The 56,458-nt window shown below is 67.8% G+C and carries 48 protein-coding genes and 1 tRNA gene (2 of these 49 only partly in view); 23 read left to right on the top strand and 26 right to left on the bottom strand.

Annotated features, from left to right (window positions below; all coding sequences use genetic code 11):
* Both G7Y54_RS09860 and G7Y54_RS09865 read right to left on the bottom strand, forming a co-directional pair.
* Window positions 1–624 carry the 5' portion of a hypothetical protein gene (locus G7Y54_RS09860; protein ID WP_165079147.1) on the bottom strand. The gene continues 24 nt to the left of window position 1, outside the view, so 624 of the gene's 648 nt are visible here — the first part of the coding sequence; it begins with the start codon at window positions 622–624; its stop codon lies off the left edge, out of view.
* A 12-nt stretch (window positions 625–636) separates the two neighbouring features.
* Entirely contained in the window at window positions 637–825 is a 189-nt protein-coding gene (locus tag G7Y54_RS09865) for a hypothetical protein (RefSeq protein WP_165079148.1), read from the bottom strand.
* Window positions 826–1,074: 249 nt separating this feature from the next.
* Here G7Y54_RS09865 and G7Y54_RS09870 point away from each other — a divergent pair, with 249 nt between their 5' ends.
* A complete protein-coding gene (locus G7Y54_RS09870; RefSeq protein WP_165079149.1) occupies window positions 1,075–1,311 on the top strand; it encodes a DUF3175 domain-containing protein in 237 nt (78 codons plus the stop codon).
* Between the two features lie 101 nt (window positions 1,312–1,412).
* Here G7Y54_RS09870 and G7Y54_RS09875 read toward each other — a convergent pair whose 3' ends face one another.
* The 3 genes from G7Y54_RS09875 to G7Y54_RS09885 are packed head-to-tail and all read right to left on the bottom strand — an operon-like array spanning window position 1,413 to window position 4,003.
* Window positions 1,413–2,303, bottom strand: a complete 891-nt coding sequence (locus tag G7Y54_RS09875; protein ID WP_165079150.1) for an alpha/beta fold hydrolase — start codon at window positions 2,301–2,303, stop codon at window positions 1,413–1,415.
* On the bottom strand, window positions 2,291–3,337 hold the full coding sequence (locus G7Y54_RS09880; protein WP_165079151.1) for an NADH:flavin oxidoreductase: 1,047 nt from the start codon (window positions 3,335–3,337) through the stop codon (window positions 2,291–2,293). The genes G7Y54_RS09875 and G7Y54_RS09880 overlap by 13 nt, the downstream gene beginning before the upstream one ends.
* An 18-nt stretch (window positions 3,338–3,355) precedes the next feature.
* On the bottom strand, window positions 3,356–4,003 hold the full coding sequence (locus tag G7Y54_RS09885; protein WP_165079152.1) for a DsbA family protein: 648 nt from the start codon (window positions 4,001–4,003) through the stop codon (window positions 3,356–3,358).
* Window positions 4,004–4,250: 247 nt separating this feature from the next.
* Here G7Y54_RS09885 and G7Y54_RS09890 point away from each other — a divergent pair, with 247 nt between their 5' ends.
* From G7Y54_RS09890 to G7Y54_RS09905, 4 genes are all read left to right on the top strand, one after another.
* Complete coding sequence (locus tag G7Y54_RS09890; protein WP_165079153.1) at window positions 4,251–4,619, top strand: helix-turn-helix domain-containing protein; 369 nt, start codon at window positions 4,251–4,253, stop codon at window positions 4,617–4,619.
* A 71-nt stretch (window positions 4,620–4,690) separates the two neighbouring features.
* The gene (locus tag G7Y54_RS09895) at window positions 4,691–5,971 is read left to right on the top strand and encodes a DUF362 domain-containing protein (RefSeq protein WP_165079154.1); all 1,281 of its coding nucleotides are present in this window, start codon (window positions 4,691–4,693) and stop codon (window positions 5,969–5,971) included.
* A gap of 785 nt (window positions 5,972–6,756) precedes the next feature.
* Window positions 6,757–8,487, top strand: coding sequence for an aspartate-alanine antiporter (gene aspT, locus G7Y54_RS09900; protein ID WP_165079155.1), 1,731 nt, complete (start codon window positions 6,757–6,759; stop codon window positions 8,485–8,487).
* A gap of 65 nt (window positions 8,488–8,552) precedes the next feature.
* Entirely contained in the window at window positions 8,553–10,190 is a 1,638-nt protein-coding gene (locus tag G7Y54_RS09905; protein ID WP_165079156.1) for a bifunctional aspartate transaminase/aspartate 4-decarboxylase, read from the top strand.
* A gap of 121 nt (window positions 10,191–10,311) precedes the next feature.
* Here G7Y54_RS09905 and G7Y54_RS09910 read toward each other — a convergent pair whose 3' ends face one another.
* The 13 genes from G7Y54_RS09910 to G7Y54_RS09970 form a co-directional block, all read right to left on the bottom strand.
* Entirely contained in the window at window positions 10,312–11,436 is a 1,125-nt protein-coding gene (locus G7Y54_RS09910; RefSeq protein WP_165079157.1) for a 4Fe-4S dicluster domain-containing protein, read from the bottom strand.
* Between the two features lie 15 nt (window positions 11,437–11,451).
* Window positions 11,452–13,128, bottom strand: a complete 1,677-nt coding sequence (locus G7Y54_RS09915; RefSeq protein WP_165079158.1) for a glutamate synthase-related protein — start codon at window positions 13,126–13,128, stop codon at window positions 11,452–11,454.
* On the bottom strand, window positions 13,116–14,234 hold the full coding sequence (locus G7Y54_RS09920; protein ID WP_165079159.1) for a glutamate synthase: 1,119 nt from the start codon (window positions 14,232–14,234) through the stop codon (window positions 13,116–13,118). Before G7Y54_RS09920 ends, G7Y54_RS09915 begins: the two co-directional genes overlap by 13 nt.
* Window positions 14,235–14,363: 129 nt before the next feature.
* Window positions 14,364–16,568: a glutamine synthetase III gene (locus G7Y54_RS09925; RefSeq protein WP_165079160.1), complete on the bottom strand. Its 2,205-nt coding sequence runs from the start codon at window positions 16,566–16,568 to the stop codon at window positions 14,364–14,366.
* A 535-nt stretch (window positions 16,569–17,103) separates the two neighbouring features.
* Window positions 17,104–18,669, bottom strand: coding sequence for a sigma 54-interacting transcriptional regulator (locus G7Y54_RS12765; RefSeq protein ID WP_165079161.1), 1,566 nt, complete (start codon window positions 18,667–18,669; stop codon window positions 17,104–17,106).
* Between the two features lie 65 nt (window positions 18,670–18,734).
* Window positions 18,735–19,532, bottom strand: a complete 798-nt coding sequence (gene truA / locus G7Y54_RS09935) for a tRNA pseudouridine(38-40) synthase TruA (RefSeq protein WP_165079162.1) — start codon at window positions 19,530–19,532, stop codon at window positions 18,735–18,737.
* Entirely contained in the window at window positions 19,532–20,899 is a 1,368-nt protein-coding gene (locus tag G7Y54_RS09940; protein ID WP_165079163.1) for a hypothetical protein, read from the bottom strand. The genes truA and G7Y54_RS09940 overlap by 1 nt, the downstream gene beginning before the upstream one ends.
* Window positions 20,856–21,293: a flagellar export protein FliJ gene (fliJ, locus tag G7Y54_RS09945; protein ID WP_165079164.1), complete on the bottom strand. Its 438-nt coding sequence runs from the start codon at window positions 21,291–21,293 to the stop codon at window positions 20,856–20,858. The genes G7Y54_RS09940 and fliJ overlap by 44 nt, the downstream gene beginning before the upstream one ends.
* A gap of 83 nt (window positions 21,294–21,376) precedes the next feature.
* Entirely contained in the window at window positions 21,377–22,183 is an 807-nt protein-coding gene (gene thiD / locus G7Y54_RS09950) for a bifunctional hydroxymethylpyrimidine kinase/phosphomethylpyrimidine kinase (protein ID WP_165079165.1), read from the bottom strand.
* 107 nt (window positions 22,184–22,290) lie between these two features.
* The gene (locus tag G7Y54_RS09955) at window positions 22,291–23,739 is read right to left on the bottom strand and encodes a carbon starvation protein A (protein ID WP_165079166.1); all 1,449 of its coding nucleotides are present in this window, start codon (window positions 23,737–23,739) and stop codon (window positions 22,291–22,293) included.
* Window positions 23,740–23,943: 204 nt separating this feature from the next.
* Complete coding sequence (locus G7Y54_RS09960; RefSeq protein WP_165079167.1) at window positions 23,944–24,549, bottom strand: indolepyruvate oxidoreductase subunit beta; 606 nt, start codon at window positions 24,547–24,549, stop codon at window positions 23,944–23,946.
* Window positions 24,550–24,950: 401 nt separating this feature from the next.
* Entirely contained in the window at window positions 24,951–26,864 is a 1,914-nt protein-coding gene (iorA, locus tag G7Y54_RS09965) for an indolepyruvate ferredoxin oxidoreductase subunit alpha (RefSeq protein WP_165079168.1), read from the bottom strand.
* A 411-nt stretch (window positions 26,865–27,275) separates the two neighbouring features.
* Entirely contained in the window at window positions 27,276–27,962 is a 687-nt protein-coding gene (locus tag G7Y54_RS09970; protein WP_165079169.1) for a tetratricopeptide repeat protein, read from the bottom strand.
* A 165-nt stretch (window positions 27,963–28,127) separates the two neighbouring features.
* Here G7Y54_RS09970 and G7Y54_RS09975 point away from each other — a divergent pair, with 165 nt between their 5' ends.
* From G7Y54_RS09975 to G7Y54_RS09990, 4 genes are all read left to right on the top strand, one after another.
* Window positions 28,128–29,399, top strand: a complete 1,272-nt coding sequence (locus G7Y54_RS09975; protein ID WP_165079170.1) for a glutamate-5-semialdehyde dehydrogenase — start codon at window positions 28,128–28,130, stop codon at window positions 29,397–29,399.
* Window positions 29,396–30,133, top strand: a complete 738-nt coding sequence (locus G7Y54_RS09980) for a nicotinate-nicotinamide nucleotide adenylyltransferase (protein ID WP_165079171.1) — start codon at window positions 29,396–29,398, stop codon at window positions 30,131–30,133. Before G7Y54_RS09975 ends, G7Y54_RS09980 begins: the two co-directional genes overlap by 4 nt.
* A gap of 1 nt (window position 30,134) precedes the next feature.
* The gene (locus G7Y54_RS09985) at window positions 30,135–30,956 is read left to right on the top strand and encodes a tetratricopeptide repeat protein (RefSeq protein ID WP_165079172.1); all 822 of its coding nucleotides are present in this window, start codon (window positions 30,135–30,137) and stop codon (window positions 30,954–30,956) included.
* A gap of 250 nt (window positions 30,957–31,206) precedes the next feature.
* Complete coding sequence (locus G7Y54_RS09990; RefSeq protein WP_165079173.1) at window positions 31,207–32,241, top strand: FUSC family protein; 1,035 nt, start codon at window positions 31,207–31,209, stop codon at window positions 32,239–32,241.
* A gap of 92 nt (window positions 32,242–32,333) precedes the next feature.
* On the opposite strand, the gene G7Y54_RS09995 is transcribed toward G7Y54_RS09990, so the two are convergent.
* The 3 genes from G7Y54_RS09995 to xsc all read right to left on the bottom strand — a co-directional run bounded on the left by G7Y54_RS09995 (window position 32,334) and on the right by xsc (window position 35,387).
* Window positions 32,334–32,409, bottom strand: a tRNA-Lys gene (locus G7Y54_RS09995).
* Window positions 32,410–32,663: 254 nt separating this feature from the next.
* Window positions 32,664–33,512, bottom strand: a complete 849-nt coding sequence (gene phnX, locus G7Y54_RS10000; protein ID WP_165079174.1) for a phosphonoacetaldehyde hydrolase — start codon at window positions 33,510–33,512, stop codon at window positions 32,664–32,666.
* A 123-nt stretch (window positions 33,513–33,635) separates the two neighbouring features.
* The gene (gene xsc, locus G7Y54_RS10005; RefSeq protein WP_165079175.1) at window positions 33,636–35,387 is read right to left on the bottom strand and encodes a sulfoacetaldehyde acetyltransferase; all 1,752 of its coding nucleotides are present in this window, start codon (window positions 35,385–35,387) and stop codon (window positions 33,636–33,638) included.
* A 380-nt stretch (window positions 35,388–35,767) separates the two neighbouring features.
* Here xsc and G7Y54_RS10010 point away from each other — a divergent pair, with 380 nt between their 5' ends.
* The gene (locus G7Y54_RS10010) at window positions 35,768–36,436 is read left to right on the top strand and encodes a nitroreductase family protein (protein ID WP_241159453.1); all 669 of its coding nucleotides are present in this window, start codon (window positions 35,768–35,770) and stop codon (window positions 36,434–36,436) included.
* A gap of 30 nt (window positions 36,437–36,466) precedes the next feature.
* Here the strand turns inward: G7Y54_RS10010 and G7Y54_RS10015 are convergent, their stop codons facing one another.
* Entirely contained in the window at window positions 36,467–37,843 is a 1,377-nt protein-coding gene (locus tag G7Y54_RS10015) for a sodium:alanine symporter family protein (protein WP_165079176.1), read from the bottom strand.
* A 29-nt stretch (window positions 37,844–37,872) separates the two neighbouring features.
* Window positions 37,873–39,387 (bottom strand): sigma-54 dependent transcriptional regulator, encoded by a 1,515-nt coding sequence (locus G7Y54_RS10020; RefSeq protein WP_165079177.1) that lies wholly within the window; start codon window positions 39,385–39,387, stop codon window positions 37,873–37,875.
* Between the two features lie 222 nt (window positions 39,388–39,609).
* Here G7Y54_RS10020 and G7Y54_RS10025 point away from each other — a divergent pair, with 222 nt between their 5' ends.
* The 9 genes from G7Y54_RS10025 to G7Y54_RS10065 all read left to right on the top strand — a co-directional run bounded on the left by G7Y54_RS10025 (window position 39,610) and on the right by G7Y54_RS10065 (window position 49,618).
* Complete coding sequence (locus G7Y54_RS10025; RefSeq protein ID WP_165079178.1) at window positions 39,610–39,873, top strand: PxxKW family cysteine-rich protein; 264 nt, start codon at window positions 39,610–39,612, stop codon at window positions 39,871–39,873.
* A gap of 114 nt (window positions 39,874–39,987) precedes the next feature.
* Complete coding sequence (locus G7Y54_RS10030) at window positions 39,988–41,262, top strand: M20 family metallo-hydrolase (protein WP_165079179.1); 1,275 nt, start codon at window positions 39,988–39,990, stop codon at window positions 41,260–41,262.
* Entirely contained in the window at window positions 41,255–43,198 is a 1,944-nt protein-coding gene (gene mnmG / locus G7Y54_RS10035; protein ID WP_165079180.1) for a tRNA uridine-5-carboxymethylaminomethyl(34) synthesis enzyme MnmG, read from the top strand. The genes G7Y54_RS10030 and mnmG overlap by 8 nt, the downstream gene beginning before the upstream one ends.
* Complete coding sequence (locus tag G7Y54_RS10040) at window positions 43,195–44,121, top strand: hypothetical protein (RefSeq protein WP_165079181.1); 927 nt, start codon at window positions 43,195–43,197, stop codon at window positions 44,119–44,121. The genes mnmG and G7Y54_RS10040 overlap by 4 nt, the downstream gene beginning before the upstream one ends.
* Before the next feature lie 66 nt (window positions 44,122–44,187).
* Window positions 44,188–45,039: a hemolysin family protein gene (locus G7Y54_RS10045; protein WP_206214947.1), complete on the top strand. Its 852-nt coding sequence runs from the start codon at window positions 44,188–44,190 to the stop codon at window positions 45,037–45,039.
* Window positions 45,040–45,106: 67 nt separating this feature from the next.
* Window positions 45,107–46,789 (top strand): apolipoprotein N-acyltransferase, encoded by a 1,683-nt coding sequence (lnt, locus tag G7Y54_RS10050; protein WP_241159454.1) that lies wholly within the window; start codon window positions 45,107–45,109, stop codon window positions 46,787–46,789.
* Between the two features lie 38 nt (window positions 46,790–46,827).
* A protein-coding gene (gene prfB / locus G7Y54_RS10055; protein ID WP_165079183.1) for a peptide chain release factor 2 occupies window positions 46,828–47,953 on the top strand; the annotation gives its coding sequence in 2 pieces (ribosomal slippage) (window positions 46,828–46,902 and window positions 46,904–47,953; 1,125 coding nt in all).
* Complete coding sequence (locus G7Y54_RS10060; protein WP_165079184.1) at window positions 47,934–48,824, top strand: GGDEF domain-containing protein; 891 nt, start codon at window positions 47,934–47,936, stop codon at window positions 48,822–48,824. Before prfB ends, G7Y54_RS10060 begins: the two co-directional genes overlap by 20 nt.
* The gene (locus tag G7Y54_RS10065) at window positions 48,821–49,618 is read left to right on the top strand and encodes a MinD/ParA family protein (protein ID WP_165079185.1); all 798 of its coding nucleotides are present in this window, start codon (window positions 48,821–48,823) and stop codon (window positions 49,616–49,618) included. Before G7Y54_RS10060 ends, G7Y54_RS10065 begins: the two co-directional genes overlap by 4 nt.
* Window positions 49,619–50,189: 571 nt before the next feature.
* Here G7Y54_RS10065 and G7Y54_RS10070 read toward each other — a convergent pair.
* Window positions 50,190–51,089, bottom strand: coding sequence for a LysR family transcriptional regulator (locus G7Y54_RS10070; protein ID WP_165079186.1), 900 nt, complete (start codon window positions 51,087–51,089; stop codon window positions 50,190–50,192).
* 133 nt (window positions 51,090–51,222) lie between these two features.
* Between G7Y54_RS10070 and G7Y54_RS10075 the strand changes: the two genes are divergently transcribed.
* Genes G7Y54_RS10075 through G7Y54_RS10090 form a run of 4 tightly spaced genes read left to right on the top strand, consistent with a single transcriptional unit; the run spans window position 51,223 to window position 55,040 of the window.
* Window positions 51,223–52,278 (top strand): alpha/beta hydrolase, encoded by a 1,056-nt coding sequence (locus G7Y54_RS10075; protein ID WP_206214948.1) that lies wholly within the window; start codon window positions 51,223–51,225, stop codon window positions 52,276–52,278.
* 11 nt (window positions 52,279–52,289) lie between these two features.
* Entirely contained in the window at window positions 52,290–52,829 is a 540-nt protein-coding gene (locus G7Y54_RS10080; RefSeq protein WP_165079187.1) for a flavodoxin family protein, read from the top strand.
* 29 nt (window positions 52,830–52,858) lie between these two features.
* A complete protein-coding gene (locus tag G7Y54_RS10085) occupies window positions 52,859–53,857 on the top strand; it encodes an SMP-30/gluconolactonase/LRE family protein (RefSeq protein WP_165079188.1) in 999 nt (332 codons plus the stop codon).
* Window positions 53,858–53,867: 10 nt separating this feature from the next.
* Window positions 53,868–55,040: an aldo/keto reductase gene (locus G7Y54_RS10090; RefSeq protein WP_165079189.1), complete on the top strand. Its 1,173-nt coding sequence runs from the start codon at window positions 53,868–53,870 to the stop codon at window positions 55,038–55,040.
* 562 nt (window positions 55,041–55,602) lie between these two features.
* On the opposite strand, the gene G7Y54_RS10095 is transcribed toward G7Y54_RS10090, so the two are convergent.
* Window positions 55,603–56,301 carry a hypothetical protein gene (locus G7Y54_RS10095; protein WP_165079190.1) on the bottom strand — a complete coding sequence of 233 codons (699 nt, stop codon included), beginning with the start codon at window positions 56,299–56,301 and terminating at the stop codon, window positions 55,603–55,605.
* A gap of 31 nt (window positions 56,302–56,332) precedes the next feature.
* Window positions 56,333–56,458, bottom strand: the 3' portion of a protein-coding gene (locus G7Y54_RS10100; RefSeq protein ID WP_165079191.1) for an SHOCT domain-containing protein. 123 nt of this gene lie beyond the right edge of the window; 126 of the gene's 249 nt are visible here — the last part of the coding sequence; the start codon falls outside the window, past its right edge; its stop codon occupies window positions 56,333–56,335.

The raw sequence follows: 56,458 nt of genomic DNA on the forward strand, positions 1-56,458 counted from the left end.
CGCCGGGCCGCCGTATTTTTGCAGGGTTTCGAGCTGGTCGGTGAGGGCCTGGGCCGCATCGGCGCTGTCGGTGAGGAAGGTCTCGAGCCGGCTGCACCCTTCGTCAAGGTCGTCGAACCAGTCTTCATTGGCGAGGCGGTTGTCCAGGCGGTCCCGGATGTCCAGCTCCTTTGTGGACACACTGACGCCGGCCATGGCCGCGCCCTTCAAAAGCTCATTGCCGCGCAGGAACACCGGGCGGTATTCGCTGAAAAGCGTGGCCGCCTGCCTGTGCAGCGCGCGCAGGTCCTCGCCCTTGAAGCCCCGGACCATGCGGGTGAGGCCGCCGTCGAGGATGTTGCCCGCCTTTTGGAGCAGGCTGTCCTCGGGCAGCTCGATGGGCCCCATGGAGAGCCCGCAGCTCTCCATGGAAAGGGCGGAACAGCGGCGCGCAAGCTCATGGGCCTTGAAAAAATACTCGTTGAGGGCGTCCGCCACGCCCCGGGCATCGAGCCCGGAGGGTGAGCCCTGGCACGATGGCCCCGGGAGCCCGGGAGCCGATGAACCCTTGTCCAGCAGGGCCGCGGCGGCGAGGCCGGCCGCCCCGGCCAGCGCCCCGCCAAGAAAGAAAGCCAGCTTGCTCATGTGCTTCTCCTTTTACGCGCTTTCAGCGCTGTTGTCAGGGGCAGCGGCAGCGTCATCGCCGCGGGCGGCCGCCCCGTTGGCGTTCACGTCCCCCACTCGTGGGGCCGCCTCCTCGGTGAGGCGCGTCACCATGCAGGCAACCGCGGCGAGCACGCCGGCGCCGGCCAGGGCCCCGCCCAAAAAAGAAAAGATCCGCTTCATGCATAGCCTCCCTTGTACGATTGGTTTGCCTGTGGTGGAGCCTACGCGCCTTCCGTTCCGTCAGGCGGAATTTCGCGTGCCGAAGCAATTTTTTTTGACGCACCCGGAGCAGCGCGCCCGGGCCGGGGGCCTCCAAGCGACGCCCGCGCGGGGCCGTTTGCCGGATTTTCTTCTTGAGGCGGCAAAAACGTTTTTCTAAGATGAGGAGCGGCGGATGCGGCCGGGAACACCCACCGGGAGGAAGCAAAAATGGAAAACAGGGACTGGTCCGAAAACGTGCAGACCCATTGGCATCCGGCGCCGGGCTTTTTTGAGCAGCCGGCGCAGGCCATCGCCGAGGGGCTCAAAGCCAATTCCGACAGTTACCGGCAGGCCATGGACAGGCTGGATTTTTACATCAACCGCGCGGGGGACAGGCTGAAGGACCCCCAGAAATTTGAAGAGGCCAAGACGATTTTGCGCCAGCTCTACGGCCGGGCCGAATAAGCCAGGCGGGAGCAATTTTTAAAAAGGTTCGGCCACTGCGCCGGGGAGGCTCGCGGCGTGAGGACACCTCACGCCGGCCCGTGGCGCGCAGCTCCCGGGTATCAGGAAGCCCCAGCGCCGCCCGCAGTTTGCCCCCCTGCCTGCCACTTCCGCGCGAGTCCAAGCACGATGTCGGCCAGCACCTGCTCGCGCTGCGAATAGACATGGCCCGTGCCCTCCACGAAGATGACCTCGTTTTTTTCCGGGGCCTTTGTGTGCGCGTTGATGAGCTCGATGAAGGCCCGCGGCTCGCCCCAGGAAAAGCGGTCATAGGTGCCGATGATCAGGGCGCCGCTCTGCCGGATGCGCGCCACCTCGGAAAAATCGCCCTCCGGGTCGGAGTGGACATTGTCCAGCGGGTTTTTGAAGAGCCACTGCCACGCCGTCCCCGCCACCATGGGCGCCCAGCCCATGAAGGGGAAGGGCAGCATTTCGCCCGCGCGGCCGGCCTCCACATAGGCGCGGATGATGGCGCGCTCCTCCTTGGTCACGTTGGCGAGCATGTACTTCATGTTCGCCGGGCTCACCAGGATGTAGTGCTCCACGGGTGTTTCCCTGGCATTGGCGAGATAGTGGATCACCTTGTTGGCGCCCAGCGAATGCCCGGCGAGGAAGATGTGCGCGTATCCCGCCTTTTCCGCGGCCCCCACATAGGCGGAAATGTCATCGCAGATGTCATCGAAACACTCGTTGTAGGAGCCGATGATCTCCGTACCGCCCGTTTTGGTGTTGAAGGTCTCCGTTTTATTGAAGGCATCGTTGGTCTGGGCATAGACGAAGGCGATGCCGTTGTCGGAGAGTGTGTCGCCTATGTTGTAGTACATGGGGTTGGAGTAAAAGTTGCCGTGGATGCCTGTGATGGCGATGACCACGCTTTGCTCCCCGCCATTGCTGAAGAGCACGCCGTCGAGCTGGACGCCGCGCCGCGTCTGCGCCTTGATCAGTTTTCGCATAGCCATTTCGGGGTTGGGGTAAACACGCAGGTGTGTCCGTCCGTCCTGTAACAGGCGTTGCAGGAGATGCAGTCCGCCTTGTCCGCCTGCCCGCTTTGAAAAAGCTTCGGCAAGCCGGGCTGGCGGATAAGCGGCCGCGAAAGCGACAGCAGGGCGATATTGGAAGTGCGCAGCAAAAGCTCCATCACCTTTTTGGAGCGCAGGCCCCCCACGAGGATGACCGGCACGTCCACCATCTCGGCGAGCCGCATGGCGAACATGCCGAAATAGGCCTCGTCATTGGGGCCGCGGATGCCCGTGCGCGAGGTGCCGTTGCCGCTGACCTCGATGGAGTCGATGCCGTGCGCGGCCAGAAGGCGCCCGGTTTCCAGCGCGTCGGCCTCGGTGAGGCCGCCGGGCAGGAAGTCCGAGGAGTTGAGCTTGACGGAGATGTGCAGCCCCGGCGCCTCCCGCCTGATGCCCTCGAGGATGTCGACGAGCACCCGCGCCCTCCCGGCCACCGAGCCGCCGTACTGGTCATGGCGGTGGTTCACCGCGGGCGAGATGAAGCGGCTCAAAAAGAAAAAATGCGCCGCGTGGATCTGCGCGCCGTCAAAGCCCGCGCGCGCGGCCCGGGCGCCGGCGGCCACGAAGAGGCCGACCATGCGCTCGACCTCTCCCGTGCTCATGGCGTCGATCTCCACCTCGCGATAGCGGCCGTCCGGCCCCTTGGCGTAGTACGCGCCGAGCGCCAGCTGCGTGAGCACGCTCACGCCATGCTTGTGGATGATGTCCGTGAGTTTTTGGTATTCCGGGATGAGCGCGTCGTCGCACAGGCGCATCATGCCGCCGAAATAGCGGTCATGGGCGTCCACGCTGGTGAAGCCCGTGATGATGGTGCCCACGCCCCCGGCCGCGAGCTCGTCATAGAGCCCGTAGGAATTGGCGCAGATGCCGCCCTCGGGCGTGGCCAGGTTCTCCCAGGTGGCCGAGCGTACGAGGCGGTTTTTCGCCTTCAGGTTGCGGGCCTCGAATGGCTGGAAAAGTTCTTTCATCCGTGTTGTTCCTCCCTCTTATGCCAGCATTTCGGTCAGCGCCTGCCGGAAGCCCCGCAGGCCGATGGCGCCGTTCACCAGAAACTTGCCGTTGAAATCGAAGCACGGAATGCTGAAGATGCCGCGCCGGGCGGCCTCCCGCTCATCCTCAAGCACCGCCTCTTCAAATTTGTTCGTCAGCACCACGTCGCGCACAGCCTCGGCCGGAAGGCCAGCGGCGGCCGCCACGCACACGAGCGTCTCGCCCTCGAGCACCAGGTTACGCGTGAAATAGGCGCCAAGGAAGGCAAGGTTCACCTGGAGGGCCGTGGCGTCGCCAAATTCGCTGGCGGCATATTTCAGCACGCGGTGCGACGAACGCGTGTTGCAGAACACGGCGCCCGCGAACTTCATGTCGATGCCGGCCTTGCGCGCCATGGCTTCGGCGGCGGCAATCTTTTCCAGCGCTTCCGGCACGGAGCAGCCGTATTTTTTCGCCACGCACCGCGGCACCTCTATGGTCTTGCCCGGCGGAAAGCCGGGGTCGAGCTCAAAGGCGCGCAGCCTCACCTTGACGCGCTCACGCAGGCCCAGATCCGCGATGGCCCGAAGCAGGACGACTTCGCCGGTGTAACAGTGCGGGACGCACGTATCGTTCCAGACTTCGACGGTATATTGCTTATCCATGGCTTTCCTTCAGCACAGAATTTCTCTTCGGGAGGCTGGCACTTCGCACAGCTGCCTTCGTGACCGGCCCCCCGGTTCGCGGGCCTCCTTGTGCGGCCGTCTCCACGGCAGCGCCCGGCAGGGCAACATCATCGCCACGCCCGCAGAAGTACTTGCTTCCTAGCACCATTTTCACTACGCTCACAAGTACTGACGAGAATGTGCTCTAGAGACTTTAAGGTGAGGTAGGCACCAAAAGGGAATTTTTATGGAAAAAGAAGATGTTAGGGAGCTCAAGACCGATGTCGTCTTCGCCGGGCGCACCTATTTCTGCGCCCTTGAGCTCGCGCTGGAACTTATCGGCGGCAAATGGAAGATGATGCTCCTCTACCACCTGCGCAACGGCACCCTGCGCTCCTCGGAGCTCCAGCGCCGGATGCGCGGCATCTCCGGCAAGATGTTCACCCAGACGGCGCGCGCCCTCGAGAAGGAGGGTCTGGTGGCCCGCGAGATCTTCCCGGTCATTCCGCCGCGCGTGGAATATTCCCTGACGCCGGCGGGCGAGACGGCCATCCCGGTCATCATGCAGGTGGGCTACTGGGGCGAGGCGGTGGCCGTTCTGGGCTGCCCAGAGTGATGGCCAGAGTGATGGAAGGAGAACACGGTATGCTCACGCGCAGGACATTTCTCAAAAGCGGGATCATTGCCATGGGAATGCTCACTTCAGGTGAGGCCGGCCTTGTCGCGGCGGAAGGTGGCAAAAGCCTCTTTCCGCCGCATGCGCCCCTGGGCCAAGGCAAGGGCATCCACCCGGGCCGCGTGGCTTGGACGCATGACCCCAAGGCCGTTCACTGGAGCGGCATGGACTTCTGGTGGAAGCCGGAAAATTATGATGCCGAGCGCCTCATGGCCATGACGCGCAAGGGCATCATGCGCCTCACCGGGGAGGACACGCCCCAAAAGGCGTGGCATGCGCTCTTCGCGTGGCGCAACGCCCAAAACGGCAAGCGGGGCGGCTACACGCCGGGTGAGAAGGTGGCCGTCAAGGTGAACATGAACGGCGCCGGCGAAAACAACGACGACCCGCACGGCGAGTTCGGCGTGAGCTACGGCAACCCGCTCCTGTTGCAGACGCTGTTGCGCTCCATGGTGCGCGACGGCGGCGTGCGCCCGGAAGACATCGTGGTGTTCGACACCTGCCGCATCTTCCCCGACCACATGCGCAAGCTCTGCACCGAAGGCGATCTCGCCGGCGTGGACTTCCGCTATCGGCGCCCCGGCATGCCGGGCGACGCCGTGGCCGACGCAAAGGCCCGCATCCAGTGGGCCGGGGATGTGCGCGGCATCCCCACCTATTTTCCCACCTGCCTCACCGAGGCGGACTATCTCGTCAATCTCGCCAACCTCAAGGGCCACACATGGGGCCTCACCCTCAGCGGCAAAAACCATTTCGGCACTTTCATCAATGACGAGCGCCGGGTCACGCCCGCGGCCGCGGGGCTGCACCCCAACATCATCAACGGGCAGATGGGCGAATACTCCGTTATCGCCGACCTCATGGCGCGGAAGGAAATCGCCGGCAAGAGCGTGCTCTGGATGCTGGACGGGCTGATCACCGCGCCCAGCGAGACCGTGAACATCTCGCCGGAGAACGCGGCATGGGAGATGCCCCCCTTCAACGGCGCCCCGGCCGCGAGCCTCTTTTTCTCGCAGGACCCGGTGGCCCTGGATTCCGTGGGCGCGGACTTCCTCGTGAACGAGCCCAACATGCGGCGCCACAACAGCAATATGCGCGACAAGCCGGGCATGGAGAACTACCTGCACGAGGCAGCGCTGCTCCCCGCGCCGCCCTCGGGCACGAAGTACACCGACGGCGCGGGCGCCAACCCCGGCAGCCTCGGGGTGCACGAGCACTGGAACAATGCCCGGGAAAAGCTCTACAGCCGCAACCGCGGCCTCAAGGAGGGCATCGAGCTGGTGAAGGAGTAGCCGGGAACGGCTGGGGCACATCTGCCCCCCCCCCAGCGCCACGCCGCCTCGTGACGGCGAGGCGCGCCACGCGGCGCGCCTCCGGCTCAAGAGTGAACGCGCTGCCGCGGCCCACCCACGGAAAAGAGCCCCGGGACTGGCCTGCCCCGGGGCTCTTTTCCGTGCGGACCCTGATGCACGGTTTTTAAGCCCTGCAACTCGCCGCTCCATACCAGCGCCTCATTTTCGGCTTCCCGTGCCGTCATGCGCAATAAAAATGCCGGTAAAGGTGCTCACGACCCCATTTGATGGAGGAATATCCCGGATGATGGAGGAATACCCCGGAAAATGCTCCCGCCACCAGCTTCTCCGGGCGGCGGCGCCCCCGGGTGCCCAGCGCCGCCTCGCGTGCACCCGCATGACCGTTTCCCTCAACTTCTCAAAAGAAATTTTTGCGCGGCCCAAGCCCCTTCCCGCCTTGCGGGGCGCGGCTTCTCCGGCGCAGGCAGCGCGCGAAAGAGCCCTCGGCCGAAAAGCCCGGGCATCGAAACCTTGCATCCGCTGACGAAAAAGCGCAGACTGAATTTGGCCGCAAGAGAAGACCCGCGGAAATTGCGGCAGAGCGGCCCGAAAGACCTCGCCCCGGCCCGGCTTGCCGCCCGGCAAGCCCGAGAGAGGGCGCCCCAATGAGGAGGACGAATTTTTCTGGAATTTCCATAACGGCAAATGCCGGCGCCGTCAACCAACTTCTGCATCTCTCCCGGGCGGCGCCCCGCTGAAAAATCCTACAGGTCAAGAGGTAATATATGGACTGGCTTTGGGAGTGGATACAGGCGACCTTCAGGGAATATCCCTCGATCCCCATTTTTCTCACCATCGGCTTGGGCTTCTGGTTCGGCAAGTTCCGCTACAAGTCCCTGAGCCTCGGCGTGGTCACGTCCGTGCTGCTCATCGGCGTCGTGGTGGGCGCGGTGTTCCATGTGCCCATCGGCGCGCCGCTCAAGTCCCTCTTCTTCCTTATCTTCCTCTTCGCCATCGGCTACCGCTGCGGCCCGCAGTTCGTGAGCGCCATCCGCGGCCAGGGCATCAAGCAGGTCATCTTCGCCGTGGTGCTCTGCGGCCTGTGCCTCGCCGTGACCTGGGCCTGCGCCAAGTTCATGGGCTATAACGCCGGCATCGCCACCGGGCTCTTCTCCGGCGCGCAGACCATTTCGGCGGTCATCGGCATCGGCACCGACACCATCCAGTCCGTGCTCAACGCGGGCACCATCACCCCCGAGGAAGCCAAGAACTGGGACGAGATGATGCCCGTGTGCTACGCCGTGACCTATGTGTTCGGCACCATCGGCTCCGCGTGGATCCTGGGCAATCTGGGGCCCATCATGCTCGGCGGCCTCGACAAGGTGCGCCGCCAGGCCAAGGAGCTGGAGCAGCAGCTCGACCACTCCAACCTGCCCAATGACCCGGCCTTCGTGGACGGCAACCAGCCCATCGTGTTCCGCGCCTACAAGGTGACGGCGGAGCATTTCTCCATCCCGCAGACGGTCACGCAAATTCAGGCCCACTTCCAGACGCTCGGGCGGCGCATCTTTGTGGAGCGCGTGCGCGACACCAACGGCAAGATCCAGGAAAGCACGCCGGACATGGTCGTCAAGCTCGGCGACGAGGTGGTGCTGAGCGGCCGGCATGAATACATCATCCAGGATGAAAGCTGGATCGGCCCGGAAATCGACGACGCCAAGCTCATGACCTTCGCCGTGGAAAAGACGCGCGTCATGGTCTCCAAGAAGGCCGCGGGCCTCACCGTGGACGAGCTGCGCGCCAAGCCGTGGATGTACGGCATCATGATCGGCGCCATCGACCGCTCCGGCGGCATCGAGATCCCGGTGCTCGCGCAGACCAAGCTCATGGAAGGCGACATGCTCACCATCGAGGGCCTGCCGCAGGAAGTGCAGGCGGCCTGCCCCGAGATCGGCTATGAGGAAAAGCCCAGCGACCAGACCGACGTGGTCTTCCTCGCGCTGTGCATCTTCCTGGGCGCGCTCGTGGGCGCCATGACCCTGACCGTAAAGGACGTGCCCATCAGCCTCTCCACCGCGGGCGGCGCGCTCATCGCCGGCATCTTCTTCGGCTGGTGGCGCACCAAGCGGCCTTCGGTGGGGTATATCCCCAATTCCGTGCTCTGGTTCATGAACAATCTCGGGCTCAACATGTTCATCGCCGTCATCGGCATCCAGTGCGGCCCGGTGTTCATCCCCGGCATCGAAAAGGTCGGCATCATGCTCTTCGTCATGGGCGTGATCTCCACCTCCGTGCCGCTCTTCATCGGCATGTGGCTCGGGGCCAAGGTGTTCAAGTTCCATCCGGCCATCAACCTCGGCTGCTGCGCGGGCGGCCGCACCACCACGGCGGCGCTCGGCGCCATCACCTCCGCCCTTGACAGCTCCGTGCCCGCGCTCGGCTATACCGTGACTTACGCGGTGGGCAACACGGTGCTCATCCTCATGGGCGTGGCCATGGTGCTCATGTTCCTGTAACGGGAACTGACAAAGGAAAACTCTCCCTTCAACATATACCCGCGCCAAAGGCGCAGGAGCAGACCATGAACGCAAAGACCCCCCAGGAAAAGCGTAAGTACGAACAGGAACTGGACAAGCTCTCCCCCTTCGAGGTCAAGAACACCCTGATTGAAATGGCCGAGGAAGAAGCCAAGGTCTCGAGCCAGACCTTCCTCAACGCGGGCCGCGGCAACCCCAACTGGCTGCTCTCGTGGCCGCGCCGGGCCTTCTTCCTGCTCGGCCAGTTCGCCATGGACGAGTGCGAGCGCATCTCCTACGACACGGCCATCGGCATCGCGGCCTCGCCCGCGAAAAAGGGCCTCGGCGACCGGCTGCACCAGTTCCTCACCGCGCACAAGGACGACGTGGGCGCCAAGGTGCTGCTGGAATTCTACAGCTACATGGTGACCACCTACAGCGTGGACGAGGACGATTTCGCCTGGGAGCTCGTGGACGGCATCACGGGCGACCACTACCCCACGCCCGACCGCATCCTGCCCTTCACCGAGCTCATCACGCGCGACTATGTGCGCTGGGCCATGGGCGGCGGTAACGACACCACGGAATTCGACCTCTTCGCCACCGAGGGCAGCACCGCCGGCATGTGCTACGCCTTCCTGTCGCTGCAGCAGAACTTCCTGCTTGAGCGCGGCGACAAGGTGGCGCTCTTTACGCCCTGCTTCACGCCGTATCTGGAGATCCCGGTGCTGGACGAATTCGGCTTCGAGATCGTCACCATCAGCGCCAACAGGGTGGAGAAGGACGGCTACCACGACTGGCAGTACCCCAAGGACGAGATCGACAAGCTGCGCGACCCCTCCATCAAGGCCGTCTGCGTCATCAACCCGTCCAACCCGCCGAGCGTGTGCATCACGCCCGAGACGCAGGCCCAGCTGCTCGATATCGTGAAGACCGACAACCCGAAGCTGATGATCATCACGGACGACGTGTACGGCACCTTCATCGAGGGCTTCAAGTCGCTCATGTACGCCTTGCCCTACAATACCATGTGCCTGTACTCGTACTCCAAGTACTTTGGCGCCACGGGCTGGCGCGCGGCCGTCATGTGCCTGCGCAGCGAGGGGAACGTCTTTGACGACCGCATCGCGGAACTCCCCAAGGACAAGCAGGAAGCGCTCATCAAGCGCTACAGCAGCCTGAGCACCGACCCGGCGAAGATCAAGTTCGTGGACCGCCTCGTGGCCGACAGCCGCATGGTGGGCCTGAACCACACGGCGGGCCTTTCCACGCCGCAGCAGATCATGATGTCCATCTTCTCGGCCTTCGCGCTCATCCACAAGGACGAGCTCCAGCCCAAGCTCATCAACATGATCCAGGAGCGGCTGCACGCCCTGTGGGACACCACGGGCTTCACGCTGCTCCCCGACAAGTACCGCGCGGGCTACTACAGCGAGATCGACATGATGGTCTGGGCCAGGAAGTTCTATGGCGACGACTTCGCGGCCTACCTCAACGCCAACTTCGACCCGCTGGACGTGGTGGTGCGCCTGGCGCAGGAGGACGCGGTGGTGCTCCTGAACGGCGACGGCTTCGACGGCCCCAAGTGGTCGGTGCGCGTGTCGCTCGCCAACCTCAACAAGACCGCCTACCTCAAGATCGGCAAGTTCATCCGCAAGACGCTGGAGGAGTACCACACCCTCTACCAGAACTCCAAGAAGTAGGCGTTTTCGGCAAGAGAAGTGAAAAGGAGGCGGCCCTTGCGGGGCTCGCCTCCTTTTTTGCATGTCGGCAATGGAGAAAAAGGAAGAGAAAGAAAAGGACAGGTATGGGGGTGGAGCACCGCTACAGCGCCCCGCCCTCCTCCACGGGCACGAGCCGCCAGAGCCCCTCAGGGCACACGGCGGCGCAGATGCCGCAGCCGATGCAGCGGCCGCTCTCCACGGTAAGCGGCCCGGGGGAGTCCTCGCCGCCGCTTCCGTTCCGCCGCCGCACGGCCGCCCGCGGGCAGGCGCGCACACAGGCCCAGCAGCGGCGGCACTCCCCGGCCGCCGCGTCCCATACCGGGACGCGAAGGCGCCCGGCGCCGGTGGCGACGAGCCCGTCCACCTCGCCGCTGTCCGGCAGCACGTCGCCGAAGAGGCCGCCCTTTGGCCACGCGCGGGCGCGGAACCGCGCCATGTCTTCCCGGCTGTCACGCGCTGCGCAGGTGCCCGCGGCCTCGCTCCGCCCATCGGGCACGACCTTGCGCCAGTCGCGCCACTGGCAAAGCTCCTCCAGCAGGTCAGGACGCTCCACGGCCGCGAGAAAGCCGGGCATGCCGGCGCCTAGCCAGGCTCTGTCTTCCGCGTCCAGCGGCAAGGCGCGCACGCCCGGGGGCAGCTCCGGGCATGTGCCGCGCACATAGACCACGCCACCCACCATGCCCACGCAGGGCCGCTCGCCCAAGGGGGCGCCGTCGGCGCCGGCGGCCGCCGGCCCGAGCCCGCAGACCACGGCGCGGCCCCCGCCCATGAACTCGAAGGCGAAGCTCCCCACCGTGCCCAAGACCCAGAGCTCGGGCGGCTCGTGCCGCGGGTCGCGCTTCATGAGCGAGCCCGTGCGCGTGCCCGCCCTGCCGGCCACAAAGATGGCGCCCGCGGCCGCGCAATGGCCCGTGGTGTCTCCGGCGTCGCCGAGCACGGTGATGCGGCCGCCCGAGTTGAGCCAGCCCACGTCGGCCGGCGCGGGCCCGCGCACCGTGATTTCCGTGCCCGGGAGCGCCATGGAGCCAACCCGCTGGCCCGGGTTCACGATCTCGAAGCGCAGGGGGCGGCCCTCGGCGTTCCAGAGCGGCCCCCCGATGTCATGCTGGCCCGCGGCCTCGATGTAAAAGTCCGTCTCGCCCGCCTCCACCGCGCTTTTGATGCGCAGCAGAAGCTCGCGGGTGGACATGCGCTCGTGGCCCTCGACCGTTGAAATGAAGAGCATGGTGTCCTCCCGCTTTTAGCAGGCGTAGGCGATGCCGAGCCTGTCCGCCACGTCCTTGCGCGTGGCCACCAGCGCGTCGGCCCGGCCCACGGGGAGCGCGCTGTTGCCCACCGGCGCCAGCAGCTTGCGCAGCTCCGCATCGAAGGCGCGCATGTAGTCCACGATGGCCTGCGCGCCCGCATCCACATCGAGGCGCCGCACGAGGCGCGGGTCCTGGGTGCAGATGCCCGCGGGGCAGTGGCCCGTGTTGCAGGCGTTGCAGCGGCCGTGCTCGTTGCCCACGCAGCCGAGCAACTGGAGCAGCAGGCGCCCGAGCACCACGCCGTCCGCGCCGAGGCAGACGAGCTTGAAGGCGTCCGCCGCGGCGTCGCCGTTCATGCCAATGCCGCCGCCGGCCCAGAGCGGGATGCGGCCCTGCAGGCCCTGCCCGGCAGCCGCGCGGTAGCAGTCGCGCACCACCGAGACCACCGGGTGCCCGGTGTGCTCCAGCGAGACGGAATAGGCCGCGCCCGTGCCGCCGAGCATGCCGTCCAGGAAGAAGCCGCCGCAAATGTGGTACGGGTCGCGCAACAGGTTGTTATAGACCGCCACCGAGGTGGCCGAGGCCGCGCACTTGACTGCCACGGGCACGCGGAAGCCGAAGGCCGCGTTCATGGAGAGGTGCATCTTCTGCACCGCCTCCTCGATGGAATAGAGGCCCTGATGGTTGGGCGGCGAATGCAGGGTGGCCCCGGGCACGCCGCGGATGGCCTGGATGTGCGGCGCCACCTTGGCCGCCGGGAGGAGTCCCCCGTCACCGGGCTTGGCGCCCTGCCCCACCTTGATGAGCACGGCCGCCGGGTCGGCCTTCATGCGCGGCAGGCTCTCGATGATGCGGTTCCAGCCGAAGTGGCCGGAGGCGATCTGGAGGATGAAATACTTGAGCCGCTCAGATTCCAGAAGGCGCGTGGGCACGCCGCCCTCACCCGAGGACATGCGGACGGGAAGATGGCATTCCTCGTTGAGCCACGCCACGGCCAGCGCCAAGGCCTCCCAGGCGCGCGTGGAGAGCGCGCCGATGCTCATGTCGCTGAAGATGACAGGATAGATCCAGCGCACGGGCGGGGTTTCCCCGGCGAGCACGAGGCGCCCGTCCTCCACCCTGAGGGGCAGCTCCCCGGGCCGCAGGAGGCGCCCCAAGGGCGAGCGCAGCTCAAAGGTGTGGCGCTCCGAATCGAGCGCCGGGTCGGTCATCTGGCTGATGCGCCCGATGACCACCGCGTCCAGCGTGCGCTCGCGCGGCGGCGCCTCCACCACGCTGCGGCCGCCGCGGCCGCCGCGCCGCGCGGGCTCGCCGTGCGTGCGCGAGAGCACGGCCCAGCGGTTGTCGAGGTTGCGCACGGGCCGGATGGCCCCGGCCGGGCACACCTTTTCGCACATGCCGCAGCCCGTGCATGCGTGGGCCGCTTCGGCCTTCTGCACGATGACCGGACGCCCGCCCTCGCCGGCCTCCTTGCGCATTTCCCGCTCGGCCGCGCTGGCCCCGCGCGGGGGGAGTTTCGCCTCGATGGCCCCGAAGGTACACGCCGCCGTGCAGGCCCCGCAGAGCACGCAGCGGCCCGCGTCGTGCCGCACGAGCCAGGGCAGGTCATTGACGGAGACGGCCTGCGCGGGCACCTCCTCTTTCGGGGCCTTGCGCTTCACTGGAGCCATCGCTGCAGCTCCAGGCCATTGTCCACCACCACGAGCTCGCGCTCGCCGGGATAGATGTCCTTCTCCTTGTCACGCGCAGGCAATATGGCGTTCAACGCGCACACTTCCGAGGCCATGGCCACCATGTCGCCGTCGTCCCCCTCGCCGCTTCCGATGACCAGCGGCCTGAGCTTCTTGGCGTCGCAACAGGCGAGCATCTTTCCGTCCGGCAAAAGCCCGATGATGGCGTTGGGGCCGTTGATCTCGAGCTGCGCCAGCGACTCTCGGATGAGCCCCAGCACCTCGCCGTCCTCCCGGGCCGCTGCCTCGGCGGCGGGGAGCGGCGTGAGCACATGCTTGTAATAGGTGAGCGGCCAGCCGAGCTCGCGGTGCACATAGTGCAGGGTATAGAGCAGGCATTGCGAGTCGGACTCGAAGCCCGTGTAGCCCCGGTGCAGCGATTGCTGGAATTCCCGGTTGCGGGTGAAGAGGGTGTTCTCGCCGTTGGCACAGAGCGTGTGCCCCTGCAAAAAGAAGGGATGCGCCGCATAGCGCACGATGCCGTAATTGGTGTTCTGCCGACATTGCGCCACGATGTTGCGCGCCACAAGGCGCCCGTCGTCGTCCCACAGGCGGAAATAGGCCGCGATGTCGGCCGGGTCGCCGATTTCCTTCAGCGTGAGCACGTCCGGCCAGAAGGAATACACATAGCCCGCGTCGTGCTCCTCAAGCAGGCGGCGCAGGGCGAGGCGCGTGTCGAGCAGCAGCTCCTCGCGATCTTTCTGGCCGCGGTAGCGGTAGACCTCGGGCCAGTCATAGTTGCTGAACACATAGCGCGGCATGGCCGCCATGTTCAGGCCGGCGCGATTGTCCACCTCGGGCACCCACTGGGCGAGCTGCACGAAGCCCAAGGCCGCCATGTGGTCCGCCACGAGCCGGAGCCCCTCGGGCGTTGTGGCCAGCGAGAGCAGGGGCGTCTCCTTGTAATGGCTGAAGGCGCCCTCGAGATCCTGCATGACCAGCGCGAAGCCGGAATTGTCGTGCCCCTCCTGCTGGGGAAGCATGAGCCTGAGCGCCAGCGAGGGCGGCACGGCCTCCCGGCACTTGATGGAGCCTATCCTGCACATGACGAATCCTCCCTGCCGCTCAGGCGCATGAAAGTATCCCTGCGGAGCATGCCCGCCCGGGATACTTTCATGCGCGCGTCTTTGCAAGCAAAACCGCGCGGGTTTTCTTTCTTTTGCCTTCCCCGCGCCCTAGTGCACCCAGAGCAGTTCCGCATACTTGGGCAGCGGCCACTCGCTGTCATCCACAAGGCGCTCCAGCGCGTCGGCATGCGCGCGGCACTCGCCCATCACCGGCAGCACGGCGTCACGCACGGCCCGGGCCTGGGCCAGCGCCCCCCCCTCCACCTGCGCCGTGGCCGCCAGCGCGGCCTCCAGCGTGCCCACCTTGTCCTGCAGGGCGTCGGCATGCGTGCGCAGGGTCTCAAGCTGCGCCTCCTCCAGAGGGCACTTGGCGCCGCCCATGGCCTCGCGCGTCCTGATGAGCACTTCCGCGGCCTTCGCCTGCGCCTTGCGCGCCGCCGGGAGGATCTGGGCGCGCACCATGTCCGCCAAAATCTGGCCCTCGATGCGCACGGTCTTGGCGTAGTTCTCCAGCAGGATCTCCTGCCGGGCCTCCACCTCGCGCTCGCTGAGCACGCCGGGGCGCACGAAGACCTCCATCACCTCGGGGTCGGTGTAGTGCGCAAGCGCGTCCACGGTGTTGGCGTGGTTGGGCAGGCCGCGGCGGCCGGCCTCCACGGGCCATTCCGCCGAATAGCCGTTGCCGTTGAACACCACGGGCATATGCTCGCGGAAGAGGCGCGGCAAGAGCTCCTGCAGGGCGGCCGTGAGATCCTTGCCCTCAGCCAGCGCCGCCTCCAGCTCCGTCGCGATGTCGTCCAGCGCGCAGGCGACCGCCGCGTTGAGCGCGATGTTCACCGGCGCCACCGACTGCGAGGAGCCCACGGCCCGGAACTCGAACTTGTTGCCCGTGAAGGCGAAGGGGCTCGTGCGGTTGCGGTCCGAGAGGTCGCAGGGCAAGGGCGGCAGGGTGGAGACGCCCACCTCCATCACCGGCGCGCGCTCGGCCGCGGCGTGGCCGCCGCTGATGATGTTCTCGAGCACTTCGGTGAGCTGTTCGCCGAGATACACCGAAAGGATGGCCGGCGGCGCCTCGTTGGCGCCGAGGCGGTGGTCGTTGCCCGCGCCGATGGCGCCGAGCCTGAGGGCCGTGGCGTGCTTGTGCACAGCGCGCAGCACCGCCGCGAGGAACACGAGAAACTGGGCATTGTCCTGCGGGGTGGAGCCGGGGTTGAGCAGGTTCTGTCCGTCCGAATCGCAGAGCGACCAGTTGTTGTGCTTGCCGCTGCCGTTGACGCCGGCAAAGGGCTTTTCGTGGAGCAGGCAGACGAAGCCGTGGCGCCCGGCGAGGTGCCGCATCATGTTCATGGTGAGCATGTTGTGGTCGCAAGCGAGGTTGGCGTCCTCATAGACCGGGGCGATCTCGAACTGCCCGGGGGCGACCTCGTTGTGCCGCGTCTTGGCCGGGATGCCCAGGGCGAGCAGCCCGTTTTCGAGGTCCTGCATGAAGCTCATGACCCGGGCCGGGATGGCGCCGAAATAGTGGTCTTCCATCTCCTGGCCCTTGGGCGAGGGCGCGCCGGCGAGGGTGCGCCCGGCGAGCATGAGGTCGGGCCGGAGCGCCGCGAGGTTCTTGTCCACCAAAAAGTATTCCTGCTCCGGGCCCACCATGGGACGCACGCCCGTGGCCGAGCTGTTGCCGAACAGGCGCAGCACGCGCAGGGCCTGCTTCGAGAGCGCGTCGATGGAGCGCACGAGCGGGATCTTGCGGTCCAGCGCCTCGCCCGAATAGGAGTAGAAGAAGGTGGGGATATGCAGGGTGGCGCCGTAGGGGCCGTCGATGATGAAGGCCGGCGACATGGGATCCCACGCCGTATAGCCGCGCGCCTCGAAGGTGGAGCGGATGCCCCCGGAGGGGAAGGAGGAGGCGTCCGGCTCGCCGCTGATGAGCATCTTGCCCGAAAATTCGCTGATGCCGTGGCCGCCTGCCGCGGGCGAGAGAAAGGCGTCGTGCTTTTCGGCCGTGAGGCCCGTCATGGGCTGGAACCAGTGCGTATAGTGGGTGGCGCCCCGCTCGATGGCCCAGTCCTTCATGGCGTTGGCGACCACATCGGCGATGGCCGGGTCGAGGCGGCTGCCCTCGCGCACGGTCTTTTCGAGCTTGCGGTACACGTCGCGCGGCAGGCGGCGGCGCATGGTGTCGAGGCCGAAGACATCGCGGCCGAACAGGGCGTCGGCGTCGCGCGGGGCGGCACCGGCCCCCTGTGTGTTGGGAGGCGTGACCGGGGGCGTGGCATGGGCGCGGGCAACAGCCTCGCTGCGGGGAGAAGCCATGGGAAAACTCCTTTGCAAGGGATGGGTGCGGCCGGCCGCAGGGCGCGAACCGCCAGGGGGGTGGCACCCGCGCAAGACGACAGCCGGCCGGCACAAGGCCCCTTGGGGCATAAAACATGCCAGCGGCGGCGGGGAGCCGCCCCTCTTGTGCTAATGATGTGGTTTTTCAGAAGAAATTTCACTTCTGCCGAAAATTCCCGCGCGAAAATCCCGTGCGCCCGACACAATGCGGAGGAAAAAACGACGAAAATGTCGTTTATTGCTTCGGCTGCACCTTAAAATATGGCGGCACGAGGCAAAATCAGGAAAAAAGCCTCATAAATCCACGCTGATAGCGGAACCTGCGCCAAAATATACTTTTTCGTCGATTTTTGGGAGATGAAGGAGCTTGTGCCGCCGCCTCAGGCCGCCAGGAGGCGACCAGCGGCGCCCCGGAAAAGCCCGCAAAAAATCGACAAAAATGTGGAATCTTGATGCGACATGGGCGCGAAAGGCACTTCGGAAGGCGGACGGCAGGCGCGCGGGGCTGCCCCGTTCAGGAAAGAGGACGCTTGCCCTGCCGGAAGGTCTTGTAGCTCAGGCCGTATTTCTTGAGCCTGAGGGCCATGACCCGCTCGGTGAGGCCGAGCGCGGCCGCGGCCTTGCCCATGTGGCCGGCGCAGGCGTCAAGCGCCTCCACGATGCTCGCGCGCTCCACCTCTTCCAGGCGCCCGGCGAGGCTCCCGGGGGGAGGAGGCGCGGCCGGGCGCCCGTCCCCGGACCCGGGCGCGGCGCCGCCGTGCAGGGCGGGCGGCAAATGCTGCGGCAAGACCACGCGCTCGGGCCCGAGCAGGAGCGCGGCGCGCTCCATGACGTTTTGCAGCTCGCGCACGTTGCCGGGCCATGCGTACCGCTGGAGCATGTCCATGACGGCGAGCGAAAGGTGCGCGGGCCCGCGCCCGCCGCCGGCGAAGCGGCCGAGAAAATGCGCGGCCAGCGGCAGGATGTCCTCTGGCCGCTCCCTGAGCGGGGGCAGGCAGAGCGGGAAGACATTGAGCCGGTAAAAGAGGTCGCGGCGGAAGGCGCCGGCTTCCACCATCTGTTCGAGGTCGCGGTTGGTGGCCGTGATGATGCGCACATCCGCCCGCAGGGTTTCCATGCCGCCCAGGCGCTCGAAGGCCCGCTCCTGAAGCACCCGGAGGAGCTTGGCCTGCGTGGCCGGCGCGAGCTCGCCCACCTCGTCCAGAAAGAGCGTGCCGCCGGCGGCGAGCTCGAAACGGCCCTTGCGCGTCTGGGCCGCGCCCGTGAAGGCGCCGCGCTCGTGGCCGAAAAGCTCGCTCTCCATGAGGCTTTCGGGCAGCGCCGCGCAATTGAGCGACACAAAGGGGCCGGCGGCGCGCGGGCTCGCCGCGTGGATGGCGCGGGCGGCCAGCTCCTTGCCGGTGCCCGATTCGCCCTGCAACAGCACAGTGGCCGGCGAGGGCCCCACCTGCGCGATCTGGGCATAGACCGCGTGCATGGCCTCGGAATTGCCCACAAAACCGGCCGGGCGAGCCCGGGGCGGCGCGGCCTCGGCCATGCGGTCCTGGCTTTCCAGCGCCGTATGCGCGAGCAGGGCGGCGATGACCTGCAACAGGTGGAGCTCGTCTTCCAGCGTGCCCGCATCCGTGCTGTGCTGGTCCACCGAGAGGGCGCCCACCACCTGGTCATGCAACCGGATGGGCACGCAGAGAAAGGACACCCTTTCGCGCGTGAGGTCGCGCGAGCGCGTCTTGTTGAGAAAAAGCGGCTCGGAGCCCGCGTCGCAGACGCACATGGCGCGCCCGCTGGCGATGACGCGGCCCGTGACGCCCTCCCCCTGCAGGTAGCGGCCCCGGCGCCGCTCCGCCGGGTTGAGGCCATAGGCGGCGCTGGTGCGTATCTCGCCGCTCTTGGGGTCCACCAGCGTGACCATGGCGTGGATGATGGGGAGATGCGTGGCCATGAGGGCCAGCGCGCGCTCAAGGCTCTCGGCCACGTCGCCCGCGCTGTTGACAAGCGCGGTCAGCTCGAGCAGGAGCGCGAGCTGCGATGCGGGCGCGAGCGGGGCGGAACCGGGAACGGCGGCAAGGGGCTTGGGCATGCGGCAGGCTATCGCAGGCCAAGGCCGCAGGCAAGGGAGGCGCGTGGGGGGAGGAACGCGGGAACTTACTGTCCGGCGGAGGGGTCGGCCTCCGCGCCATAGTCCACGCGGGCCAGCGCGAGGCCCTGCGGGGGCGCGGTGGGCGCGGGCACGGCCGCGCGCTCGCAGGCGGCGAGCATGGCGGGCACGGCCTCGGGCGCGAGCTTGCCCCGCCCGCAGGCCGCGAGGAGGCCGGCGATATTGCGCACCATCTGCTTCAAGAAGCCGTTGGCCGTCACGGTGAGCCGCAGAAGCGGCGCATGCGGGGGGTAAAATTCCTGCGGGGGCTGCGCGTCCAGCGTGGCGGCGAAGATGCGGCGCACGCTGCCGCGCGTCTCCGAGCCGGCATTGCGCAGCGAGGCGAAATCCCGCTCGCCCACGAATGACGGCAGGGCCGCGCGCATGCGGCCCTCGTCCAGCGGACCGCAGGCCCAGACAAAGGGCGCTACGGCGGGGGGAACGAAGCGGCCCTCGCGCCAGAACTGGTAGACATAGGTCTTGGCGACGGCGTCGCGCCGGGCGTCAAACTCCGGGGGCGCCCCCTCGGCGGCGAGCACGCGCACCGCAGGCGGAAGCACCGCGTTGAGGGCGTGGCGCCAGTCAAAACCGGGCCTGTCTGGCACGTCGCAATGGGCGACCTGCCCGTGCGCATGGACGCCGGCATCCGTGCGGCCCGAGCCGAACACGCGCACAGGGCGCCCCGCCAGCCGCGCGAGCGCCGCCTCCAGCGTGCCCTGCACGGTGGGCGGGGGCTGGGGCTTTTCCTGTACCTGCCAGCCGCTGAATCCCGTCCCGTCATAGGCCAGCAGCAGCTTGAGGCGCATTATTCCGGCATCCGCATGCGGGTGATCATTTCCGTGAACTTGGCCGTCTTGGCGGGATTGGTGTAGGTCAGGATCTCGCCGGACTGCTTGGGCGCCATGCCCGAAAGGATGCGCACGGCCACGCGCTCGTCCATGTTCTCCAGCGCCTGCGCGGCCATGCGCGGCTTCATGTTGCCGTACATGAGGATGAGGTTCTTGACCTTCTTGTCCTCCAGCTCTTTCGCCTCGCGGATCATGTCCTTCATCTTGCCTTCGGCGCTCTGGAGGTCCTTGAGGCGCTGGTCCATCTGCTGGCGCAGCATGAGGATGTCCTGCTGCTGGCGCGCCAGGTCTTGCGCCTGGGCGTTGGGGTCGACGGGCGCGGCCTTGGGCGTGACCTGCGGGGCCGGGGCCGGCCAGGTGGCTGACGGGTCGGTCTGCGGGAGCGCCGGCATGGCGGCATTCCCCATGCCGCGTGAAGGCAGCTCGCCCGCGCGCGGCGGCAGGGGCGCGCCGTCCGCGCCCTGGCCGCGCGGGATATTGGCGGGGATGGGCGCGGCCCCCGGGAGCGCCGTGGGGCCGCCGAGAGAAGTGGGGCTGCCCCCGCCCATGGGCGCCAGTTGCTCGGCCGGCGCAAAGGACGACGCGCCCCGCGTGGAGGGCGGCGTGGCCGGCACCGGCATGTCCAGCGCGGCGGCATGGGCCTCGCGGGCGCTGCCGAGCCCGGGAATGGGGAGCGAGGTCAGCCCGAGGAGATTCCAGAGGCTTGCGCCCTCGCCGTCATCCGCCTGCGGCGCCGCGGCCTGCGGCGCGGGGATGCCGGCCGGCACCAGCGGCGAGCCCAGGGGCGGCGGCGTGGGGAGCTCCGGCCCGTTGAGGGCCGTTTCCGTCACATTCGGGGCCGCGAAACCGGCCCCGGAAAAGCTGCCGGCGATGACCGGCGCGGGGAGGCCGTTCACCCCTGCGCCGGCATGGGGGCGCGGGCGCGCGGCCGCGGCGAGCTCCGCCGCCGCCGAGCCCTGCGGCTGCGTCTCGTCAAGCCCGGCAAGGGCCGGGGCGGCCGCTTGGGCGACCTCAGGCAGGGGGGCCGCGGTCGGAGCTTCGGGCGCGGCAGGAGCGGCCGGGGCCGCGGGCTGGGAGCCCTGTTGGGCGAGCAGCGCGGCCTCGAGGCGGCGCGAGGTCTCCTCGGCGTCCGGGGCTCCGCCCTGGGACCGGGGGTCATGTTCCGCCGCCTCGCGCGGCGAGCTGCCGCCGCCCAGCCAGTGCGGCAGGGGCACGTCGAAAAAGGCCAGGCCCAGAGCCGCCACCTTGAGGCAGCACAACACCGCGAGGATGCGGACGAGCCTAGAAAGCCGAAGCTTTGTAGCGGAGTGTCGAGATTTCGTCATTGAAATGCTGCTCCTGCTGCCGTTCCGCGTGGAGGTATTGGGCCTTCTGCCGTTCCTTGAGCTTTTCCAGCAACTTGCGTTCCATGGCGCGTTCCGCGAGGTGCGCCCGCGCCTCTTCCGCCACCTGCTTTTGCATCCGCAACTGGAGCTCCGCCTGCCTGGCGTCGCCGGCAAGCCCCTTGAGATATTGTTCGTGCAGCCAGCGCTCGCCGCTCTGGAGCAGGCCGCCAGCGCGGGACTTTTCTTCGGCCGCCGCCATTTCCGCCCGGATGGCGTCAAGATGCTCCCGCGCCTGCCTCAGCTTGTGCTCGGCATCGGCGAGGCGCACCTTGGCCTCTTCCTCCAGCTGGGCGCGATAGTCCAGCACTTTCTGCATCTTGAAGCGAAACGGCATCTGCCCTGGCCCTCCCGTGAGCGGCGCTCATGCTCCTCATGCACATTGCAAGGAGCGCGCCACCCGCGGGCGTCAACGCCTTGTCACGCCGGCATGAGTCCGGCCGCGTGGTTCACCGGCCCGCAGCCCTTGCCGGGCGCGTAGGAGGCCCTGAGAGCGCGGTTGAGATAGCGCTGCGCCGCGGCCACGGCCGCCTCCAGCGGCAGCCCCTTGCCGAGGCCCGACGCGATGGCCGCCGAAAGCGTGCAACCCGTGCCGTGGTTGTTGTCCGTGTCCACCCGGGCCTGCGGAAGTTTCTTGGGCTCCTGCCCCGGCCGGCAGAGCACATCCGTGACCACGACCGCGCTCTCCATGTGGCCGCCCTTGATGAGCACGGCCTTCGGCCCCATGGCGAGCAGCTTTTCCCCGGCGGCCGCGGCGTCCTCCAGCGAGGCGATCTTCATGCCCGTGAGCATCTCCGCCTCGGGCCGGTTGGGCGTGAGCAGGTCGCAGCCGGGCAGCATCTCCTCGCAGAGGGCCGTCACCGCGTCTTCTTCCAGAAGGCGGCTGCCGCTCTGGCTCACCGAGACCGGGTCGACCACCAGCGGGAAGTCGCGGCGCCGCAGGATGGGCGCCACGGCGCGGATGATGCCCGCGGAAAAGAGCATGCCCGTCTTGGCCGCCGCCACGGGAAAGCCCTCGAGCACGGTCCTGAGCTCCAGCGCCACGAAGTCCGGCTCGGGCGCGGAAATGCCGGTCACGCCGAGACCGTTCTGCGCCGTGAGCGCGGTGATGACGCTCATGCCGTAGCAGCCGAGGGCCATGATGGTCTTGAGGTCGGCCTGGATGCCGGCGCCGCCGCCGGAATCGGAGCCGGCCACGGTGAGGATGTTGGGGGGGGCGACGGTCATGCGAACTCCCGCACAGCTCTGGTGGACGGTACAGCAAGGGGGAGCGGGGCCCGAAAGCCCCGCTCCCCGGAAGTGGCCCGGGCGCCGCAAGGGCGCCCAAGGCAGGTCTAGCAGTTGACGGGCGCGCCGGCCACGGGCTTGCGGCCGAGCATCATGAAGGCCACGAAGGCCACGATGGCCGCGATCACACCGACGATATTGGAGATGTCGATGGAGATGGCGAAGCCCATGGTGGGTTCATAGCAGATGTAGGACACGCACACCGCGGTCATGAACACGGCCGGCACGGTGCAGAGCCAGTGACAGCGGTCACGCCGCATGAGGTAGGCCGCGCCCGCCCAGAGCATGATGGTGGCAAGCGTCTGGTTGGCCCAGCCGAAGTAACGCCAGATGATGGTGAAGTCCACCTGCGAGAGGAAGATGCCCACGAGGAACATGGGCACGGCCAGGTACAGGCGCGGGGCGATGGCCTTCTGCGAGTAGTTGAAGGCTTCGGCGATGGTCAGGCGCGCGGCGCGGAAGGCCGTGTCGCCCGAGGTGATGGGCAGCACCACCACGCCGAGGATGGCGAGCACGCCGCCCACGGAGCCCATGAGCGCCATGGACGACTCGGTCACGACGTTGCCCGGGCCGCCGGCCGCGATGGCCGCCTGCAGGGCCTCGGGACCGTGGTAGAAGCTCATGCCCACGGTGGCCCACACGAGGCCGATGAAGCCCTCGGCCACCATGCTGCCGTAGAACACGGGCTTGCCGAGCTTTTCATTGGCCATGCAGCGGGCCATGAGCGGCGACTGCGTGGCGTGGAAGCCGGAGAGGGCGCCGCAGGCGATGGTGATGAACACCAGCGGGAAGATGGGCGCGCCCTTGGGGTTCTGGTTGGCCCACACCGCGGAATTGTAGAACTCCATCGTGCCGTTGGCGCTTTCGACGAACATCATCACGGTCATGCCCACGGCCATGATGATGAGGATGGCGCCGAACACCGGATAGAAGTTGCCGATGATCTTGTCGATGGGCATGATGGTCGCGATGAAGTAGTAGGCGAAGATCACGCAGACCCAGAAGGTGAGGTTGAAGGTCGCGGGCGTGAGCTTGGCGAGCAGGCCGGCCGGGGCGGCCACGAAGACCACGCCCACGAGCACGAGCAGCACCACGGCGAACACGCGCATCACCTGCTTGGCGATGTTGCCGAGATTGTAGCCCACGATGGCGGGCACGTTGGCGCCGTTATAGCGCACGGAGAGCATGCCGGCCATGAAGTCGTGCACGGCGCCGGCGAAGATGGTGCCGATGACGATCCACACGAGGGCCGAGGGGCCCCACACCGCGCCGAGGATGGGGCCGAAGACCGGCCCCACGCCGGCGATGTTCAGAAGCTGCACGAGCCAGACTTTCCACGTGGGCATTTCCACATAGTCCACGCCGTCGGCCATGGTCTTGGCCGGGGTCGGCCGCTCGGGCTGCGCGCCGAACACCTTCGACACGATGCCGCCATAGACGATGTAGCCCACGATGAGGCACACCGTCGCAAGAATGAAATACATGGAATTGGACATGTCCCAACCCTCCTGGATGGACACCCGAAAAGGACGCCGTGAGCGCGGGAACCCCATTTCCCGCATATCCTAGAGTTTCATTATGAAGGTTCGGAATCGCTGTCAATAAGGGAAGCGGAAAAAAATGGACGCCCCCGCAAGGGGGCGCCCGGAAAGGAAAAAACCGCGCTGACAGGTGCGCGAAAGACGCGCTTTCGCGTGGGCTCAGGCCAAGGCAGCGCGCCCGAGCTCCGCCGCCGCCAGGTTGACCGCCTGAATCCTGGCCGGCAGGTGCGTGCGGATGGCGGCGGTGAGGTCGTCAAAGCTGACCGGCAAAAGCCCCGAGGCGCAGGCCGCCCCGAGGAGCGCCGTGCCGCCGCTCTGCACCGAGCCCGCCTCGCGCCCAAGGCTGCGGCAGGGCAAAAACCAGGCGTGCGCCGCCACGGCGTCCACCTCGCGGCGGATTCGCTCGATGCCGGGATAGACCGACTGGCCGAGCGCCACGCTCAGGGGCGCCAGGGGGTCGCTGCTCGAAAAGACGGCCCCGCCCTCCCGAAGGTAGGGGAGGCCGCGCAAGGTCTCCAGCGGCTCGAAGCCGAGCAGCACATCGGCCTCGCCGTAGTCCACGCGGGGCGAGCGCCAGCCGCCGAGCAACAGGGCCGACTCCACAACGCCGCCGCGCTGCGCCATGCCGTGCACTTCGCCGCCCACGGCCTCGATGCCCGCGTCAAGGGCGGCCCGCGCAAGCAAATTGGTGGCGGTCAGGGTGCCCTGCCCGCCCACGCCCACAAAATAGATGCGCAGCCGCGCGTCGCGTGTTGCTGTTGTCATGGCGTTGTGTACTTCCGAGTTTGTGGTGCGCTTGTGCTGCATCTGTAATGCCGAAATTATCCGTCAAAAACAGCCTTGCTTCAGCCGTTGCGACGAAGGAAGCTACGGATGAAGACAGCAGTTAGTTACCGCGCTGGTCAGACAACGATGCCGCTGTCGCTATCCGTAAGGCTCGCAGACTTGCCAACGGCTAGCGCTTTGGTGCTTGCTGCGTCAGAAAAAAATTTCCTCGGTCGAGTACTTAAGTACACTCCCTTCGGAAATTCTTTTTCTTCCTTGCAAGCACCAAAAAATCTTATTTTTTAGGATTCTTCCGGCAACAGCACCCGTCTTCCGCTACGCTCCAGACGGATTTAAGGAATATCCCTCAACTGCGTCCTGCTAAAATTGAATTTCCCCGATCAGGCCCGGTTGCGCGCGCGGAACACGCCCGGCGCCGCCTGGAGGCAGATCATGCAACCCGTGCACAGGCTTTCGTCCACGGACACCTCGTCGCCGTTGCGGCAAAAGGCCGGGCAGGCCAGTTCCTCAAGGCAGCGCAGGGCCTCCGCGCCCTGGCGCACGACCTCGGCCACGCGGGGCTTGCCCTTGCCGAGCTTGCGCCGGGCATAGAGCACGCACGGCTCCTCGGCGATGAGCACCCGCACCCCGGAGAGCGCGCCCAGCTCCTCGAAGGCAGCCTTGAGCGCGGCCAGGTTGGAGCCGCGCACCTTCCGCACCTCCTCCACGCCCAGCGCGCGCACGATGGGCTCGATGTCCAGATGCGCCGCATGCTCGCCGAGCACGTGCTGCGCCATGCCGGGATTGGGCTGGTGCCCGGTCATGGCCGTGGTGCCGTTGTCGAGGATGACCACGAGAATGTCATGCCGGTTGAACACCGCGTTGGCGAGGCCGGTCATGCCGGAATGAAAGAAGGTGGAATCGCCGATGAAGCCCACCACCGGCGCGCCCGTGGCGCGGGCATAGCCGCTGCCCGCGGAAATGGACGAGCCCATGCAGACGAGGAAATCCGCCGTGCGCAGGGGCGGCAACAGCCCCAGCGTATAACACCCGATGTCGCTGGAATAGATGGCCGCATCGCCGAAGGCCTTGCGCGCCGCATAGTAGACCGCGCGGTGCGCGCAGCCCGGACAGAGGTTCGGCGGCCGGCCGGGCAGGGGCTCGCAGCCGCAGTCCGCGCCCCGCGCTCCGGCCGGGGTTTTCGGCTCGGGCAGGCCGAACCAGCGGGCGAGGCGCCGGCGCACGAGATCGAGGGAAAATTCGCCGAAGCCCGTGAGCCCGTCGTCCTTGCCGGCGATGCTCACGCCAAGGCCGCGCTCCTGCGCGAGGGCGCGCGCGTCACGCTCGAGCAGGTCGGCGCCTTCCTCCAGCACCAGCACCTCGTCGCAGTCGGCGAGAAAAGCGGTGATGAGCTCTTCGGGGAGCGGCCAGGTCATGCCCAGTTCGAGCACGGCGGTGGCGCCCTCAAGGCCGTCGGCATGGAGCGCGTCCGCCAGATAGTTGCGCGCCGGCCCGCTCACGATGATGCCGCGGCGGGGACCCTTCACTCCCGCGGCTGCCGCGCGCACCGTGTTGAACGGGCTTGTCTCGGCCACGGCGCGGGCCGCTTCCATCTGCGCGTCCAGCGCGCGGTGGCGGCGCAGGGCCACGGCGGGCACGGGCACATAGCGCGTGGGTTCGCGCTTCATGGGCGCGTGCTCCACGCTTTCGGGGAGCGGCCCCAAGGTCACGGGCCCGCGCAAATGGCTCACGCGCGTGGTGGTGCGCAGCATGACCGGCTGCTCCAGCTCCCGCGCGAGGCGGAAGGCGGCCACAGTCATGTCCCTGGCCTCCCCGGCCGAAGCCGGCTCGAAACAGGGCACATGCGCCGCGCGGGCATAGCTGCGGTTGTCCTGCTCGTTCTGGCTGGAGTGGCAGCCCGGGTCGTCGGCGCTCAGGAGCACGAGGCCGCCCGGGAGGCCCACATAGGCCGCGGTGAAGAGCGGGTCGGCGGCCACGTTGAGGCCCACGTGCTTCATGGTCACGAGGCATTGCGCCCCGCCAAGGGCCGCGCCCGCGCCGACCTCCAGCGCGACTTTCTCGTTGGTGGCGTATTCCACGCCGAAGCCGGGCATATCGCCGGCCGCGAGGATTTGCTCGCGCAGGCGGCTGAAGGTGTCCGGCACTTCGGAGGACGGCGTGCCCGGATAGCAGGTGACGAGATGGACGCCCGCCTCCAGCGCGCCGCGCACGATGGCCTCGTTGCCCAGGAGCAGGTGACGCTCGCCAGGGGCGTCGCGCAGGAGTGGTTCCACGGCAGTCTCCGGCCGGCGCATGCGCCGGGATGATGTTGCGCTTGTTGGAGCGTTCTGTTGTCCACTTGAGCGTATGGAGGGGTATTACCACTCCGCTTCTGCTCGCATAATGCCGAAATTATCCGTCAAAAACAGCCTTTTAGGTTCCGGCTACGTCAGAGAAAAATTTCCTCGGTCGAGTACTTAAGTACACTCCCTTCGGAAATTTTTATCTTCCTTGCCGGAACCTAAAAATCTTATTTTTTAGGATTCTTCCGGCACCATCGCCGCTGTCGATGCCCGTAGGGCTCGCTTTGCTCGCCAACGGGCACGGCGCTTCGCGCCGCCACCCGGTCGCAGCACCCCGTCTTCCGCTTCGCTCCAGACGGGAGGTGGAAGCGCGCACAACTCAATACTACAAGCCGGCTCGCAAACGAGATGGCCAGACGCCCCTTACTGGGCCTTGCCCAGCTCCGCGGCCAGCGCGTTGGCGCGGGAGCGGAAATAGGCCGCTTCGGGCGTCTTCACCTCTTCCGCAAGGCCGAGATAGGTCTTATAGGCGAGCTCGGTCTTGCCGGCGCGCGAGGCCGCCTCGGCGAGCATCTGGCGAAGCTGCACGGAACGCCGCGACTCGGGGAGCTTGGCCTCCAGCTCCTGGAGCAGGGCAAGCGCCTGGACGTTCTCGTTCTGCATGAGCAGGCTGCCCACGCTGCCGAGGGCCGCGGTGAGGCCGAGGGCGCCGTCGCCGTCGAGCTTGGCCGCCTTGGCATAGGCGTCCGCCGCGAGGATGGGGTCGCCGTTTTCCTGGGCGCTCTGGCCGAGGCTCATATAAATGAAGAGCTTGGTGCTCTCCGGGGCGCCTTCCGCCAGCTTGGAGAGCGCGGCGTCGCGGTCCTTGCCCTTGAGCTGGGCGTTGATGCGCGCGAGCTCCTGGCGCGCCTCCTCCTGCTTGCCGTGGTGGTACCAGTTCCACACCGCCACGCCGCCAAGGGCCAGCAAGAGGGCGAGCACCACGCCGGCGATGGCGCTGGCGTAGCGCGTGATGAACTGGAGGAGCGGGGCGTTTTCCGCGCTCACCTCGGCCTGGATGTCACGCAGGAAGGGGGAGGCCGACTCGTCTTGATTCTTTTGCGGATTCATGTATCTAACCTCCGGGAGGGGCGCGGGCGTCCGCGCTGCGGGCCGTCTGGGCCCGGCCGGAAGCCCCGGTCACATTTTTTAATTCTACGCCACAACCGCGCGTCCTGTCAAAGCAAAAGCCCCGCTTTCCCTGCCTGGCCTGGGCGCGCGTTGCCGGAGGGGCAGATGGGCTGGACTGCGGAAGATACCCTTCAGGTGGAAGAGCTCGGCCGGCGTGCGCGCGCCGCCGCGCGCCATATGGCCGCGGCCGAACCGGCGGCGAAGAACCGCTTTCTCGCCCGCGTGGCCGAGCTTCTCGCCGGGCGCGAGGACGCCCTGCTCGCCGCCAACGCCGGGGATGTGGCCGCCGCCCGCGCCGCCGGGCTGGACGCGCCGCGCCTTGACCGGCTCACGCTCACCCCGGCCATCCTCGCCGACATGCGCGCAGCCTGCCTCTCTGTGGCCGGGATGCCCGACCCCGTGGGCGTCACCGAACACCAGTGGCAGCGGCCCAACGGCCTTCTCGTGGGCCGCATGCGCGTGCCGCTCGGCGTCATCGCCATGATTTACGAGGCGCGCCCCAATGTGACGGTGGACGCGGCCATCCTCTGCGCCAAGGCCGGCAATGCCGTCATCCTGCGCGGCGGCAGCGAGGCTGTGCGCTCCAACCGGTCGCTCGCCGATGTGCTCCGCGAGGCCCTTGCGGACGCCGGCCTCCCCGCCGACGCCGTGCAGCTCGTCGCCACCACGGACCGCGCCGCCGTGACCGCGCTCTGCAAGCTCGACGCGTACATCGATGTCATCATCCCCCGCGGCGGCGAAGGCCTGGTGCGCGCGGTGAGCGAGGCCGCCACCATGCCCGTGCTCAAGCACGACAAGGGCGTGTGCCATATGTATGTGGACGCCGGCGCCGACCTTGAAATGGCCCTGCGCCTCGTGGAAAACGGCAAGACCCAGCGCCCCGGCGTGTGCAACGCCCTGGAATGCCTGCTCGTGCACCGCGACGAGGCCGCGGCCTTCCTGCCCATGGTGGCGGCACGGCTCGGCGCGGCCGGCGTGGAGTTTCGGGCCGACCCGGCCTCGCTCCCCCTGCTCGGGCCCACGGCGCGGCCACAACAGCCCGAAGACCGGGGCCACGAATTTCACGCCCTTGTCCTCGCCGTCTGCGTGGTGGACGACATGGACGCGGCGCTCGCCCACATCGCGGCCTATGGCTCCAACCACAGCGAGGTCATCTGCACGCGCGACTACGGCCGGGCGCGGCGCTTCCTGCGCGAGGCCGACGCCTCCATGGTGGCGGTCAACGCCTCCACGCGCTTCAATGACGGCGGCCAGCTCGGCCTCGGCGCGGAGATCGGCATCTCCACCTCCAAGCTCCACGCCTACGGGCCCATGGGCGTCACCGAGCTGACGACCACCAAGTTCGTTGTGCTCGGGAACGGCCAGATCCGCCAATGACCCGGACCGAGCCGGCCCCGCGCACACCGGCCCCAGCGCCCGGGCGCCTGCTCTACGGCGGCACCTTCGACCCCCCGCACCGGCGGCACCTGGAAGTGGCCGCAGCGGCCCTGCGCCTCCTGGGCGGGCGCGTGGACGGCGCGGACTTTATCCCCAGCGCGCGGCCGCCGCACAAGCCCGGCCGTGGGGTGCTGCCCTTCGCCCTGCGCTGCGCCCTCGTGGAGGCGGCGCTGGCGCAGAACGGCGACCGGCGCCTCGCCTGCAACCGCATGGAGGGCGAGCGCCAGGGGCCGTCCTACACATGGGACACGCTGGCCGCCTTCCGCGCCGCCCGGCCCGGGGTGACGCCGTATTTCCTGCTCGGCGGCGAGGATTACGCGCTTTTGCCCACCTGGCGGCGCGGGCTCGCGCTGCCCCGCCTGTGCAGCCTCGTGGTGGCGCCGCGCGGCGATGTGGCCGGCGCCGCGGCCTTCCGGGCCGTGACGCGCGAGAACTGGCCCGACGCGCGGGAGCTGGCGCCCCTGCGCACAGGCGCGGACAATGCCCCGCGCATGGGGCTTCCGGGCGGGGGCGAGGCTGTCCTCCTGCCGCTGGCGCCCGAGGCCGTGAGCTCCTCCGGCGTCCGCGCGGCGTGGCTCGCGGGACGGGCGCCCGAAGGCGTGCCCGAAAAGGTTTTGCAGATTCTGGATCAACACCGGGAGGCGGTCGCCGCCGCCTGGAGGGAGGAGCGCTGACATGCTCAAGGTCGCCCCCAAGGAACTCCGCGAAAATATCGCCCGCGCCAACGGCTACCTCAGGCGCAACGAGGTCACGCGCGCCCTCACGGCCATGAGCGCGGCCCTCCGGCAATATTCGGGCGTGCAGCTCATGCGCGGCCCGCGCGCGGAAATGGACATCCAGATCTGCGAATTCCTCAACGCCCTCACCCACCACCAGGCCATGCAGACCCTGCTCGATCCCACGCGCAGCGGCAAGCCCCGGCCCATTCCTTACCAGCAGGGCAAGGAGGCGGCCCTCGCCACCGTGCTCGAGGGGCTGGCCAGGATCATGATCAACGAGGCCGAGGAGAAGATCCGCCGGGAGGCCGACGCGCGCCTCGAGCGCAAGAAGACCCTCATCGAGACCGGCGTGCAATTACTCAACGAGGGCCAGTACGCCAAGGGACGGGCCTTCCTGAAGCGCGTGGCCGAGGAGTTCAGCGAGGAGGAGGGCATCCGCGTCCAGCTCGGGCAAATCTTCGCGGCCGCGGGCCAGCTTGCAGAAGCGGCGGAAATGTATGAGGAATCCATGCAGGTCGAGCCCCGAGCCTCGGCCGCCTACACCGGCGCCGTCAACGCCTGGACTGAGCTTCGCGAATACGAGCGCGCCGAGAAGGTCTACATGGCCATTTTGCGCACCTTCGGCGGCCATCCCAACACCTTCGGCAAGATGGCCAAGATGTACTGGGACTGGCGCAAGCGCGACAAGGCCGAAGAGCTCGCGCTGCGCGCGCTCCAGGGCGACCCCAACCAGCCCGAGGCCAACGAGGTGATGCAGGCGCTTTCCGCCCGGCGCTGAGCGGCAGGGCCATCATGGCGCATGCCTGTCCCGGGCTCTTTGGGGCAGCCCCGTCATAGAGCGCCGGCTCGGGCCCCGTTGCTGCGTCCCACGCTGCCCCCACGGTGCCGCAAAAACCGGGCGGGGCGGCCCGCTCCCGCAAAGGGGCCGGCTGGAGCGGATTTTCACCGCTCGCCCAGGCTGCCGGGGCTTCTTGCCCCGCTCCCTGTTTTCTTCAGCATCGTGAGGGTCAGGAAGCGCAGGAGGCCCCATGAATCTCGACGCCCTAGCCGCCAGGAATGCACCCACCGCCTGCAAGGGCATCCTGCTGGCCGTCGGCATGAGCGGCTCGGTGATTTTCGGCGTGGCCATCGGCTCACCGGCCATGTCACCCTTTGCCGCCTTCGGCGCCATGGTCGGCATGCAGATGTCCCCGCGCCACGGCGTCGCCGCGCGGGTGTGCGGCGGCCTCGCCGGCGCCCTCTTCCTGCTGCTCGCCGCATCGCTGAGCGAGGCCGTGGGCGCCTATCCCCTGCTGGCGCTCCTGCTCCTCTTCATCTTGAGCTGGCTCGCGGCGCTCCCCGCCAAGGAGCTCGCCTATCTCGGCTTCGTCGCCAAGTTCGCGGCCACTGCCGTCTTGCTGAGCTTTTTTGACTTCACCCCCTCCCTTGCCATGGGCCTGTATTTTTGCGGAGGCATCCTGCTCGGCCTCTTCCTGAGCCTTGCGAACATGGCCTTTGAGCAGGAAGACCAGAAGCGCCCCCTCGAACAGTTGCGGGCCCTCCTGCATGGGGACATCAATAACCCCTGGCTGAGCCTCACCATCCCGATAACGGTGGTCATCTCCTCGCTCATCGCCGAGAACCTTGCCTACTCGAATCCGGCCTGGGTGGGCCTGACGGTCATCTTTGTGGCCAATTCCGAGGATTCGCTGGAGCTGAAACGGATCTTCGACCGCGTGGCCGGCACCATCGCCGGCACCGGCCTCGCCTACCTGCTCCTGGGCGCCATCCACGCGCCGCTGCAACTGGCCCTCGTGGTGGGAGTGCTCGCGTTTTTCATACCTTTTGCGTTGAAGCACTACGGCATCTTCAGCCTGCTCATCACCGGCATCGTCCTCGTGCTCATCGACATATCCATGCTGGGGCACGGGGGCGACATGCGGCTCTTGCTGTGGCGATGCCTGGACACCATCCTCGGCTGTGTGTGCGTGCTCGCCGCCAACCTGATCCTCAAGGTCATTTACTGGCGCAAAAAACGCGCCGGCCCCAAGGCCGGGGCGCCCGCCACGCCGCACAGCGACTAGGGTTTTCGCAGTTCCGCCGGAGCGCGCACCCGGGGAGGCCCTCCAATGATGAAGCAAGGGGTTATGGCTGAGTGCCATAACCCCTTGAAGACTGGTGGGTCGTGCGGGGATCGAACCTGCGACTCTCTGCTTAAAAGGCAGATACTCTACCTACTGAGTTAACGACCCATTTAGACACGATAAAATGCTTCCAGTATGCTGTCAAGCAGAGGAGCCGAGGGCAGCGCGGCGTGGCGCACCGCCCGTGGTGCGCCACGCCGGGGCGCCGGGGTTGCATGGCTGCTCCGGCACCGGGGGGAAGGCCCCTGCCGGTGCTTCCCGGATCAGGGCCAGCGCCGGGCGGCACAGGGCGCGCTCCCCGGCCGGGTGAGGCGCCCCGGCAGCCTGCGAGGCTTTCCCCCCGGCGCGCTTCCCCTCCCTCCCTACTTCCAGGGGCGCTCGCCCTGGCGCAGGCGCTCGGCGACCTGCTCCACCAGATCCGGGAGTTCCGCCACCGAGGAGATGACAAAATGCGCCCCGGCCTCGCGGAAGCCGCGGGCGAGTTCGGCCTCGCGGCGGGCCAGCTCTTCCGGCGGCATCGCCGCGGCCTCCTCGGCCGTGAGCCCGAGGGCATTGCTCGTGCGCGTGACAGCCGCCACCCAGTGGCCGGCGTTAAGCCCTTCCTCGATGTCGGCCACGGTGTCGCCCACCTTGATGACCGCCTCGGGGGGGAAGACGCCCATCTCCCGGCAATTCTGCTGGCACATCCACGGCCACGGGCGCCCGGCCGGCACCTCGTCCGCGGCCACCACGCAGTCGGGCACATAGCCGGCCTGTGCCGCGCGCGGCAAGAGGTTCTCCATCATGGCGCGGCTGTAGCCCGTGCAGGAGCCCACCTTCACGCCCATGTCGCGCAGGCGCGCCATGGCCTCCACGCAGCCGGGCACGGGCTCGGCATAGTCGGCGAGCGTTGCGGGCATGAGCTCGCTCACCGCGCCGAACACGGCGCTCACGTCCGCGTCGTCGGGGGCGTGGCCGTTCTTTTCCTTCCACAGGGCCGCAAGGCGCGGCATGGCCAGCATGGCGGCAACGTGCTCGCGCTTTTCGCGGCCCATGGGGGCGCGCACCTCCTCCGTGGTGGGCGTAAGCCCGAAGCGTTCGAAGGCGCGGGTGAACACGGCCACCGGCCCGCGGCAGCCGTGGTCCACGGCGGTGCCCGCCCAGTCGAGGATGACGGCCTGCACCGGCCCGGTATAGGGGCGCCCGCGGCGCACAAAGGGTTTCTGTTCCATCCTGGCGGCTCCTTGCGCATTTCCGGCGAAAAAAAGGGCGCCACAGCCCGATGGCCGCGCGCCCTGCGGCGGGCCGCCGCCGAAGCGGCGGCCCGCGTGGTCAGCCCTGTCTGGACAGGCTCCCTACTTGGGGAAGTACTTCTTGTCCAGCTTCTCGTACTTGGGCAGGTAGCGGGTGGGCAGCGCCAGGGCGTCGCGGCGGAAGGGCGGCGCGAGGCGGGTGCCGTCGGTCATGACCTCGATGACGGCCGGGCGGCGGTTCTTCTTGGCCGTGGCGAGGGCGTCGGCGAGGTCGGCCTGGGTGTTGACGGTGTAGCCGTCGGCGCCCATGGCGCGGGCGATGTCCGCGTAGGACTTGGACCAGATGTCCGCGCCCACGAAGCGGTTGTTGTAGAAGTCCACCTGGTTCTTCTTCTCGGCGCACCAGGCACCGTTGTTGTACACGGTGGCGATGACCGGCAGGTCAAACTGGCAGGCGGTGGGCACTTCAAAGAGGCTCATGCCCCACGCGCCGTCGCCGGCGATGGACACCACGGGGTTGTCCATCTTGGCTTCCTTGCAGTAGAGCTGCGCGCCCAGGGCGGCCTGGTAGGCGAAGCCCGTGTTGCCGAAGGTCAGCGTGGCGATGTCGCGCTTGGCATGGCGGAAGCGGAGGTAGCTGTTGGCCGTGGAGGAGGTGTTGCCGATGTCGGTGGTGGCGATGGCGTCGTTGTCATAGATGAACTTGGCAACCACTTCCAGCGCCTTGCGGGGATGCATGCGGCCGGCCTGCGTGGGCTCGTTGGCGATGGCGTCGATCTCTTTCTGCCAGGCGTCCAGCTCGGCCTTGACCTTGGCGATGACCGGGGCGTTGTCGCGCTCGGGCATGGCCGCGCGGAGCTGCTTGAGCAGTTCGACGGAGGCGTCCTTGGCATCGGCGCAGAGGCCCACGGTGATGGGGTGGGTCTTGGCGATGTTCATGGGGTTGATGTCGATCTGGACGATCTTGGCCGTCTTGGGGAAGTAGTTGATGCCGTCCTGCGGCAGGGTGCCGAAGTAGGAGAGGCGGCTGCCGATGGCGAGGATGACGTCGGCCTTCTCCATGAGGTGCATGGCGGCATGGGAGCCCATGTAGCCGATGGGGCCGCACCAGAGCGGATTGTCGGCCGGGAAGGCGTCATTGTGCAGGTAGCTGCAGGCAACGGGCGCGGCGAGGTGCTTGGCGAGCTGGGCCACCACGTCCACGCAGTCGGCGTCGACGACGCCGCGGCCGGAGACGATGACCGGGTTCTTGGCTTCCTTCAGCACCTTGACGGCTTCCTCGAAGTTGGCCGGGTTGCCGATGCCGCCGGGAGCCACGCGGTACTGCGAGGGCTTGAGGATCTCCTCGTTGACTTCGCCGTAGAAGTAGTCACGCGGGATGTCCACGAGCACCGGGCCGCGCATGGCGTAGGCGGCGCGGAAGGCGGTGCGCAGCACGTCGGCCGCGCGGCTCGGATGGGGCACGCGCAGGGAGAGCTTGGTGATGGGCTTGAAGATGTCCCAGGTGTCGCATTCCTGGAAGCCGTCCCAGCCCACGGAGGCGGAACCCGCGCTCGGGGAGATGACGATCATGGGGGTGTGGGCCATGTTGGCGGTGGCCACGGCGGTCACATAGTTGGTGATGCCGGGGCCGTTCTGGCCGATGACGACGCCGGCCTTCCCCTTCATGCGGGCATAGGCGTCTTCCATGTGGCCGGCGGTCTGCTCGTGGCGCACGGAGATGAAGTCGATACCGGCAGCCGGGAAGAGGTCGAGCAGATCCATGTAGGCGGAACCAAGAATGCCGCTCACATGGGTGACGCCTTCCTCCACAAGGACTTCGGCCATGGCCTCACTGGGAGTCATTTTGGGCATGATCGCTCCTCGCTTTCGCGTTGGGTTAAGATGTGGCTGGAACGGCCCCGCGCGCGGCGCTGTCGCCGCACGGCCTCACGGCGGCGGGGCACCTGAAGCATTTGTGCCCGAATGAGCAAAGAGCATGCCGAGACGCCGCCGGGCGCGCGAGCGAGCAGTGGCGCGGCCTTGGGGAAGATTTTTTCCCTTGGCAGTCACCGGGCGGCACTGTGGCTGGACAAAAGTGTCTTGATGACAAGACATATCTGTTCAACACTGTCCTGAATTCAAGACATGGGACGGTGCAGCGCGCCTTGCGCCCGCTTGCGCATGGCAGGCGCCCGGGGTAGCGTCAGCCGCAGGGGGCTTGAGCTCCCCCATCCACCACAAGGAGCCGAACCATGGAACGACCTGAAAACACCGGCCGCCGGGCCTTTCTCGCCTGCACCGCCCTGGGCGCCGCCTGCGCCGTGACCGCGCCGGGGCTGGCCCTCGCCGCAGGTGAGCCGGAGGCCAAGGCCGGCACGCCCGAGCGCCCGCTGGACGTACTCACCGCCCTTGAGACCCGGCGCAGCGTGCGCGCATACACGCCCGAGCCCGTCTCGGACAAGGACCTCGACACCGTGCTCGCCGCGGCCCAGCTCGCGCCCAGCGCGGCCAACGAGCAGCCCTGGGACTTCGTGGTCATCCGCGACCCCAAGACGCTCGCGAAGGTGGGCGACATCAACCCCTATGCCAGCTTTGCCGCCAAGGCGCCGGCGGCCATCCTCGTCTGCCTGGATACGGAAAAGGAGGATGTCCCGGGCATGGGCATCCTCGATGTGGCCATGAGCGCCGAGAACCTCCTGCTCGCGGCGCACGGCATCGGCCTCGGCGCCGTGTTCACGGGCATCTATCCCATGGTGGACCGCATGGAAGGCTTCACGAAGCTGCTCGACATGCCCGAGAACATCATCCCCGTGGGGCTCATCGTGCTCGGGCACCCGGCCATCCCGGGGCTGCGCACCGCCGAAGACCGCGTGAAGCCAGCCAACGTGCACTGGGAGAACTGGGCGGGCAAGCGGAAGTAAGGAGGCCCTGGGCGGCTTGGGCCGGCCGCCCTAGTCCCTGACCGACTTCTCCAGCAGCTGCTCGAACTCGGCGAGGTGGCTCACCACCACCTTGTTCAGCGCCCAGAGCGCCACGAGGTTGGGGATGACCATGAGGCCGTTGAAGAGGTCGGCGAGCTGCCAGACGAGGTCCACGTGCAGCAAGGCGCCGCCTGCCACGAAGGCCACGGCGACCGCGCGGTACGCGCCCACGCCCTTGCCGTTAAAGAGGAAGCGCACGTTCTGCGCGCCGAAGAAGTACCAGCCCACGATGGTGGAAAAGGCGAAGAAAAAGAGGCACACGGCCACGAAGATGCCGCCGAAGCCGCCCATGTCCACGGCGTAGGCCGCCTGGGTGAGGCGGATGCCCGTGGCCTGGCCCGCGCCGGGCGCGAACACGCCGGACACGAGGATGACGAGCGCCGTGAAGGTGATGATCACAAAGGTGGTGAACACGCCGAAAATGGCGACGAGGCCCTGCTGGCAGGGATGCTCCACGCGGGCGACCGCGTGGGCGTGGGGCGTGGAGCCCATGCCGGCCTCGTTGGCGAAGAGGCCGCGCGCCACGCCGTAGCGCATGGCCTCGCGGATGCTGATGCCCACGGCGCCGCCGAGCACGGCCTGCGGATGGAAGGCCGCCTCGAAAATGAGACCGAAGGCGGGCAGGATGGCGCCCGCGTGGCTCACGAGCACATAGGTGCCGCCGGCGATATAGAGGATGGCCATGGTGGGCACGAGTTTTTCCGTCACGCTGGCGATGCGGCCGAGGCCGCCGATGAAGACGAGGCCCGCGAGCGCGGCCACGATGACGCCCACCACCAGCCTGTCCACGCCGAGCGCGCTGTTGAAGGCCTCGGCGATGGTGTTGGATTGCACCATGTTGCCGATGCAGCCCAGGGCCACGATGATGGCGATGGCGAAGAACACGGCGAGCGGCCGGTATTTCTCGCCCATGCCGCGCGTGATGTACCAGGCCGGGCCGCCCACCACATGGCCCTCGCTGTCCGTGGTCTTGTAGACCTGGGCCAGCACCGCCTCGGCGAAGATGGTCGCCATGCCGAAAAAGGCCGCGAGCCAGAGCCAGAAGAGCGCGCCCGGGCCGCCGAGCACCATGGCCGTGGCCGTGCCCGCCACGTTGCCGGTGCCCACCTGGGCGGCGATGGCCGTGGCCAGCGCCTGGAAGGAGCTCATGCCCTTCTTGTCGGCCCTGCGCCCGAAGAGGCTGGCGCCGCCCATGAGGTAGCGCAGGGCGAGCCCGAACTTGCGCACCTGCACAAAGCGCAGGCGCAGGGTATAGAAGAGGCCGGTGCCGCAGAGCAGCGGGATAAGGAACAGCGTTCCCCAGAGGAAGCTATTAACGTCCGTGACCCATTGGGTGAGGGCTGTCATGCGGTTCTCGCTGGTGGATATGCGCGGGTTCAGTCAATGGCGTGGCCCTGCGCGCGGTACTCGTTGAGCTTGTTGCGCAGGGTCCGCACGGAAATGCCGAGCAGCTCCGCCGCCTGGGTACGGTTGCCCGCCGTGGCCTCGAGGCCCTTGGCGATCATGATCCGCTCCATCTCGTGCAGCGGGATGACCGGGCCCGCCAGGTGCGAGGCGCCGGACGCGGGCTGCGCGCCGCCGGAAGCCGGAGCCGCCGCGGGAGTTCCCGCAGCGCTTGCCGGGGCGGCGTCGGAGACAGGCGCACCCACCGGGAGGGCCCCGGCGGCATTGCCCTCGGGCAGGGCCGCCTCCTCCTCGCCCTCCTCGGCGAAGAGCGGCCACTCGTCGTTTTCAAGCAGGAAATGCGCGGGCTCGATGGGCCGGCCGTTGGCGAGCAGCACGGCGCGCTCCATGAGGTTCTGCAATTCGCGCACATTGCCCGGGAAGCCGTAATTGCGCAGCCACGCCACGGCCGCGTCCGAAAGCGGCGTGGGGGAAAGGCCGTATTCGCGCACGTACATGTCCACGAAGAAGCGCGCGAGGTCGAGCACGTCGTCGCCGCGCTCGCGCAGGGCGGGCAGGCGCAGGGGGATGACATTGAGGCGGAAATACAGGTCCTGCCTGAACTTGCCCTGCTTGACCCAGTCCTCGAGGTCGCGGTTGGTGGTGGCGAGCACGCGCACGTCCACGCGCACGGTCTCCGAGCCGCCCACGCGGTCGATTTCGCCCTCCTGGAGCACGCGCAGGAGCTTGGCCTGCAGGGCGAGGTCCATCTCCGAAATTTCGTCAAGGAGGATGGTGCCGCCGCTCGCGAGCTCGAAACGGCCGAGCTTGCGCGCGATGGCGCCGGTGAAGGCGCCCTTCTCGTGGCCGAAGAGCTCGCTTTCCAAAAGATGCTCGGGGAGCGCCGCGCAGTTGACGGCCACGAAGGGCCCCCGCGCGCGCTTGCTCATGGCGTGCAGGTAGCGGGCGAACATTTCCTTGCCCGTGCCCGACTCGCCGGTGATGAGCACCGTGGCCTTGGAGGGCGCCACCTGCCGCGCCAGCCTGAGCACGCGCCCGATGGCCGGGTGGCTGCCCACGATCTTGGGCGCGCCCTCGCCGGGCGCGGGCTTGTGGCCCCCCAGGGTGGTCGAGGCCGGCACGGGCGCGGCCTTGCGCGGCTCGCGCGCCACGGCCATGATGCGCTCCACGTCCAGCGGCTCCATCCAGTAGTCCCGGGCGCCGAGGCTCATGAGGCGCTCGGCCTCCTCGGGACTCCCTTTGTCGGTGATGATGATGACCGGCGGGAAGTTGGGGTCTTCCGCGCCCACGGCCAGAAGGTCCTCCACGCGGAAGCCGGGGAGGCTCGGCCTGGCGAAGATGACATCGGGCCCCGACTTGCGGATGAAGACCGACGCCCCCTTGAGATTTTCAGCGATGCCAAGCTCATAGCCCGCGTCCCGCAATTGCGGGAACACGGAGGTCACGGCCTGGGCGGGCGCGAGAAAGAGCAGGCGGCGGTTGGACATGGGCCTCGTTGTACCGTGTCGGGCGGCGCATTGCAATATATCAATATATAGGGAAAAGCCCGGGCCGTGGGCCGGCGCTCGCGCAAGCCCGCTTTCCCCTTGACAGCTCGCCGCAGGGGGCTATACTTCCGCTTCCGCTGTCCGGGCCTCGCCGCGCATCCAACGCGCCGCCCGGCGCCGCGAACTTCGTAAAATCCGCGCTCCGGCGCATGGAGGTTTGCCATGGCTCCCCTGCAGAATGCCGTCAAGACTGCCGAAGGCGTCGTCGTCAACGGTTTTGTGGTCTCCCCCTGTGTGGAACAGTGCGACGGCTGCGAGCGCCAGCGCGAGTTCGACGACCAGAAATACTGCTCGAGCTATCCCGACCCGGCCCGCAAGTGGGCGGGCGGCCGCTGCAATTTCGCCACCCACGTGAAGGTGCAGGCCGCGGCCGCCGCCAAGGTCAACCCGCTCAAGGCCTCCAAGCGCGCCGCCAAGGGCCGCTAGGCCGTCCCGGCCCGGTTTTTCCCACCGGCGGCGACGCTCCGGCATTTCGGGGCTGCTGGCATTGCCAGCAGCCTTTTTGCCGTTTCCGTCGCCCCAGCCATCCCCGGAGGCCCCATGAGCCAGCGCGACGCGCTTGCGCGCCATCTCCTCGCCCAGCACGAGCGGGCGGCCACCCTTGAAGCCGAGCTCACGGCGCTCCCCGCCCTTGGGCCGGAAAACGGCGGCGAGGGCGAGGGCGAAAAAGCCGCCTTCATCGAAGGCCTGCTTGCGGCCTGCAATATTAACGACGTGCGCCGCGTGGATTCGCAAGACGCCCGCGTGGCCTGCGGCTTCCGGCCCAACATCGTGGCCCGCGTGCCCGGCGAGAGCCCCCGCACCCTCTGGCTCTTCGGGCACATGGATGTGGTGCCCGCGGGCGACCCCGCAGCCTGGAGCTCCGACCCCTGGCGCGTGCGCCGCGAGGGCGACCTCATCCACGGCCGCGGCGTGGAAGACAACCAGCAGGCCGTGACCGGCATGCTGCTCCTCGCGGAGGCGCTTGCCGCCACGGGCACCACGCCGCGCCAGAGCCTCGGGCTCGTCTTCATGGCCGACGAGGAATGCGGCAGCCGCCACGGACTCGCCCATGTGCTCGATGCCGAACCCAAGTGGTTCAGCCCCGAGGACTGGTACCTCGTGCCGGACGCCGGCTCGCCTCAGGGCGACGCCGTGGAGATGGCGGAAAAGGGCCAGCTCTGGCTCAAGGTGCTGACCGAAGGGAAACAGTGCCACGCCTCCACGCCGGGAGAGGGCGTCAACGCCTTTCTCGCCGGCGCCGAGGCCGCCGTGGCCCTGCATGACGGGCTCGCCACCACCTTCCCGGAGCAGGACGCCCTGTTCCGGCCGCCGGTCTCCACCTTCGAGCCCACGCGCCACGAGGCCAATGTGGACGCCATCAATATCCTGCCCGGGCGGGACGTGTTCTTTCTCGATTGCCGGCTGCTCCCGGCAGTGGCCGCCGAGGCCGTGCTCGCCCGCGCAAGGGAGATCGCGGCCGGAGTGGCCGCCCGGCGCGGCGTGAAGATCGAGGTGGAGGTGGAGCACGCCCAGGCCCCGTCCCTGACGCGGCCCGACCTGCCCGGCGACGCCCCGCTGTTCCCGGCTCTCGCGGACGCCGTGGAGGCCGTCTACCATGTGCGCCCCAAGCCCGTGGGCATCGGCGGCGCCACCGTTGCCGCGCTGCTGCGGGCCCGGGGGCTGCCGGCGGTGGTGTGGTCGCGCATTTTCAACACCTGCCACCAGCCCGACGAGCGCGCCTCCCTCGCGCACATCTGCGGTGACGCGGCCGTGTTCGGCCGCCTGCTCATGGCCCATGCCCCGAAGCCCGGGAGCCACGGCGCCCATGCCTGACGCGGCCTTTGACTGCGTCATCGCCGGCGGCGGCCACGCCGGGGCCGAAGCGGCCATGGTCCTTGCGCGGCTGGGCTTTTCCGTGCTGCTCGTGAGCGGCAATCTCGACCGGCTCGGGCACCTCTCCTGCAACCCGGCCGTAGGCGGCCTCGCCAAGGGCCACATGGTGCGCGAGATCGACGCCCTCGGCGGCATGATGGGCCTTTGGGCCGACGCCGCGGGCATCCAGTTCCGCACGCTCAACATGAGCAAGGGGCCGGCCGTGCGCGCCACCCGCGCCCAGATGGACCGCCAGGCCTACCAGGACGCGGTCAAGGCGAGCCTCTACAACCAGCCCGGCCTCACCCTCTGGCAGGACGAGGTGACGGACATCATCACGGAGCATGGCCGCGTCGCGGGCGCGGCAACGGCGCTGGGGCTCACCTTCCGCTGCCGGCATGTGCTGCTCGCCACGGGCACCTTCCTCGACGGCCGCATCCATGTGGGCCTCAAGAACCAACCGGCAGGGCGCCTCGGCGACGCGCCGGCCGTGGGCCTTTCCGCGAGCCTCCGCCGCCTCGGCATCGGCCTCGGGCGCCTCAAGACCGGCACCACGCCGCGCCTGCTCAGGCGCTCCATCGATTTCTCCCGCCTCGAGGAGCAGCCCGGCGACACGCCGCCGCCCGGCTTCAGCTTCCACGGCCCCAAGCCCCCGCTCCCGCAGGTGAGCTGCCACATCACCTGGACCAATGCCCGCACGCACGAGCTCATCCGGGCCGGCTTTGACCGCTCGCCGCTCTTCACCGGGGTCATCACGGGCACGGGCGCGCGCTACTGCCCCTCCATCGAGGACAAGGTGGCCCGCTTCCCGGACAGGGAGCGGCACCACGTCTTCCTCGAGCCCGAGGGCCTCACGAGCGCCGAGGTCTACGCCAACGGCATTTCCACGAGCCTGCCGCTCGACGTGCAGGAAGCCATGATCCACAGCATCGCGGGCCTCGAGCACGCGGTCATGGTGCGCCCGGGCTACGCCATCGAGTATGACTACGCCGACCCGGTGCAGCTCTGGCCCACGCTGGAGAGCAAGGCCGTGCCCGGGCTCTGGCTCGCCGGGCAGATCAACGGCACCTCGGGCTATGAGGAGGCCGCGGCCCAGGGCCTCTGGGCGGCGCTGAACCTCGCCAGCGCCGAGCGCGGGCGGCCCCCCTTCGCGCCCGGGCGCGACGCCGCCTATATGGCCGTATTGGTCGACGACCTCGTGACCCTGGGCACCGAGGAACCCTACCGCATGTTCACCTCGCGGGCGGAGCACCGCCTTCTCCTGCGCGAGGACACGGCGGACCTCAGGCTCACGCCGCTGGGGCGCGAGCTCGGCCTTGTGGGCGAGGCCCAGTGGCGCGCCTTCAACGAGGCGCGGGAGCGGCGCGAGCGCCTGACCGAACGCCTGCGCGCCGCGCGCGTGCCCGCCGGTGACGGCGGCGAAGAAACAGGGCTCGAGGCCGGGCGCAGCCTCGCCGAGCTGTTGCGCCGGCCGGAGCTGGACCTCGCGGCCCTGCTTGAGATGCTCGCCGCGCAGGGGGGCGACGCGGCGCGGCTTGCGGCCGGGCTCGCCCAGGAACTCGACGCCATGGAGCCGCGCAGCCGCCTCGGCGTGGAGGCGGACCTCAAGTATGCGGGCTACCTCACGCGGCAACAGGCCCTCGCCGAGCGCTCGCGCGGGCTCACGGCCACGCCCTTGCCCTTGGATTTGGATTATGCGAAAGTAAGCGGGCTCTCCCGCGAGGTGGAGGAAAAGCTCGCCCGCGTGCGCCCGGCGAACCTCGGCCAGGCGGCGCGCATCTCCGGGGTGACGCCCGCGGCCGTGGCCTGCCTCGAGATCCACCTGCGCAAGCTCGGCCTGCTCGGGCGCGGCGGCCGCGCAAGCCATACGGCAGAAATGCCACCTACAGAAAGATGAACACCGGCGAACTGCTCCTTTCCCTCGCGTTCTTCCTCATCCTCTGCGGCGCCTGGCTGCTCTGGCGTTACCGCCGCGCCCGGAAGAACGCCAGCGCACGCCGCGGCCACATCTTCGCCGCGCTGGAGGCCGCGCGCGAGCAGTTCGCCACCTTCAACCTGCGCCTCATTTCCGATACGCCCGGAACTTCCGGCCTCTCCGCCATCCTCCTTGATGTGGACGACCGTGTGCTGCACCTCGAGGTCTCGGACTATGTGGACGAGGCCTGGAAGGGCCTGCCCGTCGACGCCTTTTTCCGCGTGGAGACGGACGACGGCCCTATATTTTACGTCTTCCGCTCGGTCTTTCTTGACATCAGCCCGGATTTCGGCAAGGCCCGCGTGACCTTGGCCATGCCCGACCATCTGCGCGTGGAGAAAAAGCGCCATTTCGTGCGCATGCGCCCGCAGGAAGACGCCGTGCGCGTCATCGGCGTCTGGCCTCTCGCCGAGGGGCAGGCGCTGCCGCGCTCCACCGCGGATATCGGCGCGCCGCTCTCCCACGCCACGCCGGGCATGAAGGACAAGCCCGTGCAGGTGGAGGACATCTCCGCCTCGGGCCTCGCCCTGCGCTTCCCCGGCAAGGAGAGCCAGGCGCTCGCGGCCATCGGCAAGGGCTCGCATGTGCTCTGCCTCGTGGTCTATGTGCTCGATTGCGCCAAGGACAAGACCACGGCCTTCTGGTGCACGGGCGACGTGGTCAACGAGCGCGTGAGCCCCGGGCAGCCGCCGGCGCGCATTCTGGGCGTGGAATTTACCAACTGGGCCGTCCTTGAACAGGGCGACAGCGAGATCCACTGGTCGCACAGCTCGCCCTCGCGCGGCGTCAAGCCCATCCTCCAGTGGGTGGAGCAAATGGACAGGAAGCGCGGCCGCAAGAAGTAGCGGCGCGCGGCGCCGGCCCGCGCACCCGGGGCCGCGCATTTCCGGCTTGTTACGATGGAGGCAGTCTTGGACGGAGGAAGCGAAGGTCATAGTACCATCTGGTCGCGCCTGGGGCGCCTGTTCGGGCACGACAGCGAAGAATCCCTGGAAAAGGCCATCCTTGAGGCCCGCGCCGAGGGCGAGGTGGAGCCCGACGAGGAATCCATGCTCCTCGGCATCCTGCGCTTCAACGACCTCCAGGTGCAGGACACCATGATCCCGCGCACGGACATCGACTGCGTGCCCGTGGAGATGCCGCTGCCCGAGGTGGCGCGCGTCATCGTGGAGTCGGGCCATTCGCGCATCCCGGTCTTCCGCGACACCCGCGACAACATGATCGGCATCCTCCACGCCAAGGACGTGCTCCGCTGCCTCGTGGACTCGGACGCCCCGCCGCCGCCGGTGAGCGAGGTCATGCGCGAGCCCTTCTTCGTGCCCGAGACCAAGCCCATCCGCACCCTCCTGCAGGAATTCCGGGCGCGCAAGCTGCACATCGCCATCGCCCTCGACGAATACGGCGGAACAAGCGGCCTCATCACCATCGAGGACGTGCTCGAGGAGATCGTGGGCGACATCGAGGACGAACACGACGCCCCGCGCCAGCAGGACATCCGCTCGGTGGGCGAGCGCGTCTACGAGCTCACGGGCCGCGCCCTGCTGGAAGACCTGAAGGAGCTCGGCGTCAACATCAGCTCCGACGAGGTGGACACCATCGGCGGCTACCTGAGCATGCTGGCGGGCCACGTGCCCGGGGAGGGCGAATCCTTCACCCTCCACGGCTGGACTTTCACGGTCATCGACGCGGACATGAAGCTCATACGCCTCTTGCGCATGGAGCCCGCCGCCGACGCCGCGGCCATCCCCGTGGAAGAGCTGTGAGCCCGCAGGAGGGAGCGGCCCCGGGCAGGAAGGCCGCCGGCTTGGGGGCGGCCTTCGGGGCGCCCGCATGAAACGCCCGTGGGCCCTGGCGGGCTCGCTGAGCCGGCCAGCAAGCGTCACCGCCGGCATGCGCGGCCCCGCGTCCCCCGGTACCGCGCTCTGGGCCTTGGCCGCTGTGCTCGGGCTCTGGCTCGGCTTTCCCAACGACATCCTTTCCGCGCCGCCGCTGGCCCTGCTCTGGCCGCTGGCGCTGACTGCGCTCGGCCTTTCCGCGCCCGGCGCCCGGGCAGCCTTGCGCCGGGGCTGGCTCACAAGCCTCGCGGGCGGCACCGCCACCCTCTACTGGCTCAGCCTTCCCGTGCATGACGTGGGCGGCCTGCCCTGGGCGCTGGCCGTGCCCTGTGCCGTCTTCATCGCGGCGCTCGTCACCTTGCAGGGCGCGCTTTTCTGCGCCGCCGCACGGCTCGGCCGCGGTCTTCCCGCGTGGCGTCTCGCCCTCGCGCTGGCGCTTGCCTGGTACTTTCTCGAATATGCCTTCGCCCTCGTGGTGGGCTTTCCGTGGCTGCCGCTCGCAGGGGCGCTCGCCCCATGGCCCCTGCTCGTCCAGGCGGCGGACACCCTGGGCGCCTACGGCACCGGCGCCCTGTGGCTCTGGGCCGGTCTGCTCGCGCTCCTCGCCTTTCCCCGCCTGGCCCGCGTCGCGGCCCCGGATATTCAGGGCTTCCGGCCGCTCCGCCTCGCCTGCGCCGGCGCCGTCATCGCGCTCACGCTCGGCTACGGCCACTGGCAACTGGAAAAGACACCCTTCACCCCCGAGCCCGCCGGGCCGGACAGCGTGGCTGTGCTCTTTGTGGAAGGCAATGTGGACCAAGGCCAGAAGTGGCTCCCGGCCATGCAGGCCGAAACGACGGAACTGTACCGCACGCTCACGGAGGAGGGGCTGACAGGCCTGGGATGGCGGCCGGGAGAAGAGGGCGCCGAGCCGCCGCTCGTCATCTGGCCAGAGACGGCGCTGCCCTTCTTTTTCCAGACGCACCGGCTCTCCGCCAAGGTGCTGGAGCTCGTGCGCCGCGAGCGGGTGCCCCTGCTTTTCGGCGCGCCCGGCGTGGAAAGGCCGGCCCCGGGCAAGGGCGCCGAGCCCCTGATCTTCAACCGCGCCTTCCTGCTGGCGCCGGACGGCAGCCTCGCGGGCTTTTACGACAAGGAACATCTCGTGCCCTTCGGGGAATACGCGCCCGACTGGCTCAACTGGCCCTTTCTCGAGGCGCTTTTGCAGGGCGTGGGCGTGTATACCGAGGGTACGGCCACAGCACCCCTGAGGTACGGCAATCTTGCCCTCGGCATGCTCATCTGCTATGAAGGCATATTCTCGTGGCTCGCCCAGGCGCGCGTGGCGGACGGCGCCAACATCCTCGCGGACATCAGCAATGACGGCTGGTTCCGCGGCACCCCGGCCTCGCGCCAGCACCTGTATCTCACCGTCCTGCGCGCCCTGGAGCAGGGGCGCTGGCTCCTTAGGGGCACCAATACCGGCATTTCGGCGGTGGCGGACACGCGCGGCCGGCTCACGGCCATGGGGCCGCTGTTCCGCGCGGGCACGCTCGCGGCGCGGGCGCGCCTCTGCTCTGGCGAGAGCCGCTACCACAGGCTCGCGCCCTGGCTGCCGCTCATGGCGCTCGGCGCGCTCCTCGTCGTGACCGTGGTGCGCCGCCGGGGGCGCGCCTGGGCGGGAACCACGCGCCCCAATTAAATTTTGCATCAGGCGCCCTCATGGCGCAGGGAGAACACATGCTCCAGCTCAGCGATCTGCGCGCGGCCTCAGGGCCGCTCACCCAGCGGTTCACCAGCCTTTGGGGGCGTCTTTGACGCGGCGAGCGACGAAAAGCGCCTTGCCGACATCGAGGCCGAGCTCGCCCGGCCCGGCGCCTGGGACAAGCCCGAGGCCCTGACGCCGCTCCTCCAGGAAAAGCGCCGCCTCGAGGACGAGGTGAACCGCCTCTCCGCCCTCAAGAAGGCGCATGACGACATGGAGGAATGGCTCCTCCTCGCCTCGGAAAGCGGCGAGGCCGAGGCGCGGGAGGCGCTGGAGTCCCTCGCGCAGGCCCAGGCCGACCTCGCCAGCCGACTCGACGAGACCGAGCTCGTCATGCTGCTCTCCGCCGAGGAGGACGGCAAGGACGCCATCCTCGAGATCCACCCCGGCGCCGGCGGCACCGAGTCCCAGGACTGGGCGGAGATGCTGTTGCGCCAGTACACCCGCTGGGCGGCGCGGCGCGGCTTCGGCGTGGAGGAGCTGGACTACCTGCCCGGCGACGAGGCCGGCATCAAGAGCGTGACCTTGCGCCTTTCCGGCCCGCACGCCTACGGCTTTTTGAAGAGCGAGCGCGGCATCCACCGCCTCATCCGCATCTCGCCCTTCGACGCCTCGGGCCGGCGCCACACCTCCTTCGCCTCGGTGGACGTGATGCCGGACGCGGGCGACGACATCGAGCTCGACATCAAGGAATCCGACCTGCGCTTCGACATCTTCCGCTCCAGCGGGCCCGGCGGCCAGAGCGTCAACACCACGAGCTCGGCCGTGCGCGTGACGCACCTCCCCACCGGCATCTCGGCCCAGTGCCAGAACGAAAAATCGCAGCACCACAACAAGGAGTCGGCCCTGCGCGTCCTCAAGGCCCGGCTCTACAACATGGAGCTGCAAAAGCGCGACGCCGAGCGCCAGGCCCAGTACGCCGGCAAGGACGCCATCGCCTTCGGCAGCCAGATCCGCACCTACACCCTCCAGCCGTACCGCCTCGTCAAGGACCACCGCACCGGCACCGAGGCCGGCGACGTGGACGCCGTGCTCGACGGGCGCATCGACCAGTTCCAGCACGATTACCTTCTCTACCGCCATGAACAGGAACACCACTGATCCGCACGCGCTCGCCCGCGAGCTCGGCGACTTGCGCGGCAGCCTCGCCCAAGCGGGCGGGGAGGCGCAGGAGCCCCAAGCCCTTCCCGAAGGGCAGGGCGCGCCGGGCGCCGCCGACAACGCCCTTCTCGTGGCGCGGGTGGTGCGCGGCTTTTCGCGCGAGGGCTGGCAGGAATTTTGCCGCGCCTACCCGCTCAGCCAATGGTACGCGCTCCCCGTGCCGGACGAGATCGTCACCGGCGTGCGCGTGGCCGACCTTCGGGCCGACCCGGCCTGCGCCACGCGGCCCGGGCCCGGGGACGTGCTTCTGGGCGCCCTCGGCAGCACCATGTTCGCGGCCCAGCTCGAACGCGAGCTTTTGCGGCTTTCGCGCCACGGAGGGGGCCTGAGCCTCGTGGCCGCGGCGCTCGCCGAGCGCAGGCGCCTTGCCACGGCCCTTGGCGACGGCACGGTGGCCCGGCTGGAGCGCATCCTCGGCGAGACCCTGCAGGGCAGGCTCGAGGCCTGCGACAGCCTGGGCGCGGCCGGGCCGGGCCGCTATATCCTGCTCTTGCCGGGCATGGGGCAGCTGCGCACCCGCCGCTTCGCGGAGGACGTGCAGGCGGCCTTTGCCGAGGCCGCGCGGCCCTTTTTCCCCACCGGCGGCATCACGGCCGGGAGCGGCGCCGTCTGCGCGCTCGGCGTCGTCCATGTGGGGCACGAACGCGCGCCCCGCGCCCAGGAACTGCTCACGCGCGCCTGGGCCGCGCTCGACACGGCCCTCGACCAGGACGAGGGCTACATCCACCAGGAAACTTCCGGAAGCCACGGCTCGACCCTGGTCCACTCCGGGGAAAAACGCTTTCTCTTTTTCGGCGGAGATCCCAAATGAACACCACCTTGAGCATTGCCGTGCTCAGCGGCAAGGGCGGCGTCGGCAAGACCAACCTCACCCTCAACCTCGCCTGGGCGCTCCACGAGCAGGGCTTCAAGGCGCTGCTCATGGATTGCGACATGGGCCTCGCCAACCTCGATGTCCTCCTCGGCATCACGCCCGAGGGCAACTTGCAGGACGCCCTCATGGGCGGGAGCTCCCTCGCCGAGGTGCTGCACCCCATCGCCAAGGGCTTCGACGTATTGCCCGCGGCCTCGGGCGTGCCCGAGCTCAACGACCTCTCGCCGGACCTGCGCGCGGGCCTTCTCGAGCGGCTGGAGCCCATGCTCGGCGCCTATGATTATGTGTTCATGGACCTGGGCGCCGGCATCTCCGAGACGGTGCAGGCCTTCGCGGCGCTGGCCGCCGTCAGGCTCGTGGTCATCACGCCCGAGCCCACCTCGCTCACGGACAGTTACGCGCTCATCAAGGTGCTCAACGCGCGCTACGGCCTGCGCGACTTCATGGTGGTGGTGAACCAGGCGGCTTCGGCCAAGGAGGCCCAGGCCACCTTCGACAAGCTCAAGGGCGCGTGCGGGCACTTCCTCCAGATCGAGCCCGTGCTGCTCGGCCATGTGCGCATGGACAAGAAGCTCCCCGAGGCCGTGTGCCGCCAGCAGCCGCTTTTGGCCTACGCGCCCGGCTCCCCGGCGGCGCAGGACATCCAGAATCTCGCCACCAGGCTCCAGCGCGTGCGCCTGTCCATGCTCGACTGGCTGGGGCGGCGCGGGGTGCTCCAGTCGCCGGCATAAGCCGCCCACTCTGCCAGGCTCTGCGCGGGGGGCGTCACACCGCCTCCCGCGCTTTTTATGTATTGCAGCGGCCAGCCCTTCCTTTATCCCGTCTGGAGCGAAGCGAAAGACGGGTGCTGGTGCCGGAAGAATCCTAAAAAATAAGATTTTTTGGTGCTTGCAAGGAAGAAAAAAATTGCGCTAGCCGTTGGCGAGTCCACGAGCCTTACGGATAGCGACAGTGGTAGCGTTGGCTGTCCTGCGCGGTAACTAACTGCTGTCTTCATCCGTAGCTTCCTGCGTCGCAACGGCTGAAGCTCCGAAGGGAGTGTACTTAAGTACTCGACCGAGGAAATTTTTTTCTGACGCAGCAAGCACCAAAGCGGTAGCCGTCGCCCGGCTTGCCGGGCATACGGATACCGACAGCGGCTCCGTTGACTGGCTGACACACTAACTAACTGCTGTCTCCATCCGTAGCTTCCTTCGTCGCAACGGCTGGAGCAAGGCCGTTTTTGACGGATAATTTCGGCGATACACAGACAGTACAAGCACACCACCAATTCGCAAGCCGAACAAAATCTTTCCTTCCCTCTCAGCGCGAAGGTATCCCCGCCTCCCCGCCAATCTCCCCGAGCAGCCGCTGGCGGAAGAGCGCCGCGGCCGGTGAAAAGCTCCGGCCCTTCTTCCACGCGAGCGCCAGCCCCACCACGAGCGCCGGCCTGAAGGGGCGGAAGACAAGGCCGCTCCCTTCCGAGACATCCGCGATGCCGTCGATGCACACCGCGGCGCCCACGCCCTCGCGCACGAGAAGCGAGGCATTGTAAAGCAGGGTATAGGTGGCCGCAATCTCCAGATGCGCCGCCGCCTCCCCGAGCCAGCCGCCGAGCTCGTTGTCCGCCATGGCCTGCGCCGAGCAGAGGAGAGGCAGGCCCCGAAGGTCGGCCGGAGCTATGGCCTCACGCGCGGCGAGAGGGTGGCCGCGCGCAAGCAGAAGGCCCCAGGCATCGCCCACGGGCAGGCGCACATGGTCAAGGCCCGCGAGGTTCGCCCGCCCCACGAAGATGCCGAAATCGGCAAGGCCCTTTTCCAGCCGCTCCGAGACCGCCTCGGCATTGCCGCTGAAGATGTGGAAGCGGATGCCGGGATGGCTGTCGCGCGTGTTTTTGACGGCGCGGGCCACGAGGCGCATGGCCCTGGTCTCGCCGCCGGCGATGGAGACATCCCCCCTGATCTCGCCGCCGGCGGAGAGGCCGCTTCTGGTGCGCTCGGCAAGCTCCAGTATCTCGGCCGCGCGCTCCGCCAGGTAGTTGCCCGCATCGGTCAGGGCCGTCCTGCGCTTGCCGCGCACAAGCAGGGGCGTCCCCACCTCGGCCTCGAGCTCCCGCATCTGGCGCGAGAGCGTGGGCTGGGTAAGGTTGAGGGCCTGCGCCGCGGCCGTGAAGCTGCCGCGCCGGGCGAGCTCGAGAAAATAGCGCAAGGTCCGCAATTCCATGGGGCCTCCCCGGGGCTCAATCATGCGTAAAAAGTATCGTATATGATAAATAATAAGTATTGGCAATAAATTGTGCGGGGCGCTAGCGTACAGCCATCCTCATCAGCAAAACCCGCTCCTCCAAGGAGGGCACATGAACAAACTCCCCTCGCTCCTGGCCGCCCTTGTGGCCGCGTTGACCCTGCTTCCCGGAGGCTTCGCCATGACTTGCGCCCGCGCCGCCGCCCCGGCGGACGCCGACAATTTTTACAAGAGCCCCACGGTGACCATGGAAAAAGTCACCTTCCCCAACCTCTACAAGATGGAGATGGCGGGCGACCTCTTCCTGCCCCAGGGCTTTGACAAGAGCAAGAAATACCCGGCCATCATCGTCGGGCACCCCATGGGCGCCGTGAAGGAGCAGACCGCCGTGCTCTACGCGCAGAAGATGGCCGAGCAGGGCTTCGTGACCCTCGCCATGGACCTCGCCTTCTGGGGCGCGAGCCAGGGCCAGCCGCGCAACGCGGTCTCGCCGGACATGTATGCCGAGACCTTCAGCGCGGCCGTGGATTTTCTCGACTCGCTGCCGTATGTGGACCGCGGCCGCATCGGCATCATCGGCATCTGCGGCAGCGGCAGCTTCGCCATCAGCGCGGCCAAGATCGACCCCCGGCTCCGTGCCGTCGCCACGGTGAGCATGTATGACATGGGCGAGGCCAACCGCAGCGGTCTCAAACACGGCCAGAGCGTGGAGCAGCGCAAGAAGATCCTCGAGGCCGCGGCGCGCCAGCGCGACGTGGAGTTCGCCGGCGGCGAGCCGGCCTACACGAGCGGCACTGTGCACAAGCTCACGCCCGAGTCCACGCCCATCGAAAGGGAATTTTACGACTTTTACCGCACCCCGCGCGGGGAAGTGACGCCCCCCGGCATGACGGACAAGACCACCACCCACCCCACGCTCACGAGCAACGTGAAGTTCATGAACTTCTACCCCTTCAACGACATCGAGACCATCTCGCCGAGGCCCCTGCTCTTCATCACGGGCGAAAAGGCCCACTCGCGGGAATTCAGCGAGGACGCCTACAGGCGCGCGGCCGAGCCCAAGGAGCTTCTCGTGGTGCCCGGCGCGGGCCATGTGGACCTCTATGACCGCACGGGCCTCATCCCCTTCACGAAGCTTACGGAATTCTTCAAGACCAACCTGAAGTGAGCGGAAAAGCGATGAAAAAGGTCTTGGTCATCTCCACGAGCCTTCGGCCCGACAGCAATTCGGACCTTTTGGCCGAAGCCTTTGCCCGGGGCGCGGCCGAGGCCGGGCATGAGGTGGAAAAAATCTCGCTCCGGGGCAAGGAGCTCGGTTTCTGCACCGGCTGCCTCGCCTGCCAGAAGACGCAAGCATGCGTCATCCATGACGACGCGCCGGAAATAGTCCAGAAAATGAAGACGAGCGATATTGTGGCCTTCGCCACACCCGTCTATTATTACGAAATGTCGGGCCAGATGAAGACCCTGCTCGACCGCGCGAACCCGCTCTTCCCGTCCGACTACGCCTTCCGCGACATCTACCTTCTGGCGAGCGCCGCGGACGAAAGCGAGCGCGCGGTGGACGGCGCCCTGCACGGGCTGGAGGGATGGGTGTCCTGCTTTGAAAAGTGCCGCGTGGCCGGCGTGCTGCGCGGGGTGGGCGTGACGGCCCCGGGCGACGTGCGGGCCAAGCCGGCCCTGCTCGAGGCCGCCCGGAACATGGGGAAGCACCTGTAAGCGCCCGGCGCGGGAATAGGGAGAACGCCATGAAAGAGTGCGTCTGCGTCGTGCTGCTCCTGTGGGGGCTTCTCGGCGCGCCCGTCCTGCCGGCCCGCGCGGCGGGCCCGGTGCCCGTGCCGCCGGCCGAGCAGGCCGTGCCGCTTGAAACCGCCCAGGAATGGCTCACGGTCTCGCCGAAAAACGACATCCTCGAGGGCGCCATTTTTGACGGCGAGGGCAACCTGCTCTTTTGCGACGTGAGCCGGCGCGCTGTGCTGCGGCTCACGCCGGAAAAGGCGCTCTCCACACTCGCGAAAGTGCCGGGCATGGGCGCGGGCGGCCTCGCCCTGCACAAGGACGGGCGGATCTTCATGGCCGCGCTCGACCTTGGGCGGAAAACCGGCGGCGTGCTCGCGTGGTCGCCCACGACGGGCGCGTTCGAGACCATCGTCCCCCCCGAGGCCGGCTACTGGCCCAATGACCTCGTGTTCGCGCCGGACGGCGGCTTCTATTTTTCCGATTTCCGGGGCAGCGCCACGGACCCGGCCGGCGGCGTGTACCACGTCTCGCCGGATTTCAAAACCGTCACCCCGGTCATCCCGCGCCTCGCCCAGGCCAACGGCGTGGCCCTCTCCCCGGACGGCAAGACCCTCTGGGCCACGGAGTTCGCCGCCAACCGGCTGCACAGGGCGCAGCTTGAAGGGCCGGCCACGGTGTCGCCCATCGGCTCGGCCGTGCCCTACCACTTCACCGGACCGGCGCCGGACTCCATGCGCGTGGACAGCCAAGGCAACGTCTATGTGGCGCTCTACGGGCAGGGGCGGGTGCTCTGCTTCGACCCGAACGGCATCCCGGTGCGGCAGGTCCTGCTCCCGGGAAGGGACGAGGGCAAGAACCTGCTCTCCACGAGCCTCGCCATCGACCCGGCCGCTTCGGAACTTTTCATCGTCACGAGCAATGAGGCCGTGGACGAGCCCGCGCTGGTCTTCAAGGCCGGCGCGCTCGCGCCGGGGCTGGCGCCGGCAATGCAATCCGGCAAAGAATAAGGAGAAACACATGCTTTACCGCACACTGGGCAAGACGGGCGAGAAGGTTTCCGTGCTGGGCTACGGCTGCATGCGGCTCCCCACAGTGGGCAACGACTACGCCAAGGTGGACGACGCCGCTGCCCTCAGGCTTGTGCGCCATGCCGTGGACAACGGCGTCAACTACATCGACACGAGCTGGCCCTACCACAGCGCGGACCCGCTCAAGGAGGGCACGAGCGAGCCCTTCGTGGGCAAGGCCGTGAAGGAGATCGGCCGGGACAAGGTCTTCGTGGCCACCAAGCTGCCCATCTGGGCCGTGAACAGCCGGGAAGACATGGACAAATTCCTCGACGCGCAGCTCAGGAGCCTGCAGACCGACCATATCGACTTCTACCTCGTCCACAACATCATGGAGCTCACGTGGTACAACGTTGTCCGGCTCGGGCTCGCGGACTTTCTCGACAAGGCGAAGCAGAGCGGCAAGGTGCGGCACGTGGGCTTTTCCTACCATGACACGCCGGCCCTGCTCGAGAAAGTGCTCGGCTATTATGATTTCGAGTTTCACCAGAACATCGTCAATTACCGCGACACCAACTTCCAGGCCGGCATGCCCGGGGTGCGGCGCTCGCATGGCCTCGGGCTCGGCATCATCGCCATGGAGCCGGTCATGGGCGGCTTTTTGGCCAACCACCTGCCCAAGGAGGCGCTGGACATCTTCGCGGCCACGGGCGCAAGCCGCTCGCCGGCGGCCTGGGCGCTCCGCTGGGTGTGGGACCAGCCCGAGGTGAGCATCCTCTTAAGCGGCATGAGCGACATGGCCCAGGTGGAGGAAAACCTGCGCCTCTCGGACGAGGCAGACACGCCGCTCACGGCGGACGAGCTCTCGGCCATTGACCAAGTCGTGGCGCTGCTGAAACAGAAAGACGAAATCCCCTGCACGGAATGCAACCACTGCCATTGCCCGCACGGGGTGTTCATTTCCTGTTGTTTTTCCATGTACAACAGCACGAAGGAATTTGACCTGGCGCAGATCCCCATCTCCGAGCACAGCTACGGCCTCGTGCTGAAAAACACCCCGCAGGAGGCCGCGCGCTGCAACGATTGCGGGCTCTGCTCCTGGCAGTGCCCGCAGGGCATCGACATCCCCACGCAGTTGCGCAAGGTGGCCCGGCGTTTCGCCGACAGCCGGGCCGGCTGGTAGGTTTCGCGGGCGCCCGGGGGAGCCGGTGAGGGCTTCACCGGGCGCCTGTGGCGGGAGGCGCCGGCGCGTCCCTGAACAACGCCGCGTCTCCCCGCCGGCTGCCGCCATGCGGGGCGAGCCCCATCCCCGCGTCTCCCGCGTGGCGGCGGCCGTTCCGAGAGGTGCCCGCGTCAGAGCCCCGCCCCTTGGCAACCCGTGGCAATTGGAACCATCAACGGAAAGGAACAGTGGCAGCGCTTGGGGTGTTCCTGGCGGGGCACTTACCTGTCCCACTCCTTGACTATCTCCTTTGCCGTATGCCCGATGCGCTCTTGAAAAAGGCCTCGAAGGATTTTTTATGATGCCGTTGTCCTTGGCTGCCTGAATGGCACCCGAAACGTCATTTTTTTCTGCAATGGACAGGATGATCGCCATCTTTGTCCAACGCGCTTCCACATTGGCGAGCAGATCCATCAGGTCGGGACGCGAGTCATTTTCATATCCCCGCATATTCTTAAGAACTTGCCCGGCATACGTATCCTGAATGGAACGTACGCCCGAGCCGATTTCCTTTCCGAGTGAATCAAAGAAGCCTCTCCTTTCCCCCAGTTGCGAGTTTATCCTTTCGAAAGGACTTTTTAATGTTTTCCCAGGTGAACTCCTCATTATTCTCCAGTATCTTCACCGTTGTTGCGCCAACGAGATACGTGAAGCCACCGCCGACCAGGGCCCCCAGGATGGAACCGAGCCCCGGCAGGAGCTTGGCAAGGGAACTGAAAACCACCGGGCCCAGAAATGCTGAGGCCACGATCAGCAGGAGCCCGATGCCCGGCTTGCGGCCATACCTGCCGCAGAGTTTGTGCATCAGGAAAAACTGGGTGAGGATAAGCAGGGGTGCGTCGGCGATGGGGAGTGGCAAGAGCCCGATGAGACCCGCGACAAGGGTGAAGGTGCTGACCGTTGTCCTGCTCTCCTTTCTGCGCTGTTCCGCCGCGGAAACCGCGCCGCCAGGGCCCGGCGTCGGAACTGCGGCAGGCGCTGTCTTTGCCGCCGCAGCGCCCTCACCGATTTTGCTTGCGAATTGTTCCGCCCGCAGACGGCAAAATTCCTCTTTTGAAAGCGCCTTGTCCTGATACAGGGCAAAGAGTTCCACAACCCTCTTCACGCGCTGCGTCGGGCCCGAAACAATTTCCTCCATGAGCAGGCAGAATTCGTCGGCGCTGACGAGCCCCGCTTCTTTCATCGCCATTGCCGCAACGATAAGCTCCTTCTCGTTTTCCATGCCTGTTCCTTGGTGAAGTGAAGGCGTTTCGCTACTGGTCCAGAATCTTTTTCTTCTGCTGGTCAAATTCCTCTTCGGTGAGGATATTTTGCTCGCGCAGTTGGGCAAGCTCCTGAAGCTGCCGCACCTTGTCGCCTTCCCCTCCAGTGATCTTCGC

Origin of the sequence: Desulfovibrio sp. ZJ746, assembly GCF_011039155.1 — a bacterium.
Lineage (GTDB): Bacteria > Desulfobacterota > Desulfovibrionia > Desulfovibrionales > Desulfovibrionaceae > Desulfovibrio.

Excerpts from the sequence above, each read along its gene's own strand:
- fliJ (WP_165079164.1), bottom strand. The coding sequence starts at position 21,293 with ATGCCGTTTCGCTTCAAGATGCAGAAAGTGCTGGACTATCGCGCCCAG.
- xsc (WP_165079175.1), bottom strand. The coding sequence starts at position 35,387 with ATGCCCAAAATGACTCCCAGTGAGGCCATGGCCGAAGTCCTTGTGGAG.
- G7Y54_RS09980 (WP_165079171.1), top strand. The coding sequence starts at position 29,396 with ATGACCCGGACCGAGCCGGCCCCGCGCACACCGGCCCCAGCGCCCGGG.
- G7Y54_RS09955 (WP_165079166.1), bottom strand. The coding sequence starts at position 23,739 with ATGTCCAATTCCATGTATTTCATTCTTGCGACGGTGTGCCTCATCGTG.
- G7Y54_RS10095 (WP_165079190.1), bottom strand. The coding sequence starts at position 56,301 with ATGGAAAACGAGAAGGAGCTTATCGTTGCGGCAATGGCGATGAAAGAA.
- G7Y54_RS10040 (WP_165079181.1), top strand. The coding sequence starts at position 43,195 with ATGAACACCGGCGAACTGCTCCTTTCCCTCGCGTTCTTCCTCATCCTC.
- G7Y54_RS10010 (WP_241159453.1), top strand. The coding sequence starts at position 35,768 with ATGGAACGACCTGAAAACACCGGCCGCCGGGCCTTTCTCGCCTGCACC.
- iorA (WP_165079168.1), bottom strand. The coding sequence starts at position 26,864 with ATGCGCCGGCCGGAGACTGCCGTGGAACCACTCCTGCGCGACGCCCCT.
- G7Y54_RS10065 (WP_165079185.1), top strand. The coding sequence starts at position 48,821 with ATGAACACCACCTTGAGCATTGCCGTGCTCAGCGGCAAGGGCGGCGTC.
- G7Y54_RS09925 (WP_165079160.1), bottom strand. The coding sequence starts at position 16,568 with ATGGCTTCTCCCCGCAGCGAGGCTGTTGCCCGCGCCCATGCCACGCCC.
- G7Y54_RS09985 (WP_165079172.1), top strand. The coding sequence starts at position 30,135 with ATGCTCAAGGTCGCCCCCAAGGAACTCCGCGAAAATATCGCCCGCGCC.
- truA (WP_165079162.1), bottom strand. The coding sequence starts at position 19,532 with ATGCGCCTCAAGCTGCTGCTGGCCTATGACGGGACGGGATTCAGCGGC.
- phnX (WP_165079174.1), bottom strand. The coding sequence starts at position 33,512 with ATGGAACAGAAACCCTTTGTGCGCCGCGGGCGCCCCTATACCGGGCCG.
- lnt (WP_241159454.1), top strand. The coding sequence starts at position 45,107 with ATGAAACGCCCGTGGGCCCTGGCGGGCTCGCTGAGCCGGCCAGCAAGC.
- G7Y54_RS09970 (WP_165079169.1), bottom strand. The coding sequence starts at position 27,962 with ATGAATCCGCAAAAGAATCAAGACGAGTCGGCCTCCCCCTTCCTGCGT.
- G7Y54_RS09890 (WP_165079153.1), top strand. The coding sequence starts at position 4,251 with ATGGAAAAAGAAGATGTTAGGGAGCTCAAGACCGATGTCGTCTTCGCC.
- G7Y54_RS10030 (WP_165079179.1), top strand. The coding sequence starts at position 39,988 with ATGAGCCAGCGCGACGCGCTTGCGCGCCATCTCCTCGCCCAGCACGAG.
- G7Y54_RS10060 (WP_165079184.1), top strand. The coding sequence starts at position 47,934 with ATGAACAGGAACACCACTGATCCGCACGCGCTCGCCCGCGAGCTCGGC.
- G7Y54_RS09915 (WP_165079158.1), bottom strand. The coding sequence starts at position 13,128 with ATGGCTCCAGTGAAGCGCAAGGCCCCGAAAGAGGAGGTGCCCGCGCAG.
- G7Y54_RS09960 (WP_165079167.1), bottom strand. The coding sequence starts at position 24,549 with ATGACAACAGCAACACGCGACGCGCGGCTGCGCATCTATTTTGTGGGC.
- mnmG (WP_165079180.1), top strand. The coding sequence starts at position 41,255 with ATGCCTGACGCGGCCTTTGACTGCGTCATCGCCGGCGGCGGCCACGCC.
- G7Y54_RS09865 (WP_165079148.1), bottom strand. The coding sequence starts at position 825 with ATGAAGCGGATCTTTTCTTTTTTGGGCGGGGCCCTGGCCGGCGCCGGC.
- G7Y54_RS09990 (WP_165079173.1), top strand. The coding sequence starts at position 31,207 with ATGAATCTCGACGCCCTAGCCGCCAGGAATGCACCCACCGCCTGCAAG.
- G7Y54_RS12765 (WP_165079161.1), bottom strand. The coding sequence starts at position 18,669 with ATGCCCAAGCCCCTTGCCGCCGTTCCCGGTTCCGCCCCGCTCGCGCCC.
- G7Y54_RS10020 (WP_165079177.1), bottom strand. The coding sequence starts at position 39,387 with ATGTCCAACCGCCGCCTGCTCTTTCTCGCGCCCGCCCAGGCCGTGACC.
- G7Y54_RS09905 (WP_165079156.1), top strand. The coding sequence starts at position 8,553 with ATGAACGCAAAGACCCCCCAGGAAAAGCGTAAGTACGAACAGGAACTG.
- G7Y54_RS09870 (WP_165079149.1), top strand. The coding sequence starts at position 1,075 with ATGGAAAACAGGGACTGGTCCGAAAACGTGCAGACCCATTGGCATCCG.
- G7Y54_RS09885 (WP_165079152.1), bottom strand. The coding sequence starts at position 4,003 with ATGGATAAGCAATATACCGTCGAAGTCTGGAACGATACGTGCGTCCCG.
- G7Y54_RS10080 (WP_165079187.1), top strand. The coding sequence starts at position 52,290 with ATGAAAAAGGTCTTGGTCATCTCCACGAGCCTTCGGCCCGACAGCAAT.
- G7Y54_RS09875 (WP_165079150.1), bottom strand. The coding sequence starts at position 2,303 with ATGCGAAAACTGATCAAGGCGCAGACGCGGCGCGGCGTCCAGCTCGAC.
- G7Y54_RS10025 (WP_165079178.1), top strand. The coding sequence starts at position 39,610 with ATGGCTCCCCTGCAGAATGCCGTCAAGACTGCCGAAGGCGTCGTCGTC.
- G7Y54_RS10075 (WP_206214948.1), top strand. The coding sequence starts at position 51,223 with ATGAACAAACTCCCCTCGCTCCTGGCCGCCCTTGTGGCCGCGTTGACC.
- aspT (WP_165079155.1), top strand. The coding sequence starts at position 6,757 with ATGGACTGGCTTTGGGAGTGGATACAGGCGACCTTCAGGGAATATCCC.
- G7Y54_RS09880 (WP_165079151.1), bottom strand. The coding sequence starts at position 3,337 with ATGAAAGAACTTTTCCAGCCATTCGAGGCCCGCAACCTGAAGGCGAAA.
- G7Y54_RS10015 (WP_165079176.1), bottom strand. The coding sequence starts at position 37,843 with ATGACAGCCCTCACCCAATGGGTCACGGACGTTAATAGCTTCCTCTGG.
- G7Y54_RS10085 (WP_165079188.1), top strand. The coding sequence starts at position 52,859 with ATGAAAGAGTGCGTCTGCGTCGTGCTGCTCCTGTGGGGGCTTCTCGGC.
- G7Y54_RS10090 (WP_165079189.1), top strand. The coding sequence starts at position 53,868 with ATGCTTTACCGCACACTGGGCAAGACGGGCGAGAAGGTTTCCGTGCTG.
- G7Y54_RS09940 (WP_165079163.1), bottom strand. The coding sequence starts at position 20,899 with ATGACGAAATCTCGACACTCCGCTACAAAGCTTCGGCTTTCTAGGCTC.
- thiD (WP_165079165.1), bottom strand. The coding sequence starts at position 22,183 with ATGACCGTCGCCCCCCCCAACATCCTCACCGTGGCCGGCTCCGATTCC.
- G7Y54_RS09975 (WP_165079170.1), top strand. The coding sequence starts at position 28,128 with ATGGGCTGGACTGCGGAAGATACCCTTCAGGTGGAAGAGCTCGGCCGG.
- G7Y54_RS09920 (WP_165079159.1), bottom strand. The coding sequence starts at position 14,234 with ATGTGCAGGATAGGCTCCATCAAGTGCCGGGAGGCCGTGCCGCCCTCG.
- G7Y54_RS09895 (WP_165079154.1), top strand. The coding sequence starts at position 4,691 with ATGGGAATGCTCACTTCAGGTGAGGCCGGCCTTGTCGCGGCGGAAGGT.
- G7Y54_RS09910 (WP_165079157.1), bottom strand. The coding sequence starts at position 11,436 with ATGCTCTTCATTTCAACGGTCGAGGGCCACGAGCGCATGTCCACCCGC.
- G7Y54_RS10070 (WP_165079186.1), bottom strand. The coding sequence starts at position 51,089 with ATGGAATTGCGGACCTTGCGCTATTTTCTCGAGCTCGCCCGGCGCGGC.